Annotated in this window: 47 protein-coding genes, 1 pseudogene and 1 riboswitch; of the genes and pseudogenes, 23 read left to right on the forward strand and 25 right to left on the reverse strand. The window is 66.3% G+C overall.

The genetic code is table 11. From position 1 onward, the window contains the following. Positions 1 to 241 precede the first annotated feature (241 nt). Positions 242 to 1,375, reverse strand: a complete 1,134-nt coding sequence (locus GPA27_RS18930) for a M48 family metallopeptidase (protein WP_169142048.1) — start codon at positions 1,373 to 1,375, stop codon at positions 242 to 244. Positions 1,376 to 1,698: 323 nt separating this feature from the next. Between GPA27_RS18930 and GPA27_RS18935 the strand changes: the two genes are divergently transcribed. Next, positions 1,699 to 3,258 (forward strand): DEAD/DEAH box helicase, encoded by a 1,560-nt coding sequence (locus GPA27_RS18935; protein WP_211165099.1) that lies wholly within the window; start codon positions 1,699 to 1,701, stop codon positions 3,256 to 3,258. A 22-nt stretch (positions 3,259 to 3,280) separates the two neighbouring features. Here the strand turns inward: GPA27_RS18935 and rquA are convergent, their stop codons facing one another. Further along, positions 3,281 to 3,973, reverse strand: a complete 693-nt coding sequence (gene rquA / locus GPA27_RS18940) for a rhodoquinone biosynthesis methyltransferase RquA (protein ID WP_246261253.1) — start codon at positions 3,971 to 3,973, stop codon at positions 3,281 to 3,283. Positions 3,974 to 4,171: 198 nt separating this feature from the next. Next, positions 4,172 to 4,393: riboswitch (cobalamin riboswitch) on the forward strand. A 179-nt stretch (positions 4,394 to 4,572) separates the two neighbouring features. Here rquA and cobM point away from each other — a divergent pair. The 15 genes from cobM to dinB all read left to right on the forward strand — a co-directional run bounded on the left by cobM (position 4,573) and on the right by dinB (position 17,176). Continuing rightward, entirely contained in the window at positions 4,573 to 5,382 is an 810-nt protein-coding gene (gene cobM, locus GPA27_RS18945) for a precorrin-4 C(11)-methyltransferase (RefSeq protein ID WP_169142049.1), read from the forward strand. Beyond that, the gene (locus GPA27_RS18950; RefSeq protein ID WP_169142050.1) at positions 5,379 to 6,332 is read left to right on the forward strand and encodes a sirohydrochlorin chelatase; all 954 of its coding nucleotides are present in this window, start codon (positions 5,379 to 5,381) and stop codon (positions 6,330 to 6,332) included. The genes cobM and GPA27_RS18950 overlap by 4 nt, the downstream gene beginning before the upstream one ends. A 3-nt stretch (positions 6,333 to 6,335) precedes the next feature. Further along, positions 6,336 to 7,022, forward strand: coding sequence for a precorrin-8X methylmutase (locus GPA27_RS18955; protein ID WP_169142051.1), 687 nt, complete (start codon positions 6,336 to 6,338; stop codon positions 7,020 to 7,022). Between the two features lie 15 nt (positions 7,023 to 7,037). Beyond that, positions 7,038 to 8,201, forward strand: a complete 1,164-nt coding sequence (locus tag GPA27_RS18960) for a cobalt-precorrin-5B (C(1))-methyltransferase (RefSeq protein ID WP_169142052.1) — start codon at positions 7,038 to 7,040, stop codon at positions 8,199 to 8,201. Next, positions 8,180 to 9,544 (forward strand): precorrin-6y C5,15-methyltransferase (decarboxylating) subunit CbiE, encoded by a 1,365-nt coding sequence (cbiE, locus tag GPA27_RS18965; RefSeq protein ID WP_169142053.1) that lies wholly within the window; start codon positions 8,180 to 8,182, stop codon positions 9,542 to 9,544. Before GPA27_RS18960 ends, cbiE begins: the two co-directional genes overlap by 22 nt. Beyond that, entirely contained in the window at positions 9,537 to 10,352 is an 816-nt protein-coding gene (gene cobI, locus GPA27_RS18970; RefSeq protein WP_169142054.1) for a precorrin-2 C(20)-methyltransferase, read from the forward strand. The genes cbiE and cobI overlap by 8 nt, the downstream gene beginning before the upstream one ends. Then, on the forward strand, positions 10,349 to 11,122 hold the full coding sequence (locus GPA27_RS18975; RefSeq protein ID WP_169142055.1) for a cobalamin biosynthesis central domain-containing protein: 774 nt from the start codon (positions 10,349 to 10,351) through the stop codon (positions 11,120 to 11,122). Before cobI ends, GPA27_RS18975 begins: the two co-directional genes overlap by 4 nt. Then, positions 11,122 to 11,544, forward strand: coding sequence for a cobalamin biosynthesis protein (locus GPA27_RS18980; protein WP_211165100.1), 423 nt, complete (start codon positions 11,122 to 11,124; stop codon positions 11,542 to 11,544). The genes GPA27_RS18975 and GPA27_RS18980 overlap by 1 nt, the downstream gene beginning before the upstream one ends. 41 nt (positions 11,545 to 11,585) lie before the next feature. After that, entirely contained in the window at positions 11,586 to 11,771 is a 186-nt protein-coding gene (locus GPA27_RS18985) for a CbtB domain-containing protein (RefSeq protein ID WP_169142056.1), read from the forward strand. A 14-nt stretch (positions 11,772 to 11,785) separates the two neighbouring features. Next, positions 11,786 to 12,571 (forward strand): CbtA family protein, encoded by a 786-nt coding sequence (locus GPA27_RS18990; RefSeq protein ID WP_169142057.1) that lies wholly within the window; start codon positions 11,786 to 11,788, stop codon positions 12,569 to 12,571. 116 nt (positions 12,572 to 12,687) lie between these two features. Next, a complete protein-coding gene (gene cobJ / locus GPA27_RS18995) occupies positions 12,688 to 13,662 on the forward strand; it encodes a precorrin-3B C(17)-methyltransferase (protein WP_169142058.1) in 975 nt (324 codons plus the stop codon). Next, positions 13,659 to 14,036 carry a (2Fe-2S) ferredoxin domain-containing protein gene (locus GPA27_RS19000; RefSeq protein ID WP_246261255.1) on the forward strand — a complete coding sequence of 126 codons (378 nt, stop codon included), beginning with the start codon at positions 13,659 to 13,661 and terminating at the stop codon, positions 14,034 to 14,036. Before cobJ ends, GPA27_RS19000 begins: the two co-directional genes overlap by 4 nt. A 138-nt stretch (positions 14,037 to 14,174) precedes the next feature. Further along, the gene (locus GPA27_RS19005) at positions 14,175 to 15,470 is read left to right on the forward strand and encodes an acetyl-CoA hydrolase/transferase family protein (protein WP_169142059.1); all 1,296 of its coding nucleotides are present in this window, start codon (positions 14,175 to 14,177) and stop codon (positions 15,468 to 15,470) included. 79 nt (positions 15,471 to 15,549) lie between these two features. Next, positions 15,550 to 16,011, forward strand: a complete 462-nt coding sequence (locus GPA27_RS19010) for a MaoC family dehydratase (RefSeq protein WP_169142060.1) — start codon at positions 15,550 to 15,552, stop codon at positions 16,009 to 16,011. Between the two features lie 25 nt (positions 16,012 to 16,036). Beyond that, on the forward strand, positions 16,037 to 17,176 hold the full coding sequence (gene dinB / locus GPA27_RS19015; protein WP_169142061.1) for a DNA polymerase IV: 1,140 nt from the start codon (positions 16,037 to 16,039) through the stop codon (positions 17,174 to 17,176). Positions 17,177 to 17,179: 3 nt separating this feature from the next. Here the strand turns inward: dinB and scpC are convergent, their stop codons facing one another. Next, complete coding sequence (gene scpC / locus GPA27_RS19020) at positions 17,180 to 18,691, reverse strand: succinyl-CoA:acetate CoA-transferase ScpC (protein ID WP_169142062.1); 1,512 nt, start codon at positions 18,689 to 18,691, stop codon at positions 17,180 to 17,182. 326 nt (positions 18,692 to 19,017) lie between these two features. On the opposite strand from scpC, the gene gcvA reads away from it, so the two are divergent. From gcvA to GPA27_RS19035, 3 genes are read left to right on the forward strand one after another with little or no spacing between them, the layout of a single operon-like run. Next, on the forward strand, positions 19,018 to 19,977 hold the full coding sequence (gene gcvA / locus GPA27_RS19025) for a transcriptional regulator GcvA (RefSeq protein ID WP_169142063.1): 960 nt from the start codon (positions 19,018 to 19,020) through the stop codon (positions 19,975 to 19,977). 7 nt (positions 19,978 to 19,984) lie between these two features. Next, positions 19,985 to 20,728, forward strand: coding sequence for an SDR family oxidoreductase (locus tag GPA27_RS19030; RefSeq protein ID WP_169142064.1), 744 nt, complete (start codon positions 19,985 to 19,987; stop codon positions 20,726 to 20,728). A 49-nt stretch (positions 20,729 to 20,777) separates the two neighbouring features. After that, on the forward strand, positions 20,778 to 21,098 hold the full coding sequence (locus tag GPA27_RS19035) for a heavy metal-binding domain-containing protein (protein ID WP_169142065.1): 321 nt from the start codon (positions 20,778 to 20,780) through the stop codon (positions 21,096 to 21,098). 12 nt (positions 21,099 to 21,110) lie between these two features. Here the strand turns inward: GPA27_RS19035 and GPA27_RS19040 are convergent, their stop codons facing one another. From GPA27_RS19040 to GPA27_RS19110, 15 genes are all read right to left on the reverse strand, one after another. Beyond that, a complete protein-coding gene (locus GPA27_RS19040; protein ID WP_169142066.1) occupies positions 21,111 to 21,737 on the reverse strand; it encodes a LysE family translocator in 627 nt (208 codons plus the stop codon). A gap of 49 nt (positions 21,738 to 21,786) precedes the next feature. Further along, positions 21,787 to 22,434 (reverse strand): HugZ family pyridoxamine 5'-phosphate oxidase, encoded by a 648-nt coding sequence (locus tag GPA27_RS19045; RefSeq protein WP_169142067.1) that lies wholly within the window; start codon positions 22,432 to 22,434, stop codon positions 21,787 to 21,789. Positions 22,435 to 22,514: 80 nt separating this feature from the next. Then, on the reverse strand, positions 22,515 to 22,916 hold the full coding sequence (locus GPA27_RS19050; protein ID WP_169142068.1) for an FKBP-type peptidyl-prolyl cis-trans isomerase: 402 nt from the start codon (positions 22,914 to 22,916) through the stop codon (positions 22,515 to 22,517). Positions 22,917 to 23,054: 138 nt separating this feature from the next. After that, positions 23,055 to 23,666 carry a 3'-5' exonuclease gene (locus tag GPA27_RS19055; RefSeq protein ID WP_169142069.1) on the reverse strand — a complete coding sequence of 204 codons (612 nt, stop codon included), beginning with the start codon at positions 23,664 to 23,666 and terminating at the stop codon, positions 23,055 to 23,057. An 11-nt stretch (positions 23,667 to 23,677) separates the two neighbouring features. Further along, complete coding sequence (locus GPA27_RS19060; protein WP_169142070.1) at positions 23,678 to 23,995, reverse strand: DUF5710 domain-containing protein; 318 nt, start codon at positions 23,993 to 23,995, stop codon at positions 23,678 to 23,680. Positions 23,996 to 24,238: 243 nt separating this feature from the next. After that, on the reverse strand, positions 24,239 to 25,195 hold the full coding sequence (locus tag GPA27_RS19065) for an electron transfer flavoprotein subunit alpha/FixB family protein (protein ID WP_169142071.1): 957 nt from the start codon (positions 25,193 to 25,195) through the stop codon (positions 24,239 to 24,241). A gap of 2 nt (positions 25,196 to 25,197) precedes the next feature. Further along, a complete protein-coding gene (locus tag GPA27_RS19070; RefSeq protein ID WP_169142072.1) occupies positions 25,198 to 25,971 on the reverse strand; it encodes an electron transfer flavoprotein subunit beta/FixA family protein in 774 nt (257 codons plus the stop codon). Between the two features lie 27 nt (positions 25,972 to 25,998). Further along, on the reverse strand, positions 25,999 to 26,604 hold the full coding sequence (locus GPA27_RS19075) for a hemerythrin domain-containing protein (protein ID WP_169142073.1): 606 nt from the start codon (positions 26,602 to 26,604) through the stop codon (positions 25,999 to 26,001). 66 nt (positions 26,605 to 26,670) lie between these two features. After that, the gene (gene hemB / locus GPA27_RS19080) at positions 26,671 to 27,681 is read right to left on the reverse strand and encodes a porphobilinogen synthase (RefSeq protein ID WP_169142074.1); all 1,011 of its coding nucleotides are present in this window, start codon (positions 27,679 to 27,681) and stop codon (positions 26,671 to 26,673) included. Positions 27,682 to 27,695: 14 nt separating this feature from the next. Further along, on the reverse strand, positions 27,696 to 28,460 hold the full coding sequence (locus GPA27_RS19085) for an SDR family oxidoreductase (RefSeq protein ID WP_169142075.1): 765 nt from the start codon (positions 28,458 to 28,460) through the stop codon (positions 27,696 to 27,698). Then, entirely contained in the window at positions 28,447 to 29,448 is a 1,002-nt protein-coding gene (locus tag GPA27_RS19090; RefSeq protein WP_246261257.1) for an NAD(P)H-quinone oxidoreductase, read from the reverse strand. Before GPA27_RS19090 ends, GPA27_RS19085 begins: the two co-directional genes overlap by 14 nt. Positions 29,449 to 29,512: 64 nt before the next feature. Next, positions 29,513 to 30,217 (reverse strand): ABC transporter ATP-binding protein, encoded by a 705-nt coding sequence (locus GPA27_RS19095; protein WP_169142077.1) that lies wholly within the window; start codon positions 30,215 to 30,217, stop codon positions 29,513 to 29,515. Then, positions 30,201 to 32,078, reverse strand: coding sequence for a branched-chain amino acid ABC transporter ATP-binding protein/permease (locus tag GPA27_RS19100; protein WP_169142078.1), 1,878 nt, complete (start codon positions 32,076 to 32,078; stop codon positions 30,201 to 30,203). The genes GPA27_RS19095 and GPA27_RS19100 overlap by 17 nt, the downstream gene beginning before the upstream one ends. 14 nt (positions 32,079 to 32,092) lie before the next feature. Then, positions 32,093 to 32,965 (reverse strand): branched-chain amino acid ABC transporter permease, encoded by an 873-nt coding sequence (locus GPA27_RS19105; RefSeq protein ID WP_169142079.1) that lies wholly within the window; start codon positions 32,963 to 32,965, stop codon positions 32,093 to 32,095. 66 nt (positions 32,966 to 33,031) lie between these two features. Then, complete coding sequence (locus GPA27_RS19110) at positions 33,032 to 34,246, reverse strand: ABC transporter substrate-binding protein (RefSeq protein ID WP_211165102.1); 1,215 nt, start codon at positions 34,244 to 34,246, stop codon at positions 33,032 to 33,034. Between the two features lie 253 nt (positions 34,247 to 34,499). Here GPA27_RS19110 and GPA27_RS19115 point away from each other — a divergent pair, with 253 nt between their 5' ends. Next, positions 34,500 to 35,525: a LacI family DNA-binding transcriptional regulator gene (locus GPA27_RS19115; RefSeq protein WP_169142080.1), complete on the forward strand. Its 1,026-nt coding sequence runs from the start codon at positions 34,500 to 34,502 to the stop codon at positions 35,523 to 35,525. Between the two features lie 34 nt (positions 35,526 to 35,559). Here GPA27_RS19115 and GPA27_RS29520 read toward each other — a convergent pair whose 3' ends face one another. The 5 genes and pseudogenes from GPA27_RS29520 to GPA27_RS19140 all read right to left on the reverse strand — a co-directional run bounded on the left by GPA27_RS29520 (position 35,560) and on the right by GPA27_RS19140 (position 40,866). Next, positions 35,560 to 36,270 (reverse strand): GMC family oxidoreductase, encoded by a 711-nt coding sequence (locus GPA27_RS29520; protein WP_373322782.1) that lies wholly within the window; start codon positions 36,268 to 36,270, stop codon positions 35,560 to 35,562. A gap of 69 nt (positions 36,271 to 36,339) precedes the next feature. After that, positions 36,340 to 37,157, reverse strand: a pseudogene (locus GPA27_RS29525) (GMC family oxidoreductase); the annotation flags it as partial. Between the two features lie 7 nt (positions 37,158 to 37,164). Then, positions 37,165 to 38,565 carry an FAD-binding oxidoreductase gene (locus GPA27_RS19130; RefSeq protein WP_169142081.1) on the reverse strand — a complete coding sequence of 467 codons (1,401 nt, stop codon included), beginning with the start codon at positions 38,563 to 38,565 and terminating at the stop codon, positions 37,165 to 37,167. Next, positions 38,562 to 39,371: a shikimate dehydrogenase family protein gene (locus tag GPA27_RS19135; protein WP_169142082.1), complete on the reverse strand. Its 810-nt coding sequence runs from the start codon at positions 39,369 to 39,371 to the stop codon at positions 38,562 to 38,564. Before GPA27_RS19135 ends, GPA27_RS19130 begins: the two co-directional genes overlap by 4 nt. A 4-nt stretch (positions 39,372 to 39,375) precedes the next feature. Continuing rightward, the gene (locus GPA27_RS19140) at positions 39,376 to 40,866 is read right to left on the reverse strand and encodes an aldehyde dehydrogenase family protein (protein WP_211165105.1); all 1,491 of its coding nucleotides are present in this window, start codon (positions 40,864 to 40,866) and stop codon (positions 39,376 to 39,378) included. 409 nt (positions 40,867 to 41,275) lie between these two features. On the opposite strand from GPA27_RS19140, the gene GPA27_RS19145 reads away from it, so the two are divergent. Beyond that, positions 41,276 to 42,265 (forward strand): cupredoxin domain-containing protein, encoded by a 990-nt coding sequence (locus GPA27_RS19145; RefSeq protein WP_211165106.1) that lies wholly within the window; start codon positions 41,276 to 41,278, stop codon positions 42,263 to 42,265. Between the two features lie 297 nt (positions 42,266 to 42,562). Here GPA27_RS19145 and glmS read toward each other — a convergent pair whose 3' ends face one another. Continuing rightward, positions 42,563 to 44,389 carry a glutamine--fructose-6-phosphate transaminase (isomerizing) gene (gene glmS / locus GPA27_RS19150; RefSeq protein WP_169142083.1) on the reverse strand — a complete coding sequence of 609 codons (1,827 nt, stop codon included), beginning with the start codon at positions 44,387 to 44,389 and terminating at the stop codon, positions 42,563 to 42,565. Positions 44,390 to 44,404: 15 nt separating this feature from the next. Beyond that, a complete protein-coding gene (gene glmU, locus GPA27_RS19155) occupies positions 44,405 to 45,763 on the reverse strand; it encodes a bifunctional UDP-N-acetylglucosamine diphosphorylase/glucosamine-1-phosphate N-acetyltransferase GlmU (RefSeq protein ID WP_169142084.1) in 1,359 nt (452 codons plus the stop codon). A gap of 192 nt (positions 45,764 to 45,955) precedes the next feature. On the opposite strand from glmU, the gene GPA27_RS19160 reads away from it, so the two are divergent. Together GPA27_RS19160 and GPA27_RS19165 are read left to right on the forward strand one after the other, a co-directional pair. Continuing rightward, positions 45,956 to 47,368: a bifunctional enoyl-CoA hydratase/phosphate acetyltransferase gene (locus GPA27_RS19160; RefSeq protein ID WP_169142085.1), complete on the forward strand. Its 1,413-nt coding sequence runs from the start codon at positions 45,956 to 45,958 to the stop codon at positions 47,366 to 47,368. Continuing rightward, positions 47,365 to 48,552: an acetate/propionate family kinase gene (locus GPA27_RS19165; RefSeq protein WP_169142086.1), complete on the forward strand. Its 1,188-nt coding sequence runs from the start codon at positions 47,365 to 47,367 to the stop codon at positions 48,550 to 48,552. The genes GPA27_RS19160 and GPA27_RS19165 overlap by 4 nt, the downstream gene beginning before the upstream one ends. Positions 48,553 to 48,726: the final 174 nt, after the last annotated feature.

The following is a 48,726-nucleotide window of genomic DNA, read 5'->3' on the forward strand; positions in this document are numbered from 1 at the left end:
GTGCTGCACGCTAGCTCCCTCCCCTTCAAGGGGGCGGAGGCGGGGTTTCGTGGAGCACCGCTCCGCGCCGCCGCAGCGGCGGAGCGAAGCGGAGACTCCCGGGTTGGGGTGGGGATGGGTTAAGCAGGCGCCGCAGAAACCCATCCCCCTCCTAACCTCCCCCTTGAAGGGGGAGGAACAAGGTGCCCGAGGCAGCCGGCGTGAATTCGACTGCCGCGCTAATAATCCGCCCCGGCTGCGCTCAGTCGCGCCGCGCGCGCTCGTAGCGCTGACGCCAGTCGCGCCGCGAGTCCTGCCACCACGCGCGGTCGAACACCCACGACAGCGTCGGCAGCAGGGGGCCGAGAAAGGTGTTCGCCAGCGACTCGCCGCCGCACACGGGGACCTCGGGATCGACGCGCAGCACGCGCAGACGTTCGGCCAGCGTGGGGTGGAAGTCGGCCTCGGACGCGGCACCGGCGAACATGCTGCGGATGTCCATCGGGCCGGGTTCCGGGCGGCGGAAGCCGGCAAGCACGCCCAAGCCCATCTCGCGGAAGGGGCGGATCAGCGGCTGGGGCGTGGTGCGGCTTTGCGCCATGATCTTGCGCCAATAGTCCTCATTGAGGAAACGCTCCTTCAACGCGACCTCGACGAGCGCCTCGCCGACCCGCTGCGCACCGACCACGCGCGCCGCGCCGGCATCGGCCTCGAACTCTTCGAGGCGCGACAGGCGCATCGCGGCGCGCAGGTCACCCGCGGTCCAGTTGTCCAGCGCGCGACCGAGGCGCGGCGCATCCTCGATGCAGCGGTCGAGGGCGCGGAACCACCATGCACGCAGGTGGCCCCACCAGCCGTCCAGCCCGCGGCGCTGCGCCGCAAGATGGGCGAACTCGTGCGCGAGGATTGCGCGGAACTGGCGCCGGGTCACGCTGTGGGCCAGCGGCAGGCCGATCATCAGATGGGTTTCCAACGGACCGATCCAGCCCCAGCGGGGGCGCTGCAGGATTGCTGCATTCATGTCGCCAACGACCCACACCGCGTCGATGCGGATTCCGCCGAAACGGTTGCCGGTGCGCTCGATGAGGCGGAACAGCCCTTCCGCGAGCTCCTCCGGCAGGCGCACGCCGTCGGGCCGGGCTACCGGCGCGAACAGCCAGCCGCACACCAGCACGCACGAGGCCGTCGCGATCAGGAAGCTGACGACCGCGGCCAGGGCCCAAACCACGTTGCCCGCAACCAGGGCAGACCAGGTGCCCCCCACCAGCAGCACCACGATGGCACCCAGGGCGAGCGCGAGCAGCCCCAATGCGGAGAGGCCCGCCGTGGCGCGCAGACCAAGCCTGCGAGCAAGACGTGCGCGAGTGCGCGAGAGGCGGTTTTGGACAGCTGCCATGCTTGGCACCCCGATAAACCATGATCGAAACGCGGAATATACTTAACAAGAAGTAAGCGCAACATTGCACCTTAGTAATACACACACCAACAATTTGCATATAAATCAATGTGAAAGGCGCACAAACCGGAGGGAATTGCCTTACAGGACCCTTGTTGCACTGCAGGAAACCTGTGTACAATTACAACACCTGTGTCCTTGGCCAATCGGCCGCAGGCCCTCCGCTAACATCCTGTGGCGACCCTTTTTTTGGTCGCACTACCCCGCCCGCCTCGATTGGTGTCGCTCTAACGCAGCGACAGGCCGTCGCTGGAGCATCCTTCTTGATCAATTCCGAAGTTTCCTTCGCCAGTCTTGGACTGGCCGAACCCCTTTTGCGCGCCATTTCCGAGTCCGGCTACACGCAACCGACTCCGATCCAGGCGCAGGCGATTCCGCTGGTGCTGGCCGGCGGCGACCTGCTTGCCGCGGCCCAGACCGGCACCGGCAAGACCGCCGGCTTCACGCTGCCGCTGCTGCACCGGCTTTCTGCAGCTCCGGCCAGCGCCCCCAAGGCCGGGCGCCCGCGCTGCCTGATCCTCACCCCGACGCGCGAGCTCGCAGCACAGGTCGAGGAATCCGTGCAGACCTACGGCAAGCACCTGCCGCTGACCTCGATGGTCATGTTCGGCGGCGTGAACATCAATCCGCAGATCGCGGCGCTGAAGAAGCGCGTCGATATCCTCGTCGCGACGCCTGGGCGTCTGCTGGACCATGCCGGCCAGAAGACCGTCGACCTGTCGGGGGTCGAGATTCTCGTCCTCGACGAGGCCGACCGCATGCTCGACATGGGCTTCATCCGCGACATCCGCAAGGTGCTCGCAATGCTGCCGAAGCAGCGCCAGAACCTGCTGTTCTCGGCGACCTTCTCGGACGAGATCCGCTCGCTCGCCAACGGCCTGCTGAACAACCCGGGCTGCGTCGAGGTCGCGCGCCGCAACACGACCACCGAGCTGGTCGAGCAATCGGTGTATTCGGTGCCGCAGAAGCAGAAGCGCGACCTGCTCGTGCATCTGGTGAAGGAGCACGACTGGCATCAGGTGCTGGTGTTCACGCGCACCAAGCACGGCGCCAACCGGCTCGCCGAATACCTCGGCAAGCACGGCATTCCCGCCGCCGCGATCCACGGCAACAAGAGCCAGGCGGCGCGCACGCGCGCGCTGTCGCAGTTCAAGGACAACTCGCTGCCGGTGCTGGTCGCGACCGACATCGCGGCGCGCGGCCTGGACATCGACCAGCTGCCGCAGGTGGTGAATTTCGAGCTGCCGAACGTGCCGGAAGACTACGTGCACCGCATCGGCCGCACGGGCCGCGCGGGATCGACCGGCAAGGCGATTTCCTTCGTCGACAGCGAGGAGAGGCCCTACCTCGCGTCGATCGAGCGCCTGATCAAGCGCACCATCGATCGCGCCACAGTGCCGGAGTTCGTGACCCACGCGCCCGATCCGGGCGACAGCGAGCGACCGCCGCGCGACCCGCGCCAGTCGTCGGGACGGCGCAACGACGGCCGTGCGCCGCGCCAGCCGCTCGCAGAACGTCCGGCGCCGCGCACGCAGCCGCACGGCGCGAACCGCCAGCCGGCACGGCAGGGCGCACAGGGCACAGCGGGTGATGGCGGCAAGCCGGCAAACCGCCCGGCCCGCAACGGCGACGCGCAGGGCAATCGCAGTGCGCGCAACGGCGAGGCGAACAGGAACGGCGCACCGCGAGGCCAGGAGCCCAGCGGCAACCGTGCGCCGCGCACAGGCGACGCCCCGCGCGCACCGGCGCGTCAGGATACGGCGCGTAGCCCCGCGCCGCGCGCCGCGCTCTTCAACGCAAAGCCGGGCAACCGCGGCGGCTGAGCGTCACCGCGACGGGTGCGGTTCAGCTACGCCGCACCCCGACGACCTTTTGATAGAGACCACCGAACAAGGTGGTCTTTTTCCATGCGAACTCCTCGCCCAACGGCGACAGCGCCGTGATATCGGTGTCGAGCAGCGAGGGCGCAAACGGCTCGAGCCAGCGGAACACCTGCGCCATGACCGGGCGCAGGGGGTGCCAGGGCCGGGTGCGGTGGTAATCGACGAACACGATCTTGCCGCCCGGCTCGACCGCCCCGAGGAGGTTGTGCACGATGCACGCGCGCTCGAGCGGCGGCACTTCATGCAGCAGGAAGAAGCAGCACACGGCTTCGTGCGACGCGGCCGCGAGGCAATCGGGCCGCGCCAGATCGCCTTGACGTACCTCGGCGTGCGCGAGGCCGTCGAGCTTGCGGCGGGCGTTCGCGACCTGGATCGGCGCCACGTCGACGACGTCGAGCGCCCCGTTGCAGCCGACACGCTCGGCGAGCAGGCGCGAGAACGGGCCATAGACGCACGCCGCCTGCAACAGACGCTGTCCCGGAGCGAACTCCTCGACCGCTGCGCGCATCAGGCGCCACGCATTGCCCCACAGGATGGCCGAAACGACCCATTCCCGGTCCAGCCAGGGCAGGGTGCGGTGGCTGAGATAGGCCCAGTGATAGGTGCGCGACAGGTAGGACGGCACCGCACAGGCTTTTGTCACGGGCTGCATCATGGCGGAATCTGCAGAAATCTGTGTCATACCCGCCAGCATAACCGGATCCGCTGGCGCGCGGAACGCCGACTGCATACGCCCGGAGTATTCCGGGAAAGTGGACTACCCGGTTAGGGCAGGCGGCGCGAAATCGCTTGCCGGATCGGCTGCCGAATGACGTAACGGCAACTTGCGCGCCCGGCGCGCTTCCCCTATTCTCCGCGTTGAATTCGATCCGGGTTCCCCGCCGCGCAGCCGCGTGACGGGGTGAAACGGGAAGTCCGGTGACGTCGGAGGACACGCTCCTTCGACCAGTCCGGCGCAGCCCCCGCTGCTGTAAGCCTGACGGATCCGCCACACGCCACTGAGCCTTGCGCTCGGGAAGGCGGCGGAATCCGGTGGAAGGCGAGCCAGAAGACCGGCCCGATCGATTTGGAAGGTTTGTGCCCCGGGGTGTGGGCTTGCCGACTGGAATCCGATCGCGTCTGTCACGGGCCTCAAGCGCCCGAACGCAGCCACTCATCGACCCAGCCTCAAGCTGCGCCCGACCGTGCCGTCCGTCGGCGCCGTCGGCTGTCGCCATCCCCCGGTGCTTGTTCAATGCACTCGCGGGGAGCCGTATGCATTCCAAGTCCTTGCCGGGAACCGTGTGCTTCGTCGGCGCCGGTCCGGGCGATCCGGACCTGATCACCGTAAAGGGTCGCCGCCTGCTCGAGCAGGCGGGCGGGATCCTGTTCGCCGGCTCGCTGGTCGACCAGGCGGCGACGCTCCATGCGCCGGAAGGCTGCGCGATCCGCGATTCGAAGGACATGACGCTCGAGGAGATGAGCGCGTGGCTGATCGACGCGGCATCCCGCCACGAAACCGTCGTGCGGCTGCAGACCGGCGACCCCGGTCTGTATGGCGCGCTCGTCGAAATGACGCGGCTGCTCGATGCGGCCGGCGTGCCGTGGAAGGTCGTACCGGGGGTGTCCTCGGCGCTGGCCTCGGCCGCCGCGGCGGGCGAGACGCTGACGCTGCCGGAAGTCACGCAAACGGTGATCCTGACGCGCGTCGCCGGGCGCACGCCGATGCCCGCGGGCGAGGAACTCGACGCGCTGGCCGCGCACCGCACGACGCTGTGCATCTTCCTGTCGATCACGCTGCTGCACGAGGTGCAGGACGCGCTGCGCCGCGCCGGCTGGCCGGAGGACGCGCCAATCCTGGTCGTGCAGAAGGCGAGCTGGCCGGGCGAGGAGAAGATCGTCCGCGGCACGCTCGCCGACATCAAGAAGAAGTGCCAGGCGGAGAAGATCGCCGCGCAGGCGATGATCATCGCGAGCCCCGCACTGGGCGCCCGCGACTGGCCCGAGATCGCCCGTTCCAAACTCTACGACCCGGCTTTCAGCCACCGCTTCCGCCGGGCCACCGTCACGGAAGACGCATCATGAACGACACCACGATCCTGCTGGTCGGGCACGGCTCGCGCAACCGCGCGGGCAACGACGAGATCGAACGCTTTGCCGCCGAGTGGCGCGCACGCCGCCGGGAGTGGCGCATCGAGGCCTGCTTCATCGAGTACGCCGACGTGCTGCTCGATACGGGGCTCGACCGCGCTGCGACAGGTGCTGCACGCGTGATCGTGATCCCCTTCATCCTCAACGCCGCGGGCCACGTGAAGATGGAGATCCCGGCGGCGATCGAGCAAGCGCGCGAGCGTCACCCCGGCGTCGCGTTCGAATGCACCCGCCACCTCGGCATGGGACGCGAGATCTTCAAGGTGCTGATGGGCCAGCTCGAGCGCCTGATGCGCGCGCTGCACATGCCTGATCCCTGCACCACCGGCGTGATCCTGCTCGGTCGCGGGTCGTCGGACGCCGGCGCGAACGGCGAGCTCGCGAAGATGGCGCGCTGGATCTTCGAGGACACCGATCACGAGCTCGTCGAGCTCGCCTTCACCGGCGTGACCTGGCCGCGACTGGAAACCGCCGTGCAGCGCCAGGTGCGCCTCGGCATGACGCAGATCGCCGTGGTGCCGGTGTATCTCTTCACCGGCGTGCTGATCGAGCGCATCGACGCGCAGCTCGCACGCCTGCGCGCACAGTACCCGCAGATCGCGTTCGCGCTCGGCACGCATTTCGGTTTCGACGCGGGCATCTTCGAACTGGTCGAGGCGCGCGTTGCGGACGCGGAAGGCGATGGAGAGGCCCTGCTCGAGTGCGACGGCTGCAAGTATCGCCTCGCCGCCGAGGCCGAACACCTGCACGACCACAGCCACACCGCAGGCCATCACGACCACGCCCACGATCACGGTCAGATGCATCACCACCACGAGCACGGCCACGGCTGCGCCCACCCCCACGCACCGCACGCCGGCTGCGCCCACCCCGCCCACGCCTGAACCATGCACAGCAACGTCGTCACCGAACAGCTCACCGCCGCCGGACGCGCGATCGAGCACGATTCCTTCGCGATCATCGACGCCGAGGTCGGGCGCCACGACTACCGGGCGGAGCAGTGGCCGGTCGTCCGCCGCATGATCCACGCCAACGCGGACTTCGAATTCAACGGCCTGACCGACTTCCACGCGGACGCGGTCGCGGCGGGTCTTGGGGCGATCCTCGCCGGCGGCACGCGCATCGTCGCCGACGTCGAGATGATCTGCGTCGGCCTGTCGGCCTCGCGCCTCGCGCACTTCGGCATGCGCACGCACCAGTTCATCTCCGACGCGGACGTGATCGAGCAGGCGAAGGCCGAGGAAACCACGCGCGCCGTGCAGGCGATGCGCAAGGCGCACCGTCAGGGGCTGCTGGACGGCGCGATCGTGGGCATCGGCAACGCGCCGACGGCGCTGATCGAAGTCGTGCGCCTGATCCGCGAGGAAGGCGCGCAGCCCGCGCTGGTCGTCGGCATGCCGGTCGGATTCGTGTCGGCGGCCGAATCGAAGGACCTGATGGCGGAAGTCGCGGACGTGCCGTGGATCGTGATCCGCGGCCGCAAGGGCGGCTCGACGCTGGTCGTCGCGGCGATCCATGCGCTGCTGGGCTTGGCCGAGGCGCGCCAGCGCGAGCAACAGGCGCCGGCGGCGTAAGCGGGGACGCGATCGATGGCAGCAGGCCACGTCTTGCCGGAGAAGGTACGCAAGGGCGATGCGAAGCGCGAGCGCGGCAACCGCACGGGCTTCACGACCGGCGCGAACTCGGCCGCCGCCGCGACCGCGGCGACGCTCGGCCTCGCGCAGGGTGAAGTCCCGGCCGAGATCGAGTGCGTGCTGCCGAACACGATGCACGTGACTTTTCGCATCACCGACGGGCGCGTCGAAGGCGACTCGGCCCACGCGGTGAGTATCAAGGACGCGGGCGACGACCCGGACGCGACCGACAAGGCGCATCTCACCGCGGACGTGCGGCGCATCCCGAACGGCGGCGGCGAAGTGATCCTGAAGGGCGGACCGGGTGTCGGTGTGGTCACGAAGCCCGGTCTCGGCCTCGAAGTCGGCGGTCCGGCGATCAATCCGGTGCCGCGCAGGAACATCTGCGACAACGTCGCGCGCGCCGGCGCCGCGATCCTCGCGGCCGGCGACAGCCTCGAAGTGACGATCTCCGTGCCGGGCGGCGAGGAGATGGCGAAGAAGACGCTCAATGCGCGCTTGGGCATCCTCGGCGGCATCTCGATCCTCGGTACGACGGGCATCGTGCGCCCCTACTCGACCGCGGCCTTCCGCGCGAGCGTGATCCAGGCGGTCGACGTCGCCGCGAACCAGGGCCAGACGACGGTCGTGTTCACGACCGGCGGGCGTACCGAGAAGTGCGCAATGCGCGAATTCCCCGAGCTCGACGAGGCCTGCTTCGTGCAGATGGGCGACTTCGTGAAGGCGGCCTTCACGACCGCGGTCAGGCAGGGCATGCAGCGCATCGTCGTCGGCGCGATGGTCGGCAAGCTGACCAAGATCGCACAGGGCCTGTCGGTGACGCACGCCTGGCGCGAGGAGATCGACCGCCAGCTGATCGCGGATGCCGCGACCGAAGTCGGCGCGCCGTCGGAGGTCGTCGAGCAGATCCGCGCCGCCGAGACCGCGCGCTTCGCCGCCGAGAGCCTCGCCGAACTGGGGCTCACCGTGCCCTTCCACCGCGCGCTCGCGGTCCGTGCGATCCGCAGCCTGCGCGAACGCTACCCCGGCCCGCACCGCCTCACCGTGCTCGCCTGCAATTTCGAAGGCGTGCCCATCGTCACCGTGGAGGAATCCGAATGTCTGACCCTCGCTGCCTGATCCTGGGCATCCTCGACGACGGCTGGGACGGCCTGTCGGCCGCCGGCCGCGCGCGTCTCGCTGCCAGCCGTGTCGTGATCGGCGCGCGCCGCACGCTGGATCTCGTCGCGCCGCATCTCGGTGCCGAAGTCGAGCTGCGCGACATGGACGGCGCGCTCGGCAAGACGCCGGAATGGGTACGCGCGGCGCTCGCCGACCACCTGGCGGTCACCGTGCTCGCGACCGGCGATCCGCTATGCCATGGGATCGCGCGCTTCCTGATCGACAAGATTGGCGCAGCGAGCGTGGAAGTGCTGCCGGCGCCGTCGACGATCGCGATCGCCTGTGCACGGCTGAAGAAGCCGTGGCAGGACGCGGCGACCCGCTCCTGCCACGGCACCGATGCCGGCGAATGGCACACCGGCGCGACGCCCGGCCACGGCCTGTACGGAATCGTGCGCGCGGTCGCGGAACACGAGCGCGTGGCCGCCTTCACGAGCCCGGCGAACAGCCCGGGCCGCATCGCACGCGCTCTCCTCGCGGCAGGCTACGGTGCCGACCTGCGCATCTCGGTCGCTGCGCGCCTGTGTCTGCCCGACGAGGAAATCTTCGCCGACCTCACGCTCGCGGAGGCCGCGGAACACGAGTTCCCGCACCCCAACATCGCCGTCATCGACTGGAAAAAACCGCAGAAAAAACCGGGGACAGACCACGGTTTTCCGGAAGGAAACCGTGGTCTGTCCCCGGTTTATTCACGCGCGGTTTTCGGTTTCGAGGACGGTGACTTCGTGCAGCGCCACCCGGAAAAGGGGCTGATTACCAAGCTCGAAGCGCGCGCGGTGTCGCTCGCGAAACTCGGGCTGCGCACCGACAGCCTGGTGTGGGACATCGGCGCCGGCTCAGGCTCCGTCGGGCTCGAGGCCTCGCGCATCGCCCGCCTCGGCCACGTCTGGGCGATCGAGAAGAACACCGGCGACGCCGCGAACGCGCGCGAGAACGCGCAGCGCCTGCAGGCGACGAACTACACGCTGGTCGAAGGCAAGGCGCCAGACGGCCTCGACGCGTGGCCCGATCCGGACGCAGTTTTCATCGGCGGCTCGGGCGGCGAACTCGCGGGCCTGATCGAGCTGTGCCTCGCGCGGCTGCGACCCGCCGGACGCCTCGTGATGAACTTCGTCACGCTCGAAAACCTCGCGACCGCGACGACAGCGCTCGCCGCGGCCGGCGCGGATTGGGAGGTGACGATGCTGTCGGCCGCGCGCAGCCAGCCGATCCTCGACATGCACCGGCTGGCCGCGCAGAACCCGGTGTGGATCGTCACCGCGCGTAAAGAACTCCCCGCTACAGAGACCAATAATGAATAAGCATCTCCCCTCCCCCCGCTACGGCCGCCTGATCGGCGTGTCGCTCGGGCCCGGCGATCCCGACTTGATCACGCGCCGCGGCTGGACCGCTCTGCAGTCGGACGCGCTCTGGACTTATCCGGTGAAGAAGGCCGAGGAACGCTCCTACGCGCTCGACATCGTTGTGCGCGGCGGCCTCGACGTGCCGGCCGACGCGGTCGAGCTGGTGTTCCCGATGACGCGCGACGCGGTCGCGCTCGCGAAAGCCTGGGCGCGCGCCGCCGCCCGCACTGCCGAGCTCCTCGCCGAAGGGCGCGACGTCGCCTTCCTCGTCGAAGGCGACGCCTCCACCTACTCGACCTTCCGCCACCTCGCCCGCGCGGTGCGCGAGCTGGCGCCGGAAGTCGAGGTCGAGACGATTCCCGGCGTCAGCTCCTTCGCTGCGGCCGCGGCCTGCGCCGACGTCGCGCTCGCCGAGGAGGATGAAACCGTCGCGGTGATCCCCGCAGCCTACGGTGTGTCGGTGATCGACCACCTGCTCGACGAGTTCGACACGCTGGTGCTGATGAAGGTGAAACCGCTGCTCGACGAGGTGCTGGATCTCCTCGAAGCACGGGACCTGCTGACGACCAGCTGCTTCGTCGAGAAGGTCGGCTCGCCCGAGGAGCGCGTCGTCAAGGACGTCGCGAGCCTGCGCGGCGAGAAGGTCAATTACCTGTCGCTGCTGCTGGTGCAGAACCCGAAGCGGGCGCGCGGCGAACTGCGTCGCGGCTGCCGCAAGCGCGCTGCGACTGCCGAAGGCAAGACCACTGCGGAGGCCGTGGCATGAGCGTCCACCTCCCCTTCCCGAACGAACGCGTCGCGGTCGTCTCGATCACCAGGCACGGCATCGCGCTCGCCGGCAAGGTCGTCGCGGCGATCCCCGGCGCACGGCTCTTCGCGCCGGAAAAATTCCGCGCCGAAGCCGACGCTGCCGCCCCCGGCGCCGCGACCTGCTACACGGGCAAGACCGGCGACCAGATCCCGGCGCTCTTCGCGGGCTTCGACGGCATCGTCGCAATCGTCTCGCTCGGCGCCGTCGTGCGCCTGATCGCGCCGCACCTGAAGGACAAGGAACAGGACCCCGGCATCGTCGTGCTCGACGAAGGCGGCCGTTACGCGATCCCGATGCTCTCCGGCCATCTCGGCGGTGCCAATGCGCTCGCCGGCGTGCTCGCCGCGGCGCTCGGCGCGCAGCCGGTGCTGACCACCGCGTCGGACGCGCGCGAGACGCTCGCCGTCGATCTGCTGGGCCGCGAACTCGGCTGGACCTTCGATGCGAGCCACGACGAGATCGTGCGCGCGAGCGCCGCGGTCGTGAACGACGAACCGGTCGCCCTCGTGCAGGAAGCGGGCAGCCGCGACTGGTGGACTCGTCATGCGAACGGCCGCAGCGGTCCGCTGCCTGCGAACCTGAAACGCTTCGAGCGCCTCGAGGACGTCGATCCCGAGAATTTCGGCGCGGTACTGTGGATCAGTGATCGGGAACTGCCCGCCGGCTGGGCCGAACGCCTCGCCGGGCGCCGCGTGATCTACCGTCCGCCGCAGGAAGCGGCGTGATGTCATCGCAGATCGCGTCGTCCGGCGTCGCCTTGGGTCTCGGCTGCGACCGCGGCACGCCGTCGGAGACGATCGCCCGCGCGATCGCCCAGGCGCTCGCCCAGGCCGGCGCAAACCTCGCCGACGTACGTGCAGTGGCGAGCATCGACCTCAAGGCCGACGAGGCCGGGTTGCTCGAACTCGCAGCCAGTCACGGCTGGACGATCGCCTTCCACCCGGCGGCGGCACTCGCCGACGTGCCCGTGCCGAATCCGTCCGAAACGGTACGCCGCCACACCGGCACGCCATCCGTGTCCGAAGCCGCGGCGCTGCTCGCCGCCGGGGCGGATCTGACGCATCTGATCGTCGAAAAACACAAGCTCCGCGGCGCCGACGGCCGCAACGCCACCGTGTCGGTCGCCCGCATGTCGGCATCGAACTGATTTTCAAACGCTGTCACACCCATCGAAGAAGGAGAACCACCATGCAACAGCAAGCCGCCCTGCAAATCGCCCGCCCGAAGAGCGCCCTGATGGCGATCGCCATGCCCGTCCTCACCGCCGCGCTGCTCGGCGCCGTGATCGTCTATGGCGTGGGCTTCAGCCCGATCGCGGCGGCCCACAACGCCGCGCACGACGCCCGCCACGTCAACGTCTTCCCCTGCCACTGAGCGCGGAGCCCGGCATGCTGTTCCGTCGTATCGTCCTGTGCGCCCTGCTGGTCGGGGCGCTGGCGGGCCTGCTCGTGAGTGCCGTGCAGCACTGGCAGGCCATCCCGCTCATCGCCGCCGCGGAGGTGTTCGAAGGTTCCACCGACCCGGCCGAACCGGCCACGCCGCTCGCCGCAACCGCGCATGATCACGACCACAGCCACGACGATGCGCACGCACACGACGCTGCCGAGTGGGCGCCGGAAGACGGCACCGAACGGCATGTCTGGACCGCCATCGCGAACGTCCTTACCGCGATCGGCTTCGGCCTCGTCCTGGTCGCGGCGATCACGATCTGGGAACACCTGCGTGGCCGTCCCCTGGCGTCAGCGCGCACGGGTCTGGTTTGGGGCGCGGCCGGCTGGATCTGCGTCTTCGGACTGCCGACGCTGGGCCTTCCACCGGAACTTCCGGGCAGCGTCGCCGCGCCGCTCGGTGATCGTCAGGCGTGGTGGCTGCTCGCGGCTGCGAGCGGCGCTGCGGGCCTCGGGCTGCTCGCCTTCGTGCGCGGGCCGCTGCGCTGGGCGGGCCTTGCGGTACTCGCACTGCCCTTCGCGGTCGGAGCGCCGCATCTCGCCGGCGGGCCGTTCGCCGGCTACGACATCGGGATCGCCCAGCAGATGGAAGCGCTCGCCGGCCCCTTCGCGATCGCGACCACCATCGCCACCGCCGTTCAATGGCTCGCGCTGGGCGGGCTCTCCGGCTGGGCCGTCGCACGCTGGGTGCGACCCGCGCTCGCAGACCTGGCAACGATACCGTAGGGCGGGAGGAGCATAGCGCATCCCGCCAATCATACGTAAAGGGTGGCTCAGCCGCCGCTTTGGCGGGATCCGCTGCGCTACGCCCGCCCTACGTCCTCAACACAGAGAAGAACATCATGACCACAGGCAAGATCATGCTGGTGGGCCTCGGGCCCGGCAGCGTCGAGCACATGAGCGGCCGCGCGCGCGCCGCGATCGCCGAAGCCGACACCATCATCGGCTATGTCACCTACATCCGCCTCGTCGCCGATCTCGTCGACGGCAAGGAGGTCGTCAAGAAGTCGATGACCGAGGAGCTCGACCGGGCCATCGAAGCGCTTGACCGGGCGAAGCAGGGCAAGAAGGTCGCGCTGATCTCGTCCGGCGATGCCGGCGTGTACGGCATGGCCGGACCGACCTTCGAAGTGCTATTCCAGGCCGGCTGGACGCCGCCCACTGGCCGACCTGGGGATATCGAAGTCGAGATCATCCCCGGTGCCTCGGCGCTCAACACCTGCGCGGCACTCGTCGGCGCACCGCTGACGCACGACTTCTGCGCGATCTCGCTGTCGGATCTCCTCACGCCGTGGCCCGTGATCGCACGCCGCCTCAACGCCGCCGCCGCCGCCGACTTCGTCGTCGCCCTCTACAACCCCAAGAGCGGCCGCCGCGCCCGTCAGATCGTCGAGGCGCAGCGCCTCTTCCTCGCGCACCGCCGCCCGGACACCCCGGTCGCGATCGTGAAGTCCGCCTACCGCCCCAAGCAGCGCATCGAATTCACGACGCTGGCGCAGATGACCGAGTGCGACATCGGCATGCTCAGCACGGTGCTGATCGGCAACTCCAACACCTTCGTGCGCGACGGCCTGATGGTCACGCCGCGCGGCTACGCGAACAAGTACGACGTCGATACGGGCGACACGCGCGACGGCGAAAAGGCCGGCCGCTCGCTGTCGACCGGCCTCGACGGCTGGCTCGAGGCGCTCCGCAGCAGCGACGAGACGCTCGAACAACTCGCACGCCGCCACGGCCTGCCCGCCGACTACATCGCCGCCGCGCTCGCCGACAGCCGCGACGACGAACCGACCGCCGCGGACGAGGCGCTCGCATGAGCGCGCCATCGGAAGCGACGGCACTGCCGTCCGGCATGCCCGAAAAACCGAAACTCGGCAGCTACCGCCGCCACCTGCTGGTATGCACCGGCCCGCGCTGCACGCAGAACGGCGAATCGCAGGCGCTGTTCGACAGCCTCGGCGACACCTTCAAGGCCGCCGGTCTCGACAGCGGCGAACTGCGCGTCAAGCGAACCCGCGTATCCTGCTTCGCCGCCTGCAAGGGCGGCCCGATCGTGTGCGTACAACCCGACGGCGTGTGGTACTACAATGCCATCCGGGAGAACATGCAGCGCATCGTCGAACAGCACCTCGCAGGCGGCCAACCGGTCGAGGAACTGGTTTTCCACCGCGGCCCCGCCGCACCCTGCTGACCGCCGGCTCCGTCGATAGGCGGAGCCAATCGAATTTCCCATACGCATCCGTACGTTTTCCATACGCACCGGTATGGACGCGGCTATAATCGCGCCCGAATCGATTCACAGATAGTCGAAGCCAGGGAGAGGAAGGACATGAGCGTACAGACCCAGTATCAGCAGAAAAGGATGAGTGCCGCGGACGCCGCGGGACTCGTGCAGTCGGGCGACACCGTCATCGTCCCGACCGGCGTCGGCGAGCCGCCCACGCTGCTCGAAGCGCTGTCGGCACGCCGTCACAGTCTCGAGAACGTCGTCGTCAGCCAGATCCTGCCGCTGCGCAAGTACGGCTATTTCGACCCCGAGACGGTCGCCAACGTGCGCCACAGCGCGTACTTCTTCGGCGGTGCATCGCGCCCGGGCGGACAGGCCGGCTGGGTGGACTTCATGCCCAACTACTTCTCCGAGATCCCGCAGCTCATCGACCGCGGCCTCACGCCTGCCGACGTCGTGTTCTCGATGGCCTCGCCGATGGACGAGCACGGCTACTTCGCACTCTCGCTCGGCCCCGACTACACGATGGCCGCGGTGAGGAAGGCGCGCGCGGTGGTCCTCGAGGTGAATCCGAACGTGCCCTTCGCCTACGGCGACTGCCACGTGCACATCTCGCAGGTCGCGGCACTGATCGAAAGCGACGCCCCCATCCTCGAAGTCGGCCTGCCGACGATCGGGCCGGTGCAGGAAGCGATCGGCAAATACGTCGCCGACCTGATCGACGACGGCGCGACGCTGCAGATCGGCTACGGCGGCATCCCCGACGCCGTCGTGATGCAGTTGAAACACAAGCACGACCTCGGCATCCACACCGAGATGATCGGCGACGGCATCCTGTCCCTGATCGAGTCCGGCGCCGTGACGAACCGCAAGAAGACGCTCAAGCCGGGCAAGATGCTGGCGACCTTCGCGCTCGGCTCGAAGAAGCTGTACCAGTACATGCACCGCAACCCGACGCTCGAGATGCACCCGGTCGACGTCACCAACGATCCCTACTACGCCGCGCAGAACGACAGTCTCGTCGCGATCAACGCGACGATGCAGGTCGACTTCCTCGGCCAGTGCGGCTCGGAGAGCCTCGGCCCTCTGCCCTACTCCGGCACCGGCGGGCAGGCCGACTTCGTGCGCGCGGCCAACCGCTCGAAGGGCGGCAAGGCCTTCATCGTGCTGCCGTCGACGGCCAAGGACGACACCATCTCGCGCATCGTGCCGACCCTCACCCCGGGCACCCACGTCACGACCAGCAAGAACGACATCAACTATGTCGTCACCGAGTACGGTGTCGCCCAGCTGCGCGGCAAGACTGCCAAGCAGCGCTGCGAGGCCCTGATCGGCATCGCGCACCCGGATTTCCGCGGTGAGCTGCGCGAAGCCGCGAAACGTCTGAACCTCCTGTAAGAAACACCCCCGCGCGCCCCCGGCGGCCAGGAATGCCGCAAAATATCGCCCTGACAAGAAATCAGGACGACCTCACCCCATGCGCCACCACCGCTACCTCGACGACTTCGCCCCCGGCGAACGCTTCGCCACCGCCGGCATCACCCTCACCGAAGGCCAGATCATCGACTTCGCAATGGCGTACGACCCCCAGCCCTTCCACCTCGACACCAATGCCGCCGCCCAATCCCCCTACGGCGGCCTCATAGCCAGCGGCTTCCAGACTGTCGCCCTGACCTTCCGCCTCTTCATCCAGACCGGCATCATCGCCGAGTCCAGCATCGGCTCCCCCGGCATCGACGAACTGCGCTGGCTCGCCCCGGTGCACCCCGGCGACACCCTGCACGCCGAACTCGAAGTCCTCGAAGTCAGGCCCTCGCGCTCCAAGCCCGACCGCGGCATCGTCCGCATGCTGTATAAGACCATCAACCAGCACGGCGAGACCGTCGCCTCCTACATCGGCAACCACCTCCTCAAACGCGCCCCGACGCTGGCCGACTGAAGCGCCGGCGTACGCCGCGCCTTCCATGCAACGCCGCATCGCCCACCTCGACATGGACGCCTTCTTCGCGTCCGTCGAACTCCTGCGCTACCCGCAACTCGCCGGCCAACCCGTCGTCGTCGGCGGACGGCGCGGCGCGCTCGCGGGAGACAGCCTCGAAGACTTCCCGCGCCTGCGCCACTACGTCGGCCGCGGCGTCGCCACCACCGCGACCTACCCCGCCCGCGCGCTCGGCGTGCATTCGGGCATGGGGCTGATGAAGGCTGCGGCGCTCGCCCCCGACGCCATCCTGCTGCCGGCCAACTTCGACGACTACATCCGCTACTCGCGCCTGTTCAAGGCCGCCGTCGCCGAAATCGCCCCGCTGATCGAGGATCGCGGCATCGACGAGATCTACATCGATCTCACCGAGGTGCCGGGCGAAACCGTCGCGCTCGCCCAGCGCATCAAGGACGCCGTACGCACGGCGACCGGCCTGTCGTGCTCCATCGGCGTCACGCCCAACAAGCTGCTGTCGAAGATCGCCTCCGACCTGCAGAAGCCCGATGGCCTCACGGTGCTCGACTACTCCGACATCCCCACGCGCATCTGGCCGCTCGCCGCGCGCAAGATCAACGGCATCGGCCCGCGCGCGGGCGAAAAGCTCGACGCGCTGGGCATCCACACCATCGGCGAACTCGCCGCCGCGGCACCGGAAACGCTGATCGAGGAATTCGGCCAGCACTTCGGCCACTGGCTCACCGAAGTCGCGCACGGCCGCGACGAGCGTCCCGTCGTGACCGAGCGCGAAACCAAGTCGATCAGCCGCGAAACCACCTTCGAGCGCGACCTCGACGTGCGCGCCGACCGCGACACGCTGACTGACATCCTCGTGCAACTGTGCGACCGCGTCGCCGGCGACCTCAAGCGCAAGGGCTATGTCGGGCGCACGATAGGCCTCAAGCTGCGCTACGACGACTTCCGCACCGTGACGCGTGACATCACGATCGAACAGGCGACCGACGACGCGGCGACGATCCTCGCCGCGGTGCGCAGCTGCCTCAAGCGCGTGCCGCTCGACCGCCGCCTGCGCCTGCTGGGCGTGCGCGTCGGCACGCTGCTGCCGCCCGGCGAGGCCGCTCCGCGCCCGCCACAGCGCGGCGAGAACCTGCGCCTCTTCGACTGAGAACTACATCCGCTCGCCGCGCAGCGCGCGCAGGTGCCAGCTGAACACTTCCTCGAGCAAGTGCGGCGTCTGCTTGCCGGGCGAGAACTGCAGCGCGCGCTTGTAGTAGTCCGACAGCGCCGGCCGGAAGTTCGGGTGCGCGCAGTTCTCGATGACCGCCTTCGCACGCTGCTTGGGCGAGAGCCCGCGCAGGTCGGCGAGGCCCTGCTCGGTGACCAGCACCTGCACGTCGTGCTCGGTGTGATCCACGTGCGAGGCCATCGGCACGATGCACGAGATCGCACCGTTCTTCGCCTGCGACGGCGTCATGAAGATCGACAAGTACGCGTTGCGCGCGAAGTCGCCCGAACCGCCGATGCCGTTCATGATCTGCGAGCCCATCACGTGCGTCGAATTGACGTTGCCGTAGATGTCGGCCTCGATCATGCCGTTCATCGCGATCACGCCCAGGCGGCGGATCACTTCCGGATGGTTGCTGATCTCCTGCGGGCGCAGGATGATGCGCTCGCGGTAGCGCGCGAGGTCCGCGTTCAGTTCCGCCAGCGCCTCATTGCTCAGGGAGAACGCCGTTGCCGACGCGCTCGCGAGCTTGCCGGACTTCAACATCTCCAGCATGCCGTCCTGCAGCACCTCGGTATAGGCGGTCAAGTTCTCGAACGGCCCCTCGTTGAGGCCCGCCATCACCGCGTTCGCGATGTTGCCCACGCCCGACTGCAGCGGCAGCAGTTCGCGCGGCAGGCGGCCCTTCTTCACCTCGTACTGCAGGAATTCCAGGATGTGGCCGGCGATTCTTTTCGAGTTCTCGTCCGGCGGCGTGAACGCCGAGTTGCGGTCCGGCGCGTGCGTCTCGACGACCGCAATCACCTTCTCCGGGTCGCAGCGTAGGTAGGGCTCGCCGATGCGGTCCGAACTGCGCACGAGCGGAATCGGCTGGCGATTCGGCGGCAGCTGCGTGCCGTACCAAATGTCGTGCATGCCTTCGAGCTGGCTGCTCTGCCACGAATTGACCTCGAGGATCACCTTGTCGGCCTGGTCCAGCCAGGTCTTGTTGTTGCCGATCGACGACGACGGGATCAGGCGCCCGTCCTCGAGGATGCCCGCGACCTCGACCACCGCGACGTCGAGCTTGCCGAGGAAACCGAACCACACGAACTGCGCGACGTGCGACAGATGGATGTCGATGTACTCCATCTCGCCGGCATTGATGCGCTTGCGGCAGGTCGGATCCGACTGGTAGGGCAGGCGCATCTCGATGCCGTCGACCATCGCCAGCGCGCCATCGAGGTCGGGCGCGGTCGAGGCGCCCGTCCACACGCCGATCTTGAAGCGCTTGCCGTTCACGTTCGCGTCCATGATGCGTTTGGCGAGCGCCGACGGCACGGCTTTCGGGTAGCCCGCGCCGGTGAAGCCGCTCATGCCCACGTTCATGCCCGATTGGATCAGGCTCGCCGCCTCGTTGGCGGACATGACCTTGCTGCGCAGCGCCGCACAATGGATGCGGTTTTCTTTATTCATGTGATTCACGACTCCACGAAAACGGGACGCCGGCATTCCGGCGCCAACGACCGCCCGGCGGAGGAGTCCGCAAACCTGCCCTGCATGGAATCCGGTGCCGGAACGACATGGCGAAGGCGCGGCGAATGGGGCGAGCCGCGCAAGCAATGCGCGCCACCGGCAACCCGATGGCGCGCAATCCGATCGATCGAAGATTCCCGACGGCGAAGGAGGGAGGAGGACCGCCGGACACCACGATGGATGTGGAGCGCAGTCTAGGCAGCGGCTGGCTCGGCGACAAACGACGGTTTATGATGCGACGGATTAGTAAGACTTAACCGTCACCGATGAGCTACCGCCTGCCCGGCCTCGCCCTGCTGCGCACCTTCGAAGCCGCCGCGCGCCACCTGAGCTTCAAGCAGGCCGCGGCCGAGCTGTGCGTGACCCCCGCGGCCGTCAGCCAGCAGATCAAGGCGCTGGAAGACTGGCTGGGCGTGCCGCTGTTCCGCCGCATGACGCGCGCGCTGGCGCTCACCGAACACGGCCGCGCGATGCTGCCCAAGGTGCGCGAAGGCTTCGACTGCTTCGCCGCGGCCATCGAGAGCACCCGCCAGGCAGTCGCCGGACCGCTCACGGTGATCGCCCCGCCCTCGTTCGCGAGCCACTGGCTGGTGCCCCACCTCGCGAGCTTCACCGGCGCGCACCCGGAAGTCGCGCTGCAGCTGTCGAGCACCGCCGACACCGTGGACCGCCGCGGCCAGGCGGCCATCGTTGCCGCGCTCGCCATCGACCCGCGCGACGCCGAGAGCAAGGTCGCCATCCTGTACGGCACCGGCAGCTATCCCGGCCATGTCGTCGACCGGCTCTTCGCCCCCGACTACGTCCCAGTGTGCGCACCGGCGCTGCTGCACGGCGACCACGCGTTGCGCACGCCGGGCGACCTCGCACGCCACGTGCTGATCCACGACGACACCCTGCGCGATGCCGGCCCCGGCGTCGCCCGCTCCGGCTGGGGGCTGTGGCTGGAACGTGCGGGCGTCGCGGGTGTCGACCCGCAGCGCGGCCCGCGCTTCGCCAACGCCGCGCTGGCGCTCTCCGCGGTGCTCGCCGGCCAGGGCGTCACGCTCGCATCGCGTTCGCTGATCGAATCGCGGGTCGCAGAAGGCAGCCTCGCAATCCCCTTCGACATACCGCTGCCCTCGCCCTTCGCCTATTATCTGGTCATGCACGAGGCGATCGCGCGGCGCCCGGCCGTCGCCGCCTTCCGCACCTGGCTCACGGCCGAAGCCGCGGCCCAGGCCGCCTGACCCGAGCATGACGACAATGAAAGCGATCCTCACCGGACACACCCAGGGACTCGGCGCCGCGATCGCCGAAGAACTCCTCGCCCGCACGATCCCCGTGCTGGGACTGGCGCGGCACGCGAACGACGCCCTCGCCGAGCGCTATCCCGACGACCTCTCGCAGGTGCGCATCGACCTCGCCGACACCGACGTCGTCGCCGACTGGCTCGGCGGCGAGACGCTGCGCAGCTTCCTCGCCAACTGCTCGCAGGCGCTGCTCATCAACAACGCCGGCATGCTGCAGCCGGTCGGCCAGCTCGACGTCCTGCCGCCGGAAGCGATCGCGCGTGCCATCGCACTCAACACCGCGACCCCGCTGATGCTCGCCAGCGCCTTCACCGCCGCCAGCACCGAGGTCGCGGACCGGCGCATCCTGCACGTATCCAGCGGCGCCGCGCGCAGCGCCTATGCCGGCTGGAGCGTGTATTGCGCCTCCAAGGCCGCGCTCGACCAGCACGCGCGCGCTGCCGCGATGGACGGCATGCCCGGCCTGCGCATCTGCAGCCTCGCCCCCGGCGTGGTCGATACCGCGATGCAGGCCGAAATCCGCGCGACGCCCGACGACCGCTTCCCGGTGCGCGCGCGCTTCGAGGCGCTCAAACGCGACGGCGCCCTCGCCCGCCCCGACGAATGCGCGTTCCGGCTCGTGAACTACCTGCTCGGCGACGAATTCGGCCAGGCCGCGACGGCCGACCTGCGCCAGCTCGCGCCCTGAGCCCCGCGCCACTGTCCACTTCCCACTGAGCACTTCACAGGAATACGCCATGCTGATGACCACCACGCCCACCGTCGAAGGCAAGACCATCCGCGCCTACCACGGCGTCGTCACCGGGGAAGCCATCATAGGCGCGAACTTCCTCAAGGATATGTTCGCCGCCGTGCGCGACTTCGTCGGCGGGCGCTCGGGCGCCTACGAGAAGACGCTGCGCTCGGCGCGCGACACCGCCTTCGAGGAAATGGCCGAAGCCGCGGAAAAGCTGGGCGCCAACGCCATCGTCGGCATCGACCTCGACTACGAGGTCCTCGGCGAGACCAACGGCATGCTGATGGTGGCGGTCAGCGGCACCGCCGTGACGATCGCCTGAACGCCGGACGGCTCAGCGCTCGGCCAGCACCAGCCGCGCCGCCAGCCCCAAGAACACCAGCCCCGCCGACTTGTTGAGCACGCGCCGCGCGGTCGCCGAACTGCGCAGGCGCTGCCCGATCGACGCCGCGAACAGCGCGATCGCGCCGAAGGTCAGCAGCGTCGCGACGATGAACACGAAGCCCAGCCACATCACCTGCAGCGCCACCGGCGCCGCGCCCGCTTCGACGAACTGCGGCAGGAAGGCGAGGAAGAACAGGATCACCTTGGGGTTGGTCAGGTTCATGACGATGCCGCGCACATACATGCGCCAGCCGTCCGGCGCCGCCGCGCCGACGGCCGGATCGCCCCCATCGGGCGCGCTCAGCGCCTGCCATGCGAGCCACGCCAGATAGCCGGCACCGACGAACTTCAACACCGTGAAGGCCGTCGGCGACGCCGCGAACACCGCCGCAAGGCCCACGGCGACCGCCGCGGTGTGCCCCAGCAGGCCCGTGCACAGCCCCAGCACGACCAGCATCCCGGCCCGGCGCCCGCGCATCGCCGACTGCATCAGCACGAACAGGTTGTCCGGACCCGGCGCCGCGCCGAGCAGCACCGACACGGCAAAGAATGCGAGGGTGGTTTCGACCGAGGTCATGGCCGTTCCACCCACCAAGACGTCGGCCGGGATCCTGACGCGCCCGCGCTCACAGCAGCCCGGCCACGATGCGCGGCGCGGTGGCGGCGAGGTTCTCGGCGCTGCGTACCTCGGGGAAGCGCTGCCGCGCCCGCTGCCCGTTCACGGCGTAATCGACGCCGAAGCAGTCCATTCCGAGCAGATGCGTGCCGGCCGGCACGCTGCCGGCGAGTTGATGCAGCAGATCCGCCTCCGCCGCTTCCGCCAGCACGGGCAGCCCGGCCCAGCGCTCGTCCTCGATCCAGCCCATCTTGCCCGGGCCGCCGATGTAGCGGATGCGCTTCGGCTGCAGGCGGAAGAAGGCGAAGTCGAGCTCGAGGTACTGCTTCGCGTCCGGCTGATAGCGCAGATAGCGCGCAAGCAGCTCCGCCGACGGTTCGAAGCGCTCGACGTCGCCGATCAGCGTCATGCGCACCCCGGCCTGGACGCTGCCGTTCTCGGTGCCGACCACCGAAAGACTCGCGCGCGGGTCCGCGAGCAGGTTCTTCGTGTGCTCGGCGAGCAGGCTGATGCAGAACAGCGGACGCTGTGCCGCATCCACGACACAGGGCAGCGCCGTCGCGTAGGGGTAGCCCGCGAGCTGCGTCGAATGCGTCGCCAGCGTGGCGTGAACCGCTTCGTGCAGCAGGTGGATGGCGGGGACGATGGTGATCTTCATGACTGCCACTTTGTCGCCCCTGCATGCCGGCGTCAATGAACTATTTCTGCTCCCGACGGAAAATTTGCTGCCCTGCCCGCCTAGCGCCTGACCTCGAGCAGCTCGACAACGAAGGTCAGCGTGCTGTCGGGCGGAATCGTCCCGGGGATGCCGCGCGCGCCATAGGCCGTCTGCGGCGGGCAGGTGATGCGCACCGCCCCGCCCGGCTTCATCAGCTGCAGCACCTCGGTCCAGCACGGAATCACGCCGCTGACCGGAAATTCCGCCGGCTGCCCGCGGCTGTACGAGCTGTCGAACTCCCGCCCGTTCGCGAGCGTGCCCTGGTAGTGCACGCGCACGACGTCGGTCTTCGTCGGCGCGGCGCCCGTTCCCTCCTTGTAGCGCTCGACCGTCACGCCGGACGGAAGGGTCTCCGCCGCCGGGCCGGCAGCGTGGGCGGCAATCGAGAAACAGGCAAGTACAAGTGCGGAGAACAGGCGCATCACGTGGCTCCAATCCTGGCTGGCTGTTCCAGCCAATCAAAGGGGACGACTCGACCGCGATCGAGGACCGCGATCTTTCGCATCCCGCAATTATTGTCGAAAACGGCGTCTCCGCCTCGCTTTGCGCACGCGGCGGCGTCAGCGACTCCGCTCACGTGCGATGCACCTCGTCAGCTGCGCCTTCGGCACGCGTTGAATCCGGCGCAGAAGCTGGACGGACACGTCATTCACCTCGTGACGTTCACGCAGCTCATCTTCCAGGCGCAGCAGGAGGCTCGCCGCCATTTCCGCATCGGCCAAAGCCCGGTGGTAGCGGCCCGCCACCGGCAGGTTTGCGTACTCGACCAGGGCACCCAGCTTGTGGCTCGGCGCCAGCGGAAAAATGCGGCGCGACAGCAGCAACGAGCAGACGAACTCCTGCTGCCTGCTTCGCTCGATTCGCGCCAGCTCGGCATCCCAGAATTTGCAGTCGAACGAAGCGTTGTGGGCCACCAACGGACGGTCGCCGACAAAGTCCGCCACCTCCTGCATGACCTCCGCCGCCGGCGGCGCCCGCCGAATCATCGCGTTGGAGATCCCGGTCAGCGACTCGATGAAGGACGGAATCCGGACGCCGCCGTTCATCAGGCTCTGGTAGCGGTCGACAATCCTGCCGTCCTCCAGTATCACTGCCGCAACTTCCGTTGCACGGTCACCTTGCCCTGGCGACAGTCCGGTCGTTTCAAAGTCGATTACCGCGACGACTTCCATGCTCCCGCCCCCTAAACCCGGCTGGACAGGGCCGTGGCCCGACACTTGTCGCACACCTCCCACGGCGGGCAATCACACACCCGAGGATGCTCAACGTAGTGACTGCCGACCTGGACCTTGCCGGACGAGTCCTGATTCTTGGCCGAAGCGCTCTTCGGCGTCCGCCCGTCATCAGCAGAAGCATCGTGCGGCGTCGGCGACCATCTGGAAAACGGGGCCAAGTCTTCCTTGCCCTCGACGTACCAGATTTTTCGCCCAGCATCCCACCGCGCACCAAGCTTCTTGGCTTCGTCCTTTTCCGCGAAAGGGACCTTCAGGTTCAGCCTCATCTTGCTCCCACGCCGAGATTACGGGCGGCCATTATATGGTGCGCCACCGCTGATCTGGTCGCTGCAGTCACGCACCCCCTGGAGCCTGCCGTCTGGCAGATCGCCCGGTTTTTCAGTGACGAGAGCGATGCCGGCCCGGTAAAGCGTCCTTCACCGAGCCAGCGCAAATCGACGAAGTTCAAACAGGAAAGCGACACATCTTCATCGGAGGGGAAATGCGGGCTGCAACGAGCCCGATTTGATTCAGCGCAGGACGCTCGCCAGCTCCGGCACGACCTCGAACAGATCGCCGACCAGACCGTAGTCGGCCACCTGGAAGATTGGCGCTTCCGGATCCTTGTTGATCGCGACGATCACCTTGGAGTCCTTCATGCCCGCCAGGTGCTGGATGGCGCCCGAGATACCGACCGCGATATAGAGCTGCGGCGCGACGATCTTGCTGGTCTGGCCGACCTGGCAGTCGTTGGGCACATAGCCCGCATCGACCGCGGCGCGCGAGGCACCCAGCGCTGCGCCGAGGGCGTCGGCGAGCGGCTCCAGCAGCTTGTGGTAGTTCTCGCTGTTGCCGAGGCCGCGGCCGCCCGAGACGATGATCTTCGCGGCACCGAGTTCAGGCCGTGCACTCTTGGTGAGTTCGCGGCCTTTCATCGTCGAGAGTCCCAAGTCGGGGCCGGCGGCCAGTGCGTCGACCGTCGCGGCACCATCCTCATTTGCCACCACTGCGGCCGCTTCGAAGGCGGTGGTGCGCACGGTGAGCACTTTCACGGCGTCGGCGGATTTGACGGTGGCCATCGCGTTGCCGGCATAGATCGGCCGCACGAAGGTGTCGGCGCTTTCGATGCTGGTGACGTCGGAGATCTGTGCCACATCGAGGAGTGCCGCGACGCGTGGGGCGACGTTCTTGCCGTTGGCCGTGCTCGGCGCGAGGATGTGGGTGTAGCCCGATGCCCCATTGGCAACGAGGGCGACGACGAGCGCGGCGACGTTCTCGGCGGTGTGCGATTCGTAGTGCGCGGCATCAGCCACGCGTACCTTCGCGACGCCGACGATCTTCGCGGCTTCACTCGCGGCGGCGGCGCAGTTCGCACCGGCCACCAGCACGTGAATCTCACCACTCAGTTTCGCGGCGGCGGCCACGGTGTTGAGCGACGCGGCCTTGATCGTTCGATTGTCGTGTTCTGCAATTACCAGGATCGCCATGATCAGATCACCTTCGCTTCGCTCTTGAGCTCGTCGACGAGTTGCGCGACGTCCGCCACGCGCACGCCGGCACTGCGCTTCGGGGGCTCGGCGACTTTCAGCGTCGCCAGGCGCGGCGTGACATCGACACCGAGGTCGGCCGGCTTGACGATGTCGAGCGGCTTCTTCTTCGCCTTCATGATGTTGGGCAGCGTCGCGTAGCGCGGCTCGTTCAGACGCAGATCGGTGGTGACGACCGCCGGAAGCTTCATCTCTAGGGTCTCGAGGCCGCCGTCGATCTCACGCGTGACGGTGGCTCTCATTTGTGTCCCGTCACCGGCCAGCGTGATCGTCGAGGCGAAGGTGGCCTGCGGCCAGCCCATCAGCGCGGCGAGCATCTGGCCGGTCTGGTTGGCGTCGTCGTCTATCGCCTGCTTGCCACAGATCACGATCTGCGGGGCCTCCTTGTCGCACAGCGCCTTCAGCAGCTTGGCCACCGCCAGCGGCTGCAGCTCGACATCGCTCAGTTCGCCACACTCGACCAGGATGCCGCGGTCGGCGCCGATCGCCATCGCTGCACGGATGGTCTCCTGGCAGGCCGCAACCCCGCAGCTCACCGCCACGACTTCCATTGCCACGCCGGCTTCCTTGAGGCGCACTGCTTCTTCCACTGCAATCTCGTCGAAGGGGTTCATCGACATCTTCACGTTCGCAATATCCACGCCCGTGCCGTCGCCCTTCACTCGCACCTTGACGTTGTAATCGACTACGCGTTTGACGGGTACCAGGATCTTCAAAATTAATCCTCCAGAAGTTCTCACAATTCAGTCGGCAGTCCGAAAACCCTGGTTCGCGCTGGAGCCGCCAAGGCCGATTGGCGCAGGCGCAAGGCTGACGATCCTTTCGAACAAGGCCGCATACTCGTCCTCGACCCCACGCCAGGGGTTGTGGTTGGTCAGGAAGGCGGCATCAATGATTGCCCAGTCATCCGCAAGCAACCTCTCCTGCGCCAGGGGAAGCAATTCGCGCTCTTCTTTCAGGATGTGTTGCCACTGAAAGTCGACATACTCATTCACCTTATTGTGGAATGCGTCGAGTCCTGCCTTTTCGGCATTGCGATAATGAATCAGCGCCCGTTCCAGCGCGGCGGTCAATTTCGGCCCACGCGCGTGCTGCCGCATCAATTCGTCAATAAGCGGCCCGGCATCCGGGGCGCGCAGGCGCAGCCGGGCGAACAGGTATTCGTCTTCCTTGTGATGATGTACCTGCTCCGGAACCTCAGTGACATATTCGATCATGGCCGCAAGGAGTCCAAAGTCCGCCGTGTAGCGACCTGCGGCGATACCGTCCACAAATTCACGCAGCGCCGTCAGTACGGACTCGAAGGCCCGATGCTCGTTAAGAATCAGATCAATCGAAGTCTTTTTCATGGCATTCCTCGTTTGCAGTCGCATCCGCGGCCAGGGCTGCGGACATCGGGGCTTTCATAGTGGTCGTCAGTCCGCGAGCAGTTCGGCAGCATCGAGCGCGAAATAGGTCAGAATCCCGTTCGCTCCTGCGCGTTTAAAGGCCAGCAGGCTTTCAAGCATGACCGCCTGTTCGTCGAGCCATCCGTTGTGCGCCGCAGCCTTGAGCATCGCGTATTCGCCGCTTACCTGATAGACATAGAGCGGAGCACGGCACTCGTCCTTCACGCGCCGGACGATATCCAGATAGGGCAATCCCGGCTTCACCATCACCATATCCGCGCCTTCGGCCAGATCCAGCATCACCTCGCGCAACGCTTCGTCGCTGTTTGCCGGATCGATCTGGTAGGTCGCCTTGTTGCCTTTGCCGAGGTTCGCAGCCGAGCCCACCGCATCCCGGAACGGGCCATAGAAGGCCGAGGCGAACTTGGCCGAGTAGGCCATGATCCGGGTATGGATCTGGTTCGCGCCGTCAAGCTCGGCGCGGATTCGCGCCACCCTGCCGTCCATCATGTCCGACGGCGCGACGATGTCCGCACCGGCTAGCGCATGGCTCAGTGCCTGTTTCGCCAGCACCTCGAGCGTCTCGTCATTGAGGACATATTGTCTCGGGTCAGACGGCTCGATCAGCCCATCCTGGCCATGGCTGGTGTAAGGATCCAGTGCGACGTCCGTGATCACGCCGAGTTCGGGAAACGCCTGTTTAAGTGTCCGCACCGCGCGCTGCACAAGCCCTTCCGGGTTGTAGGCTTCTTCGCCGTTAGGTGACTTTAAGACAGGGTCGATCACCGGAAACAGCGCAAGTGCCGGCACACCCAGTGTCACGGCACGCTCGGCGGTTTTCAGCAACCCGTCAATGCTTTGCCGCTCGCCCCCCGGCATCGACACGATCGGTTCGCGGCGCTGCTTCCCGTCGAGCACGAACACGGGGTAGATGAGGTCATCAACGCTCAAGCGGCATTCGCGCATCATGCGCCGGGAGAATGCGTCCCTGCGCATGCGGCGCATCCGCACGCGGGGAAAGCCGGTTTCATTGCCCATGAGTATCTCCTGCCTCAGGTCATCAGCCAGCCGCCAGCGACATCGATCACCTGGCCGGTGACGAAGCTCGCCTGGGGGGACGTAAGGTAGCAACACACGTCCGCAACTTCCGACGGTTCGCCGAGGCGACGCAGCGGAGTGATGTCGACGACACCGCGATTTGCGGCTTCCGACACGGTGCGCACCATCGGGGTCGCAATCCTGCCGGGCGCCAGCGCGTTAACCGTGATGCCATGCGGTCCGAGTTCGCCGGCCAGATGCCGCGTAAAGCCGATCAGCGCGGCCTTGGTCGTGCTGTAGTGCGCGGCGACGATGTCCCCGAGGTAAGCCTTGCCGGCGACCGAGGACATCGAGACGATGCGGCCATAACCGCGCTCGATCATGCCCGCCGTCAGCAGGCGGGAGAAATTGAAGGCGCCATGCAGGTTCACGCCTACGACCTGGCGCCATTCAGCCGGATCCATACGATGGATCGGCATCGGCTGACCAGCGTGCTTGGGCGAGATTCCGGCGTTGTTGACGAGGATATCAACCGGCCCCAACGCTGCCTCGACCGATGCACAGGCGCGTTCGCACGCTGCAAAATCGGATACGTCAGCGGCAACGAAATGCACTTTGTGCCCGCGATCCGCGAGCGCCGCAACGTAACGCTCACCGACTTCCGCATTGAAATCGACGATTGCCACGGCCGCTCCTTCGTCAAGGTAGCGCTCGACAATCGCGGCGCCGATGCCGCCCCCTCCACCTGTTACCAGTACGGTCCTGTCAGCGTGTCTCATTGGCGTGTTCCTTTACTGAAAGCATGATTTTTCCGATATGCCGGCTACTCTCCATCAGCGCATGCGCGGCTCCCGCGTCCGCCAGCGGGAAGACCGAATGAATGACCGGCAGGCACTTGCCTTGTTCGAGCAGCGGCCATACCGCGGCTTCAAGCCGGCGTGCGATGTCCGCTTTCTGGTCGTCGCTGCGTGCCCGGAGCGTCGAACCGGTCAGCGTCAGGCGCCGCAACATGATGGGTGTCGCATCGAAATCGAAATGACTGCCCTCGAGGAATGCAATCTGGAGCAGGCACCCCTCCAGCGCGAGGCAGCGGAGATTCCTTTCGACGTAGGGGGCTCCGACCATGTCGAGGACGACATCGACACCGCGGCCGGAGGTTTCGCGCGCGATGACCGCGGCAAAATCCTCGCTGCGGTAATTGATCGCCCGCGTCGCGCCTGCCGCGACGCAGGCCTGCAGTTTTTCCCCGCTCCCGGCGGTGGCATAAACCGTTGCACCGAAGGCATTCCCCAGCTGGATCGCCGTCAGGCCGATGCCGCTCGATCCGCCATGGACCAGCAGGGACATGCCCGCATCCAGACCAGCGCGGTCGAACACGTTCGCCCACACGGTGAAGTAGTTTTCGGGCAGCGCGGCGGCCTGCAACATTGTCACTCCCGTCGGAATCGGCAGGCAGTGGCGCGCATCGGTGACACAGAACTCGGCGTAGCCACCGCCCGGCGTGAGCGCACACACGGCATCGCCCGGCCTCCACCGTGTGACGCCCTCACCGACGGCAACGATGACACCCGACACCTCGAGCCCAAGCCACGGCGAGGCGCCCGTCGGCGGCGGATACGATCCGGAACGCTGCAGCACGTCGGGGCGATTGACGCCGGCGTAATGCACCTCGATCAACACCTGGCCAGCGGCGGGTGACGGACACACATCATCGACGACGCGGAGCACGTCCGCGGCGCCGCCCGAACCATGATCGATTCGTTTCAAGGCAACATCTCCTGAATTCATTGGCCAGGCCGCGCCGGCAACACCGCCGGCGGCCCGGGATCGCCTACATGCCGAGGTAGGCTCGTCTGACGTGGTCGCTGTCGAGCAACTCCTGACCGGTGCCACTCAGCGAGATTTCTCCGTTCTCGAGAACGTAGCCGCGGTCGGCGAGCTTCAGCGTGTGGAACACGTTCTGTTCGACGATCAACACGGTGATGCCCTGCGCCGTGATCTTCTCGATGATCTCGAACATCATCTCGACCAGCAGCGGCGACAGGCCCAGCGAGGGCTCGTCGAAGATCAACAGTTTCGGGGAAGCCATCATGCCGCGCGCGATGGCAACCATCTGCTGCTCGCCTCCCGACAGCGAGCCGGCGTGTTGCGCCAGTCGCTCGCGCACGCGCGGAAACATCTCGAGCACTTCCTCGTACCGCTTTGCGACCGTCGAGCGGGCTGCCTTCTTGTAGGCGCCCATCAGCAGGTTGTCCTTGACCGTCAGGAACGGGAACAGTTGCCGGCCTTCGGGGATCATCGTCAGTCCCCGCTCGACGATCTCGTTGGCGGGGCGATTCGAGATATCGGCACCATCGAAGGTGATGCGGCCGCTTTGTGCACGCACGACGCCGCACAGCGTCTTCAACGTCGTGCTCTTGCCCGCACCATTGACACCGACGATGGTGACGACCTCGCCTCGATTCACTTCGAACGAGATGCCGCGAAGCACTTCGCTTTTGCCGTAGCCGGCCCTCAGATCATGCACTTTGAGCACTTTGATACCCCTTGCCGTCTTGCACACGGATGGCGTCGGTCTTCGTCGCCCGATCCTGCCGTTCGCTACCGCCCGCCCCGGGCTTTGCGCTTTCATAGCCCTTGCCGAGATACGCCTGGATGACTTCGGTATTGGTCACGACCTCCTGCGGACTGCCGCTCGTCAGCACCTGGCCGGTGTGGATCACCAGGATGCGATCGGACAACGCCATCGTCGCCTGCATCAGGTGCTCGATGAGGAGCACCGAAACACCCGAGTCGCGAATCCTGCGTACCATCGCAATGGCCTTCTCGACGTCGGACGGATTCAGCCCGGCCATGACTTCGTCGAGGAGCAGCACCTTCGGCCGGGTCGCGAGCGCCCGTGCGACCTCGAGGCGCTTCAGGCCGCCGACGGTCATGCTCTTCGCTTCGGTTCCGAGCAACGCGCTCAGGTCGGTCAGATCGGCCACCTCGCGGGCAATCTGCTCGGCCTCGGCGCGGCTCTTTGTGTGCATGAAGGCGCCGAGCATGATGTTCTCCAGCACGCTGAGGCCGGAGAACGGCTGCGCGATCTGGAACGTGCGGCCCACGCCTGCACGGGCAAACGCATTCGGTGAGGCCGGGCTAAGCCACCCGCCACCATCGCCAGCAATCGTCACCGAACCGCTGTCGGGCCGGATGAAACCTGACAGCTGATTGAACACCGTCGTCTTGCCCGCACCGTTGGGCCCGATGACGCCGAGGATTTCGCCCGAATGCAGCGTCAGTGACACGTCGTCGGTCGCCTTCAGTCCGCCGAAATTCTTCTTGAGATGTTCGGCCTTCAGGATCGGCTCGCCCTGCGGCGGCCGCGCAACGTGGTGCAGCTGCGACGTCACCTTGGGCTCGGTGATCGTCCCCAACCGAGGCAGGCGGTCGACGAGTCCCCGGACACGGTTGCCGAACTGGCCGACGATACCTCGCGGCATGGTCAGCACAACCACCACGAGGATGACGCCATAAATGAAGCCGTGCGTCCCGCTACCGAGGCTGCTCAACCAACCGCGTGCAAGTTCCGCGACCGGCAGCACCAGCACGGTACCCGCCAGCGGGCCCGCCACACTGCCAAGTCCGCCAATCAGGGCGAACATCGCAACCTGGATCGAGAGCTCAAGCGAAAAGGCGGCCGATGGTTCGATGAAGGTGAGATACATCGCGTGGAAGCTGCCCACCATGCTGGTGAGGATTGCGGAGATCACGGCAGCAATGATTTTCACGCGTGTCGTATTGACGCCTACCGCCTGGGCGGCATCCTCACGCTCGCGCACGGCAACGAGGTAGAAGCCGAGACGCGACTGGCGTACGTACCATGCGACCCACAAGGTGGCGAGCAGGAATCCGAACGCGATCAGCAGGTAGGGCAGCTTCTCGCGAAAGATCATCCACGGCAGGCCGATGTTCAGCGGCACACTGAGTCCCGCCGAGCCGCCGGTCCAGTTGCCTTGGTGGACCACCAGCAGCTTGACCACCTCGAGCATCGCAATCGTCACCAGTGCGAAGAACGGTCCGCGCAGCCGGAGGGTCGGATAGCTGATCGCAACCGCAAGCACGGCCGACACGGCAGCACCCACGAACATGCCGATCCACGGCGACACGCCGAAATTGATGGTCATCAGCACGGCCGTGTAGCTGCCTACACCGTAAAACACGGCATGGCCCAGCGACATCTGTCCGGCATAGCCGCCGACCAGGTTCCATGCCGTCGCCAGCGCACCGTAGACACAGATCAGGACGAACAGGTGATAGACGAACGGGGAGTTGAACGCCAGCGGCACGAGCACCAGCAACGACAACACCAGCAGGCTCACGTACGTTCGTGGGTGACGCAGATTCGGAATCATTGTGCGCACTCCTGTTATTCCGATCCGCGCCCCAGGCCAAGCAGACCGGTCGGGCGAACCACGAGAATGAGGATGAAGATGACGAAATAGACGACCTCTTTCAGGTCGGGCGAGATGTAGTAACCCGCAAGGCTGTCGACCAGACCGATCAGCAGGGCACCGATCAACGCGCCGTAAAGGCTCCCCATGCCGCCGAGCACGACGACGACAAATGCCGTCAGCGTGAAATAGCTGCCAACGGTGGGGAACACCGGGTACTGCGTCGACAGCAGGGCCGCAGCAAGACCAACGCATGCCGCCCCGAGCCCGAATGCGTAGACGTACATGCGGTCGACATTCACGCCCATCAGGCTGGCCGCATAGCGGTGCTGCGACACCGCGCGAAAGGCCCGCCCGACGTAAGTGCGCTGCAGGAACACGTGCAGGCCGCCGACCAGTGCGATAGCCATCAGGAAGGTCACCAGCTGGCCGCTGACGATACTCAGCTCTCCCAGCTGAAAACTCTCCGCACCGAATCCCGGCGAGATCTGTCTGACGTCCGCACCGAAAATCAGCAGCCCCAGATTGAGGAGGGCCGTGGAGACGCCAACGGTCGCAAAGATCTGAATGTGCGGATCCGCCTTGAGCAGCGGCTGAATGACGAAGCGCTGAATCACTGCGCCGGTCACGAACAGCATCAGGGCGACCGGAATGGCGGAAACATACGGATGCCAGCCGAGTTGCTGCGACGCCAGGAACACCGCGTACATCCCGATCATCAACAGCTCGCCGTGCGCAAAGTTGACGACGCGTACGACGCCGAAAATCAGGGTCAGGCCGATGCTGATGATCGCGTAGGCACCACCGAGCAACAGGCCATTTACGATCAATTGAAGGAAGATATCCATTTCGGCTCCTTGTCCCGACGTATCGACCGGAAGCCCGTCGATACGTCGAAACCTGGGTTTATCCGGTCAGCGGCCGACCACCGGCTCGCTGACAGCCACTTCCTTCGGGAATACCGTGACCAGCTTGCCGTTCTGCCACTGCATCAGGTTGGCCTTGGCCTGGCGATTCTGTCCGTCCTCGCCAAACTCGAAACCCCAGCCGCTTGCCGTTGAGCCAACGGGTTTCTTGTAGGCCATGACGGCCCCGCGGATCTTGTCCTTGTCGGTCGAGCCTGCGGCAGCCAGCACATCCAGGAATGCCTTCGCGCCGACGTAATTCGTCAGGCTATGGCCCGAGCGCGGCGCGGTGCCATAGCGCTTGGTGTACAAGGCGACGAAACTCTTCAGGCCCGGCGCGCCTTCCTCACGCGTTTCATACTGGGTGAAGTCGACGTTGAACGCACCGTTGAGGGTTTCGCCCAAAGCTGTCGCGGTATCCGCCATCGAGTAGCCGCCACCGGCGCCGATCAAGGCCTTCGGCTTGAAGCCGGCCGCCTTGGCCTGATTGAAGAACAGGATCGTGTCGTTCTGGTAGGAGGTCTGCATAACAACGTCGGCCTTCGCCCCTTTTAGCCGCAGGATCAGGGAAGACAGATCGACGGTCTTCGCCGAATACGGCAGGATCTCGACGACGTTCAGCCCGTCGCGGGCCGCCTTCTCCTTCTGGAATCCGGAAATGGTCGTGCCGTAGAGGCTGTCCTCATGGATGATCGCGATCTTCAGCGATTTCGGATCGACCTTCAGGGCCGGCGCAATGACGTGCGTCACCGCATCCACCATCCCCTCCGCGAAGTTCTTCGCGGTCGGGTTGCTGCGGAACACATACTTGTAACCGCGTCCGGTTACGGAGTCGGAGACCGCACCGAGTTCAAAGTAGGGCACGCCCGCCAGTTCGGTAACCTGTGTGGCCGCAAAGGCGAGCGCCGAAGAATAGCTGCCGAAGATCGCCGAGACCCCTTCGACCGAAGTCAGCCGGCGCGCCTCGCCGACCGCCTGGTTCGCATCCACGGCATCCGCCTTCACCAGCGCGATCTTCTGCCCGTTGATGCCGCCGGCGGCGTTGCGCTCCTCGACCGCCAGTTCAAGACCGCGGTAGCTCTCATTGCCGAGGAGCGCCAGGCCGCCACTGAACGGGTATAACGCACCCACCTTGAGGTCGGCGGCAGCAACCGAACCGGCCGCAATCAGCGACATGCCGAAGCCGGCACACAGCGACAGACACTTCCGTGCGAATGTTTTCATAAACGTCTCCTCCTCACGATTTCACGATGTTCGCGACACTCATTAATTGAAGCGCTTTATAGTTGCAACTTGCATGTGCTTCAACGTATAAAGAGATTAGCACACCTTTTTTTGAAGCGCTTCATTTTTTTAATTCGATGCCGTTAACAAATTTTCCGGGCTATCATCACAGCGTAGATGAAGGCATCTCCGCGGCAACGTAACAGCGTTACTCATACACAGTGGACATCCACACACCCAGCTGAACAAGGCAATGCCAAAACAGACCAGACCCGCCACCCTGGAAGATGTTGCACGTCTCGCAGGCGTCTCGTTGGGCAGTGCGTCGCGCGCGCTGTCGATACCTGAAGCCGTGAAGCCAAAGACGCTGACCAAGGTCATGACCGCCGTGTCACAACTTGGCTATGTGCGCAATGGTGCCGCCAGGGCCCTGGCATCGCGCAAAACACACACGATTGCGGCGATCTATCCGACGCTGAAAAACCCGACGTACGCCAACTCGGTCGACTCGCTGCAGCAGACCTTGTCCAGCGTGGGCTACCAACTCGTCATTGGCAGCCATGAATACAGCGTCGAGCGCGAGATCAACGTGGTGCGAGCGATTGTCGAGAACAGCATCGACGGCATCATCCTCGTCGGCGCGGACCACGATGAAGAAGTGTTCCGGCTGATCCGCCAGCGCAATCTCCCTTATGTCCTGACGTGGTCGGTCGATGAGAGCGACTATCAGCACAAGGTCGGCTTCTCGAATCACGTTGCCGCGTACGAGATGGCGAAGCGCGTCCTCGCGATAGGCCACACGCGCATCGCGCTGTGTGGCGGGCCGACCATCCACAACGAACGCGCCCGCGCTCGAATCGCGGGCACACTCGCGGCGATCCGCGAAGCGGGACTGGAGGTGCCACCCCACTGGATCATCGAAGCACCGTTCTCACTCGAAGGCGGGAGTGAGGTGATTGCCAAGCTATGGCAATCAGCTGACCGGCCGACGGCGCTGATGTGCGGCACCGACCTGCACGCCATTGGCGCACTGCACGAATGCAGGCTGCGGGGCATCGAGGTGCCGAAAACCCTCTCCGTAACCGGCTTCGACGATATCGAATTCGCCCGCATCGCGACGCCCCCCCTCACGACGGTGCGGGTACCGATCACCGAGATCGGGGTGCACACCGCCCACAAGATCGTCGCGCTGATCGAAGATCGGCCGCAGGGAGATGAACCCCTGCTGTTGACGCAGATCGTCGAGCGCGAAAGCCTCGCCGCACCGCCGGCACAGTAAGCCGGCGAGGGCGCGGCGAGGTGCGGCGCGCGATTCAGCCGCGGCTGGCATCCTCCAGAATCAGGTCCGCCGCCTTCTCGGCCACCATCATCACGGCCGCCTGGGTGTTCCCGGAAACCATTTTGGGCATCACCGAGGCATCGACGACGCGTAGTCCGGCGAGCCCGCGCACGCGCAGGCGCAGGTCGACCACGGCATCGTCGTCTTCTCCCATGCGGCACGTGCCGATCGGGTGATAGATCGTCTGGCCGTTCGCACGCGCAAACTCGACCCAGTCGGCATCGCTGACGACGTCGCTGCCGGGACTCATCTCATGCTCGATGTACTTTCGCAGCGCCGGCCGCCCGACGATGCGTCGTGCAATCTCCATGCCGCGCACCATACACTGCTGGTCGACCTCTGAAGCGAGGAAGTTCGGGCGGATCACCGGCCCCGCGTGAGGGTCGGCCGAGCGGGCGTGAATGCTGCCGACCGACTCGGGGCGCAATTGGGTCACGCCGATCGTCATGCCGGGGGCCCGGTCGAGGATCCGCTCCGCCGCGTTGGCGTAACTCGCATGCACGAAGAAGTACTGCACGTCGGGCGTCGGCAGATCGGGCCGAGTCCGCACGAACCCGTGCACCAGGCCGGTCCCCAGCGTCAGGATGCCCGTACGGCGAGTGAAATATTCGGCCACCGCCAGCGCAAGGCGCCATCCACGCGCCATCTCGTTCAGCGTCACGGTATTCCTAACGCGCCAGTTCATTCGCGTCGCGAAATGGTCGATGTAGTTCTCGCCGACGCCAGCGAGCGGGTGCAGCACCGGAATCCCCAATGATTGCAGCAACGCAGGCCTGCCGATGCCGGAGAGCTCGAGAATTTGCGGCGTCTGGACCGCACCGGCGGCCATGACCACCTCGACCTTCGCCTGCACCGTGACTTCCCGCTCACCCACGCGATAGGTCACGCCGACACAACGCCGCCCGTCAAGATTCAAGCGAAGCACATGGGCATTGGTCACGATGCACAGATTGCCACGCCGGCGTGCCGGCTTCAGGTAGCCATCGACGACACTCCAGCGGCGGCCACGGTGCTGGGCGACCTGATAGTAGCCAAAACCGTCCTGCCGGCCGGCGTTGTAATCCTCGTTCAGAGCATGCCCGTCTTCACGCGCAGCGTGCAGGAAGGCATCGGCGATCGGAAAGCGCTCATCCACGCGTGACAGATTCATCGGACCGTCATGGCCTCGCCGCTCGTCGCCTTCCTGGTAGCTTTCGAGCTTCCTGAAATACGGCTCGACGTCGCGCGCCCCCACCCACGGGCCCCGGCCTGCTCCCATGAATCATAGTCCTCGGGCTGACCACGGGCGTAGATCATCCCGTTGATCAGGGTCGATCCGCCGAGGCCCTTGCCACGTGGCACGGCGATCTTGCGGCGCAGCGTGTTGTCCTCGGGTTCGGTCTCGAAGCACCAGTTGAATTTGCGATTGGTCAGCAGCTTGCTGAAGCCAGCCGGGATGGGAATCCACATGCTGCGTGCCTCGCCACCGGCTTCGAGCATCAAGACGCGGAAGCGCCCCGATGCGGTCAAACGGTTGGCCAGAATGCAGCCGGCAGTCCCGCCGCCGACGATGATGTAGTCAAATTGGTCCATGGCACCGTCACCGGGTGACAATTGTTTGAGGAAGTACCTTGCCCGGATTCATCAACCCGGCCGGGTCGAGGGCAAGCTTGATGCGCCGGGCCAGCTCGAGTTCCGGAGCCGACCGACAGCGGTGTAACTCATCGACCCGGTACTGGCCGATTCCGTGTTCCGCTGAAATGCTTCCACCATGGGCGACGACAAGGTCATGGACGAGGCGATTCAGGACCTGACTGTCAGCGTCAGGCGGAATGATCACGTTGTAGTGGATATTGCCGTCACCGGCATGGCCGAATGCGTTGATGCGCGCCTGGGGAAACGCTTTCATCACCGCCTCGTCGGCGACTCGCAGAAAGGCCGGAATGAGCGCGATCGGAACCGACACGTCGTGCTTGATCGAACGCCCCGCGCGCGCTTCCGCCTCGGTGATCGATTCGCGAAGGTGCCACAACTCACGCTCTTGTTTCTCGGACTCGGCGATCACTCCGTCGCTCGCCGCGCCGCGCTCAAGGACGTCAGCCAACATCTCCTCCACAGCATCACGGAGCGACGGCAGCGAGGAACTGGCCTCCAGCAACACGTACCACGGAGCCGGGGCCAGGGGCGTGGTCAGTCCGACATGGCGTGCAACAAGCTCGAGTGCGGGCCCCGCCATCAGCTCGAACGCATTCAGCGTCTCGCCGATCGCCTGGCGTGCCAGACGCAGGACCGCCAGCGCATCGTCCGCGGATGGCACCGCCAGCAGCGCCGTCACCCGGTGCCGCGACTTCGGCGCAAGCTGCAGCACCGCCGCGGTAACGATGCCCAGCGTGCCTTCGGTACCGATGAACAGCTGCTTCCAGTCGTAGCCCGCATTGTCCTTGCGCAACTGTCGCAAACCGCTGACGATCGTGCCATCGGCCGTCACCACCTCCAGCCCGAGCACCCGCCCGCGCGCCATGCCATAGCGCAGCACATTGGTGCCCCCGGCATTGGTCGACAGGATGCCGCCTATCCGTGCCGAACCTTCGGCAGCAAGGGTAATCGGTAACAGCAGCCCCGCGTCGGCCGCCGCCTCCTGGGCGACCTGCAGGATGCAGCCGGCTTCGACTTCCATCGTCTCGCCGATGACGTCAAGACTGCGAATCGCCGACATGCGTGACAGTGACAGGATCACCTGCTCACCGCTGGCGTCAGGCGTCGCCCCTCCCGAAAGGCCGGTGTTGCCGCCATGCGGAACGATCGGCACACCGGCCGCGGCGCACAGTCGCACCACCGCCGCAACCTCCGCCGTGCAGCGCGGCAACACCGCACACCGTGCCCTGCCCTTGAACATGCCTCGCCAATCAGTGCAGAACGGCGCCAGATCGGCCTCGTCGGTGATGACGCCACGCTCGCCGACAACGCGGCGCAATGCTTCAATCGAGAAGTCTTCCATCATGCCCCCGCCGCCTCGGCGATTCCCATGAATGCCGCCATCAGCTCGATCTGGCACGCGAGCATCGGCGCACCGTAGTGAATGCGGCAGCCCTGCCGCCTGGCAGCCAGCAGCAATGGCGTGTCGGCCGGCTGCATGATGATTTCCGCGACGATCTGGTTCGCTTCCAGGTGTTGCGCATCGCACGGCAATGCATCCCCCGGGCGCAGCCCCAGCGAGGTTCCATTGACGACAATGTCATGCCCTGTCGGATCGCCCGTGCCGACGGCAAGCGGCAGGAGCGGGTAGGCCGCAGCGAGGCGGTCGACGAGGTCGGTGGCCTTTGCAAGCGTGCGGTTGGCGACGGTCAGCCGCGCCACACCGGCCTTCGCCAGGGCAAACGCGATCGCGTTGGCCGCCCCGCCGGCTCCGGCGAGATACGCGCTGCGTCCCGCGGGGTCAATTCCCTCCCGACGCAACCCGGCGATAAAGCCTTCACCGTCCAGAATCTCGCCAATCAGGCGGCCGTCCGGACTTCTCCGTACCACGTTGACCGCTCCAATTCGCGCCGCAGCCGGTGACACCTCGTCGCACAGCGCCACCATCGCGGTCTTGTGCGGCACGGTCACAACGAAGCCGTCCAGGTTATTCATCCCCCGCAGGCCGGCCACCACCGACGCAAGGTCTCCGGCGGTGACATGAATCGGCACCATCACGCTATCGACCCCGCGCAGTTGCAGCAGACGATTGATCCCCTGAGGGGTTTTCACGTGATGGATCGGGTCGGCAAGAATGGCGCAGATTCGGGTCGTTCCAGTGATCTCGTTCATGGATTCACGCCAGCGTGTAGGTTGTTTTCACCGAGGTATAGAACTCGCGTGCGTAACTGCCCTGCTCACGCGGCCCGTAGCTCGAACCTTTGCGACCGCCAAACGGGGCGTGGTAATCGACGCCGGCCGTCGGCAGATTCACCATCACCATCCCCGCCGTCGATCGCCGCTTGAAATCCGTCGCATGCTTCAACGAGGTCGTGCAGATACCCGACGACAAGCCAAACACGGTGTCGTTGGCGACCGCCACGGCCTCTTCGTAATCCCTGACCCGGATGACACTCGCGACAGGGCCGAACACCTCCTCGCGGTTGATGCGCATCGCATTCTCGGTGTCAGTGATCAGTGCCGGCGACAGGTAATGGCCAGCGGTCGCGCGCTGCAGCAGATCGCCGCCGAACACCACACGCCCCCCCTCGGACCGCGCGCTCTCGATGTAGGACAGATCCTGATCGAGCTGATCCTGCGAGACGACCGGCCCAATGTCGGTGCCGGGCTGCAAAGCGTCATCAATCCTGAGCGCCGACAGCTTCTCGACCATCGCAGCGACGAAGCGGTCGTGGATGCCGTCCTCGACGATCAAGCGACTCGAACCCGTGCAGCGCTGACCGGTCGAGTAAAACGAACCGTTGATCGCGACCGACACCGCCACATCGAGGTCGGCATCGTTGACGATGACCAGCGGATTCTTTCCGCCCATCTCGAGCTGCACCTTCGCCCCCCGCTCCATGCAGTCCAACCCGATGCGTCGCCCCGTACCGGTCGACCCGGTAAAGGTCACGGCGCGAACCTTGGGCGACTTGACCATCGCGTTTCCGACTTGGGAGCCGGCACCCATCACCAGGTTGAACACACCGGGAGGTAATTTGCCGGCACGCACAATGATCTCGGCCAGCGCCCACGCACTGCCCGGCACGAGATCGGCGGGCTTGAACACCACCGAGTTGCCATAAGCCAGGGCCGGAGCGATCTTCCATGCCGGGATCGCAATAGGGAAGTTCCACGGCGTAATGATGCCGATGACCCCTTCCGGCTCACGGTGTACGTCCACGTCCACCCCGGCGCGGATTGCCGGCAAGCGCTCCCCGCCGAGGCGCAGTGCCTCGCCCGAGAAGAATTTGAACACTCGCCCCGCACGCGTCACTTCTCCGATGCCTTCGGGCAAGGTCTTCCCTTCTTCACGCGACAGCAGTCGGCCAAGCTCCTCGCGCCGCGCCAGCAACTCCGTGCCGATGCGGTCCATCGCATCGGCACGCTCTTCCGCAGTGCTGCGCTGCCACGTTTGCTGCGCGTCGAATGCCGCATCGATCGCATGCTGCGCCTGCGCCTCGTCTGCCCGCGCGTATTCACCAACCAGGTCGTCCAGATTCGAGGGATTGATGTTGCGGTTGATCGCAACACCCTCCATCCATTCGCCACCGATAAAGTTCTTGAACACCGACCTCTCCTTTCGTCGATCCGTGTGAATCACATGGCTCTCCGGCGGCTCCAGCATTCAAGCCCAATCCTTCAGCCACTCACTTTTGTAGCGCTTCCAAAACACGTGTTATCAGAATTTATATAAGTGCCAGGACAAAGTAAACGTTTTTATGAAGCGCTTCATTTTTATAATGTCGACTCAATGCGGTTCAACGTCTCGGTCGTGTCATCACGTCGCCCGCTACCGTCGATGCGCCACCCGGGCCCGCGCCATGAAGGTCCATCTGGGCACCGACCCGCACCCCATCGGCAGAGCTGCACGGGACGACCGTTGACAGCGCGACAGCAGCAGACGGCCATGAGCCGTCCGCCGTCGTTACATTTCGCTTGAATGTCATCGGTGGCAGGCTATGTTGAATCAATGACGTGACGAGCGACTCTCTTCGGCCAGAACGACGAATCAACTTCTCTCCGCTACGCAGCCAATGTCAGGAGTCGGTTATGACGACCAAGCGCGAATTCCTGAGAATCAGTACGCTGGCTGGCGCGGGGACGTTCCTTTTCACCAAGTTCGGGTTCATCCGGCGTGCCTTTGCCGCGATACCGGGTGGCACGCTGGATCCCGCTTCAATCACGAAATACGCCATGCCATTGGTCATCCCGCCGGCGATGCCCAAGACAAGCGGCGGGCGAGTCGACTACTACGAGATCGCGGTCCGGCAGTTCCAGCAGCAGATCCTGCCTACCCCCTGCCCCGTACGACGGTATGGAGTTACGGCTCGGCCAACCACCCGGATACGTTCAATTACCCGGCCTTCACCATCGAAGCCAGGTACGGCAGGCCGGTCCGGGTCAAGTGGATCAACGACCTGAAAGACGCCGACGGGAACTTCCTTCCCCACCTCCTGGCGGTGGATCCGATGCTCCATTGGGCTAACCCGCCGGGCGGCGCCGCGGGCCGGGACATGCGCCCGAGCTTCGCGAGCACCCCGGGCCCCTATACCGGCCCGGTCCCGATCGTGACCCATCTGCACGGGGGGCACAGCGCCCAGGAAAGCGACGGCTATGCCGAGGCCTGGTACCTGCCTGCGGCGAACGACATCCCCGCGGGCTTCGCCAGCGAGGGCACGTGGTACGAATTCTTCAAGAGCGAGTTCTCCAGCAAGTTCGGCGAGGTCTGGGAGCCTGGCACGGCGACGTTCCAGTATGAGAACGATCAGCGGGCGAGCACGTTCTGGTATCACGACCATACGCTGGGCATGACCCGCTTGAACGTCTACGCGGGCCCCGCCGGGTTCTATCTCCTGCGCCGCGGACCGGGCGATCTTCCGGACCCGGTTCTCCCCGGTCCGGCCCCGGAGGTGGGGGCCGACCCCTTCGGGAGATTCTATGAGGTTCCCATCGCGATCCAGGACCGCTCCTTCAACGCGGACAACCACGACCGACGGCTTGTGGCCGAATGCTGTCTGTCATGACTCGCTGTCTTACCGTCCGGTCCGGCCGAAGTGAAGACGGCCACCATCGACTGTTCCTCGGCCTTATGCATAGCTTTCCATAAGGCCGAGCACCCGACGTCTGAGTGGAAGCGCGCAGCTCAACCTCATCCCTAACCAACTAACGAAAACGCCCGGACGAGCCGGGCGTTTTCATGAGGCAATCCAGTTTTCGACTTTATTGCCCAGTTTTCGACTTTAATGACGAGTTTTCGACTTTAATGACGAGTTTTCGACTTTAATTGTCAGGAACAAGATCACTTTATCGCTGCCAACCCCTCATTCCACCGTAACCGACTTCGCCAGGTTACGCGGCTTGTCCACGTCGGTCCCCTTCACCAGCGCCGCATGGTAGGACAGCAACTGCAGCGGCACGACGTGCAGCACCGGCGACAGCAGGCCGTAGTTCTCGGGCATCTGCAGGATGTGCACGCCCTCCGACTCGGGGATCTCGCTGCCGGCGTCGGCGAACACATACAGCTCGCCGCCGCGCGCGCGCACTTCCTGCAGGTTCGATTTCAGCTTTTCCAGCAGCTCGTCGGCCGGCGCGACTGCGATCACCGGCATGTCTTTGTCGACGAGTGCCAGCGGGCCGTGCTTCAGCTCGCCGGCCGCGTAGGCCTCGGCGTGGATGTAGGAGATTTCCTTGAGCTTCAGTGCCCCTTCCATCGCGATCGGCCAATGCTGGCCGCGGCCGAGGAACAGCGCGTGCTGCTTGCCGGCGAAGCGTTGCGCCCAGCGTTCGATCTCCGGCTCGAGATCGAGCACCTTCTGCACCGCCACCGGCAGGTGGCGCAGCGCCGTCAGGTGGCGCGCCTCCTCCGCTTCGGGCAGGCGGCCGGCGAGCTTGGCGAGCGACAGTGTGAGCAGCGCCAGCGCTGCGAGCTGCGTCGTGAAAGCCTTGGTGGAGGCGACGCCGATCTCGGGACCCGCGCGCGTGATGAAGCGCAGCGCCGCCTCGCGCACGATCGCCGACTCGGGCACGTTGCAGATCGCCAGCGTGCGCTCCATGCCCAGCACCTTGGCATGCTTGAGCGCGGCGAGCGTGTCGGCGGTCTCGCCCGATTGCGAGATCACGACCACCAGCGTGTCGGGGTTCGCGACCGATTCGCGGTAGCGGTATTCGCTCGCGATCTCGACGCTGCACGGCACCTTCGCGATCGCTTCGATCCAGTAACGCGCGACCAGACCGGCGTGGTAGCTCGTGCCGCACGCGAGCACCAGCACGCGCCCGACACCGCCGAGCAGCTCGGGCGCCTGGGTGCCGAACAGCTGCGGCGTCACCGAGCCGCCGCCGGCGATGATTTCGAGCGTGTTCGCCAGCGCCTGCGGCTGCTCGAAGATCTCCTTCTGCATGTAATGACGGTACTGGCCCAGCTCGACCGCGTCGGCCGACAGGCTCGACACATGCGTCGCGCGCTCGACCGGCGTGCCGTCGGGGCGTGCGATGCGGTAGCCGTCGAGGCGCAGCTCGGCGATGTCGCCATCCTCGAGGTAGATCACCTTGCGCGTGACCTGCAGCAGCGCCGCCGTGTCGGAGGCCGCATACATCCCGTCCTCGCCCACGCCCAGCAGCAGCGGCGCGCCGTGGCGCGAAACGATCACGCGCGCGCGGTCGGTTTCGCTGATCACGCCGATCGCGTACGCGCCGACGAGCTCGTTGGTGGCCAGGCGCACTGCCTCGAAGAGATCCGGCTGGACCGCGAGCTTGCTGTGGATCAGGTGGGCGATCGCCTCGGTATCGGTTTCCGAGACGAACTCGTAGCCCTGGGCCATCAGGCGCTGCTTGATCGCCTCGAAGTTCTCGATGATGCCGTTATGCACGACGGCCAGCCCCGCCGACACATGCGGGTGCGCGTTGCGCTCGGACGGCACGCCGTGCGTCGCCCAGCGCGTGTGCGCGATGCCGATGCCGGCGTCGAGCTTCTGCTCATCGGCACGCGCCGCGAGTTCGGCGACGCGGCCGGCCGCGCGCACGCGCTGCAGCCCGCCATTGAGCACGGCCAGGCCGGCGGAGTCGTAGCCGCGATATTCCAGCTTGCGCAGGCCTTCGAGGAGGACGGGGACGACGTTCTTCGTCGCGATGGCTGTGACGATGCCGCACATGATTTCTTCTCCGGCTTACTTCTTCTTCACCGGCCGCTTCCAGCCGGCGATGGTGATCTGCTTGGCCCGCGACACGGTGAGCTGCTCCGGCGGGGCGTCCTTGGTCAGCGTCGTGCCCGCGCCCAGCGTCGCCCCGCGACCGACGCGCACCGGCGCGACGAGCTGGGTATCGGAGCCGATGAACACGTCGTCCTCGATGATGGTGCGGAACTTGTTGGCGCCGTCGTAGTTGCACGTGATCGTGCCCGCGCCGATGTTCACGCGCCGGCCGACGTCCGCATCGCCGACATAGGCGAGGTGGTTGGCCTTCGAATGGTCGGCGATCGCGCTGTTCTTGACCTCGACGAAGTTGCCCAGATGCACGTCGTCGCCCAACGTCGTGCCGGGGCGCGTGCGCGCGTACGGGCCGATCACGCATTCGCGCCCCGTCACCGTGTCCTCGATGTGCGAGAAGGGTGCAATCCGGGTGCCCGCGCCGATGCGCGCGTTGCGGATCACGCAGTTCGCGCCGACGCGCACGTCGTCGCCGAGCTCCACGCGCCCCGCGAACACGCAACCGACATCGATCTCGACGTCGCGACCGCATTCGAGCTCGCCGCGCACGTCGATGCGCGCCGGATCGAGCAGCGTCACGCCGGCGTCCATCAGGCGCTGCGCGATGTTGCGCTGGTGGATGCGCTCCAGTTCGGCGAGCTGCGGCTTGCTATTCACGCCCAGCGTCTCCCACACCGCGTCCGGCAGCACCGTGACGATGTCGACGCCCTCGGCGACCGCCAGGCCGATGATGTCGGTCAGGTAGTACTCGCCCTGTGCGTTGTCGTTGCCGATGCGCCCGAGCCAGTCGCGCAGGCGTGCGACCGGCGCCACGAGGATGCCGGTATTGACTTCGCGCACGCGGCGCTGTTCGGCGCTCGCATCCTTCTCCTCGACAATGCGCGTGACACGGCCGTCGGCGTCGCGCAGGATGCGCCCGTAACCGGTGGGGTCGTCGAGTTCCACCGTCAGCAGAGCAAGCTTGCCGCTGCCGGCGGCGGTCTGCAGGCGACGCAGCGTCGGCGCGCCGATCAGCGGAACGTCGCCGTACAACACCAGCGCCATCTCGCCGTCGGTCAGCTCCGGCAGCGCCTGCTGCACCGCGTGCCCCGTGCCCAGTTGCGGTTCCTGCCGCGCCCAGCGCAGCGCCGCGTCCTGCATGCGCTCGCGCACGACCTCGCCGCCATGCCCATACACGACGCAGATGCGCGACGCGTCAAGGGAGCGGGCAGCCCCGATCACATGCGCCAGCATCGGCCGTCCGGCGATCGGCTGCAGCACCTTGGGCAATACCGAACGCATGCGCTTGCCCTGCCCGGCCGCGAGAATCACTACTTCCATGAAAGCCCCATCCCTGTTCGAACCGCGGGCGATTTTAGCATGCAGCCCGAGCCGCCCCGCGCGGCACACGGCACTGTCGCACGGATGAAACACGGATGCGGCAGCGCAAACACGTTTTTACAGTGCAGCAGGCAAATCTCTGATAAGGCGCCTAAAATGCAGTTTTTGCATCGCAACGGAAACACACCGACCATGGATCGCAACGTCACCGACTTCATCCAGAACCGCACCTTCGACGAGATCCAGGTGGGCGACCGTGCCCAGCTCGTCCGCACCTTGCGGCCCGACGACATCCACCTCTTCGCCATCATGTCGGGCGACGTGAACCCGACCCATGTCGATACCGAATTCGCCCGCTCCAGCCAGTTCCGCGAAGTCGTCGGCCACAGCATGTGGGGCAGCACGCTGATCTCCACCATCCTCGGCACCGAATTCCCCGGCCCCGGCACCGTGTACGTCTCGCAAGGGCTCAACTTCCACCGCCCGATCACGATCGGCGACACGCTCACGATCACCGTCACCTGCCGCGAGAAGTTCGAGCACAACCATCACATCGTGCTCGACTGCCTCGCGCTCAACCAGGACGGCCTGAAGGTCATCGACGGCGTCGCCGAGGTGCAGGCGCCGACCGAGAAGATCAAGCGCGCCCGCATCCACCTCCCCGAAGTCACGATCTCGGACCGCGAGCTGCGCTACGGTCACCTGCTGTCGATCACGGCGGGCAAGGCGCCGATTCCGATCGCCGTCGCCCACCCCTGCGATGCCGAGTCGCTGCGCGGCCCGATCCAGGCTGCCCAGGCCGGCCTCGTCATTCCGGTGCTGGTCGGCCCGGAGACGAAGATTCGCGCAGTCGCCGAACAGGAAGGCATCGACCTGCACGGCGTGCGCATCATCGACGTCGCGCACAGCCACGAGGCGGCCGAAACCGCCGTCACGCTGGCGCGCGAGGGCCAGGTCGAAGCGCTGATGAAGGGCTCGCTGCACACCGACGAGCTGATGAGCGCCGTCATCTCCAAGGCAGGCGGGCTGCGCACGTCGCGCCGCATCAGCCACGTGTTCATGGCCGACGTGCCGACCTACCCGCACCCGCTGCTGATCACCGACGCCGCGATCAACATCGAGCCCACCCTCGAGGACAAGGTCGACATCATCCAGAACGCGATCGACCTCGCCCACGTCATGGGCCTGCCCGAGCCCAAGGTCGCGATCCTCTCGGCGGTCGAGACCGTCACGTCGAAGATCCGCTCGACCATCGATGCCGCCGCGCTGTGCAAGATGGCCGACCGCGGCCAGATCAAGGGCGGCCTCCTCGACGGCCCGCTCGCCTTCGACAACGCCGTGTCGCTCGTTGCCGCCAAGACCAAAGGCATCCGCTCGCTGGTCGCCGGCAACGCCGACATCCTCGTCGTGCCGGATCTGGAGTCCGGCAACATGGTCGCCAAGCAGCTCGAATACCTTGCCAACGCGCTGATGGCCGGAGTGGTGCTCGGCGCGCGCGTGCCCATCGTGCTGACCAGCCGTGCCGACACCGCCGAAACGCGCGCCGCCTCGTGTGCGATCGCCCAGCTCATCGCACACAAGAAGCGCGAGGCGCGTCTCGCATGAAGTCGGTCCTCGTCATCAACGCGGGCTCCAGCAGCCTCAAGTTCGCTCTTTTCCCGATCGAACCGGAGCTCGCCCGCAACCCCGCCCTGTCCGGACAGATCGAAGGCATCGGCGCGACGCCGCAGCTGTCCGCCAAGGACGCCGACGGCAATCACTATCAGGAATCGGTGCTGACCGGCGGCAGCCAGGGCGAACAGCACAAGGACTCGCTCAACCACCTGTTCCGCTGGCTGAGCGCCCACAATCCCGATCTCGACGTCGTCGCAGCAGGACACCGCATCGTGCACGGCGGCGAACTCCACAGCGCACCGGTGGTGCTCAACGAATCGGTGCTGCGCGACCTCGAAGGCTTCATCCCGCTCGCCCCGCTGCACCAGCCGCACAACCTGCGCGCCGTGCGCGCCGTCGCAGCGCTGATCCCGGAGATTCCGCAGGTCGGTTGCTTCGACACCGCCTTCCATCGCACGCAATCCCCGCTTGCGCAGGCCTTCGCGCTACCGCGCGCGATCAGCGCCGAGGGCGTCAAGCGTTACGGTTTCCATGGACTGTCCTACGACTACGTGGCGCGCCAGCTCCCCGACGTCATCGGCGAACGCGCGAACGGCGCGGTGCTGATCGCCCACCTGGGCAACGGCGCGTCGATGTGCGCGCTGCGCGAGGGCAAGAGCGTCGCCACGACGATGGGCTTCACCGCCGTCGAGGGCCTGATGATGGGCACGCGCACCGGCAGCCTCGATCCCGGCGTGCTGCTCTACCTGATGGAACAGAAGGGCATGAACGCCAAGACCCTGACCAACCTGCTGTACAAGGAGTCCGGCCTCCTCGGCGTCTCCGGCATCAGCCAGGACATGCGCACCCTGCTCGCATCCGATGCCCGCGAGGCGCGAGAAGCGGTGGATCTGTTCTGCTACCGCATCGCCCGCGAAATCGGCTCGCTCGCCGCCGCGGCCGGCGGTCTCGATGCACTCGTATTCACGGGCGGAATTGGCGAGCACGCCGCGCAGGTGCGCGCCCAGGTCGCGAAACTCTCCGCCTGGCTGGGCGTCGCCATCGCCCCGGAAGCGAACGACGCGCACGCGCTGCGCATCGACGCCCCCGACAGCCGGGTGGCCGTCGCCGTCGTGCCGACCAACGAAGAAGGCATGATTGCCCGCTACACGCTGGAGCGGCTGGCGCACCACTAAGTCGAATAATTGCCCGCCGCGTCGATAGCAGGTTCCTTCCCCTTCAAGGGGGCGAAGACGGGGTTTCGCAGAGCACCGCTCCGCGCCGTCTGAGCGACGGAGCGAAGCGGAGGCTCCCAGGACAGGATGGGGATGGGTTTCTGCGACGGCTGCATAACCCATCCCCACCCCAAC

The organism is Aromatoleum toluolicum (assembly GCF_012911005.2).
GTDB classification, from domain to species: domain Bacteria; phylum Pseudomonadota; class Gammaproteobacteria; order Burkholderiales; family Rhodocyclaceae; genus Aromatoleum; species Aromatoleum toluolicum.

Bases quoted from the DNA above. Each gene is read 5' to 3' on its own strand.
- cbiE (WP_169142053.1), top strand. From the start codon at position 8,180: ATGTCTGACCCTCGCTGCCTGATCCTGGGCATCCTCGACGACGGCTGG.
- GPA27_RS18955 (WP_169142051.1), top strand. From the start codon at position 6,336: ATGCACAGCAACGTCGTCACCGAACAGCTCACCGCCGCCGGACGCGCG.
- GPA27_RS19100 (WP_169142078.1), bottom strand. From the start codon at position 32,078: ATGATTCCGAATCTGCGTCACCCACGAACGTACGTGAGCCTGCTGGTG.
- GPA27_RS18930 (WP_169142048.1), bottom strand. From the start codon at position 1,375: ATGGCAGCTGTCCAAAACCGCCTCTCGCGCACTCGCGCACGTCTTGCT.
- GPA27_RS19030 (WP_169142064.1), top strand. From the start codon at position 19,985: ATGACGACAATGAAAGCGATCCTCACCGGACACACCCAGGGACTCGGC.
- GPA27_RS18985 (WP_169142056.1), top strand. From the start codon at position 11,586: ATGCAACAGCAAGCCGCCCTGCAAATCGCCCGCCCGAAGAGCGCCCTG.
- dinB (WP_169142061.1), top strand. From the start codon at position 16,037: ATGCAACGCCGCATCGCCCACCTCGACATGGACGCCTTCTTCGCGTCC.
- cobI (WP_169142054.1), top strand. From the start codon at position 9,537: ATGAATAAGCATCTCCCCTCCCCCCGCTACGGCCGCCTGATCGGCGTG.
- GPA27_RS19055 (WP_169142069.1), bottom strand. From the start codon at position 23,666: ATGGAAGTCGTCGCGGTAATCGACTTTGAAACGACCGGACTGTCGCCA.
- scpC (WP_169142062.1), bottom strand. From the start codon at position 18,691: ATGAATAAAGAAAACCGCATCCATTGTGCGGCGCTGCGCAGCAAGGTC.
- GPA27_RS19040 (WP_169142066.1), bottom strand. From the start codon at position 21,737: ATGACCTCGGTCGAAACCACCCTCGCATTCTTTGCCGTGTCGGTGCTG.
- hemB (WP_169142074.1), bottom strand. From the start codon at position 27,681: ATGGGCAATGAAACCGGCTTTCCCCGCGTGCGGATGCGCCGCATGCGC.
- GPA27_RS19130 (WP_169142081.1), bottom strand. From the start codon at position 38,565: ATGATGGAAGACTTCTCGATTGAAGCATTGCGCCGCGTTGTCGGCGAG.
- GPA27_RS18980 (WP_211165100.1), top strand. From the start codon at position 11,122: ATGTCATCGCAGATCGCGTCGTCCGGCGTCGCCTTGGGTCTCGGCTGC.
- GPA27_RS19160 (WP_169142085.1), top strand. From the start codon at position 45,956: ATGGATCGCAACGTCACCGACTTCATCCAGAACCGCACCTTCGACGAG.
- GPA27_RS19050 (WP_169142068.1), bottom strand. From the start codon at position 22,916: ATGCGCCTGTTCTCCGCACTTGTACTTGCCTGTTTCTCGATTGCCGCC.
- GPA27_RS19140 (WP_211165105.1), bottom strand. From the start codon at position 40,866: ATGCTGGAGCCGCCGGAGAGCCATGTGATTCACACGGATCGACGAAAG.
- cobJ (WP_169142058.1), top strand. From the start codon at position 12,688: ATGACCACAGGCAAGATCATGCTGGTGGGCCTCGGGCCCGGCAGCGTC.
- glmS (WP_169142083.1), bottom strand. From the start codon at position 44,389: ATGTGCGGCATCGTCACAGCCATCGCGACGAAGAACGTCGTCCCCGTC.
- gcvA (WP_169142063.1), top strand. From the start codon at position 19,018: ATGAGCTACCGCCTGCCCGGCCTCGCCCTGCTGCGCACCTTCGAAGCC.
- GPA27_RS19085 (WP_169142075.1), bottom strand. From the start codon at position 28,460: ATGAGACACGCTGACAGGACCGTACTGGTAACAGGTGGAGGGGGCGGC.
- GPA27_RS19075 (WP_169142073.1), bottom strand. From the start codon at position 26,604: ATGAAAAAGACTTCGATTGATCTGATTCTTAACGAGCATCGGGCCTTC.
- GPA27_RS19165 (WP_169142086.1), top strand. From the start codon at position 47,365: ATGAAGTCGGTCCTCGTCATCAACGCGGGCTCCAGCAGCCTCAAGTTC.
- cobM (WP_169142049.1), top strand. From the start codon at position 4,573: ATGCATTCCAAGTCCTTGCCGGGAACCGTGTGCTTCGTCGGCGCCGGT.
- GPA27_RS19115 (WP_169142080.1), top strand. From the start codon at position 34,500: ATGCCAAAACAGACCAGACCCGCCACCCTGGAAGATGTTGCACGTCTC.
- GPA27_RS29520 (WP_373322782.1), bottom strand. From the start codon at position 36,270: ATGAACTGGCGCGTTAGGAATACCGTGACGCTGAACGAGATGGCGCGT.
- GPA27_RS19010 (WP_169142060.1), top strand. From the start codon at position 15,550: ATGCGCCACCACCGCTACCTCGACGACTTCGCCCCCGGCGAACGCTTC.
- GPA27_RS19145 (WP_211165106.1), top strand. From the start codon at position 41,276: ATGTCAGGAGTCGGTTATGACGACCAAGCGCGAATTCCTGAGAATCAG.
- GPA27_RS19045 (WP_169142067.1), bottom strand. From the start codon at position 22,434: ATGAAGATCACCATCGTCCCCGCCATCCACCTGCTGCACGAAGCGGTT.
- GPA27_RS19110 (WP_211165102.1), bottom strand. From the start codon at position 34,246: ATGAAAACATTCGCACGGAAGTGTCTGTCGCTGTGTGCCGGCTTCGGC.
- GPA27_RS19000 (WP_246261255.1), top strand. From the start codon at position 13,659: ATGAGCGCGCCATCGGAAGCGACGGCACTGCCGTCCGGCATGCCCGAA.
- GPA27_RS18960 (WP_169142052.1), top strand. From the start codon at position 7,038: ATGGCAGCAGGCCACGTCTTGCCGGAGAAGGTACGCAAGGGCGATGCG.
- GPA27_RS19065 (WP_169142071.1), bottom strand. From the start codon at position 25,195: ATGGCGATCCTGGTAATTGCAGAACACGACAATCGAACGATCAAGGCC.
- GPA27_RS19060 (WP_169142070.1), bottom strand. From the start codon at position 23,995: ATGAGGCTGAACCTGAAGGTCCCTTTCGCGGAAAAGGACGAAGCCAAG.
- glmU (WP_169142084.1), bottom strand. From the start codon at position 45,763: ATGGAAGTAGTGATTCTCGCGGCCGGGCAGGGCAAGCGCATGCGTTCG.
- GPA27_RS18950 (WP_169142050.1), top strand. From the start codon at position 5,379: ATGAACGACACCACGATCCTGCTGGTCGGGCACGGCTCGCGCAACCGC.
- GPA27_RS19105 (WP_169142079.1), bottom strand. From the start codon at position 32,965: ATGGATATCTTCCTTCAATTGATCGTAAATGGCCTGTTGCTCGGTGGT.
- GPA27_RS19005 (WP_169142059.1), top strand. From the start codon at position 14,175: ATGAGCGTACAGACCCAGTATCAGCAGAAAAGGATGAGTGCCGCGGAC.
- GPA27_RS18990 (WP_169142057.1), top strand. From the start codon at position 11,786: ATGCTGTTCCGTCGTATCGTCCTGTGCGCCCTGCTGGTCGGGGCGCTG.
- GPA27_RS19135 (WP_169142082.1), bottom strand. From the start codon at position 39,371: ATGAACGAGATCACTGGAACGACCCGAATCTGCGCCATTCTTGCCGAC.
- GPA27_RS18975 (WP_169142055.1), top strand. From the start codon at position 10,349: ATGAGCGTCCACCTCCCCTTCCCGAACGAACGCGTCGCGGTCGTCTCG.
- GPA27_RS19035 (WP_169142065.1), top strand. From the start codon at position 20,778: ATGCTGATGACCACCACGCCCACCGTCGAAGGCAAGACCATCCGCGCC.
- rquA (WP_246261253.1), bottom strand. From the start codon at position 3,973: ATGATGCAGCCCGTGACAAAAGCCTGTGCGGTGCCGTCCTACCTGTCG.